This window comes from Nocardioides panacihumi (genome assembly GCF_039530925.1).
GTDB lineage: Bacteria > Actinomycetota > Actinomycetes > Propionibacteriales > Nocardioidaceae > Nocardioides > Nocardioides panacihumi.
In genome coordinates this window covers 816,120-871,039 of sequence record NZ_BAAAPB010000002.1, presented here as the reverse complement: position 1 = coordinate 871,039, position 54,920 = coordinate 816,120, and the positions used below count along the sequence as shown (strand labels likewise).

The window sequence follows — 54,920 nt, the reverse complement described above, 5'->3', positions numbered from 1 at the left end:
CGCACTCGAGGACGACGTACTCCCAGAAGCTGCTGCCGTTCACGTGGACCGCTGCCCAGGGCTTCCGGCGCAGGTTGTGGTACTTCGCTCGGGTGGCCGTGGTGGACACCCGGATGAGCCCGTCGCCGCCGACGGCCTGCGACACGTTGGACAGCTGTGGCAGCCCGTCCCTCTTGAGTGTGACGAGCACGGCCTGCTGGTTGGCCGCCGCGGCGGCGAGGGCGTCGGAGATCTCCATGACCGCAGTCTGCTCCAGGCGGCTCGTGCGTCGGGGTATCAACCGCGCCGCGGCCGCGCTCCTCGGAGGTTGTCCAGACCACTTCCGAGGAGCCTCCCATGCCCATCCGCTCGTGGCCCGTCGTCGTCGCGACCGGCACCGTCGTCGCCGTGGCGGCCGGCTACCTGCTCGTCGGCCTGCTCCGCGACGACCCGGCCGCCGGCTGCCGGACGACCGTGCTCCGGGTGACCGCCGCCCCCGAGATCGCCCCCACGGTCGCCGAGGCGGCGGCCGACCTGGGCGGGTGCACCCGCGTCGAGGTCACCTCGGAGGCTCCTGCGAGCACCGCGAGCACGATCGGCGCGGGATCGGCGGTCGACGTGTGGATCCCCGACTCCTCGCGCTGGACCGCGGACCTGTCCGCAGGCGGGGGTCTCGCCGGGGACGAGGCCACTCCGGCCTCGATCGCGTCGACGCCGGTCGTGCTCGCGGTGCGGGCCGCGCTCGCCCGCGGTCTCGGTCGCCAGCCGACGTACGACGCGCTGGCTGCCGGTCGGCCCGAGACACTGGCCGCGGCCGACCCCCTGACCTCGGCCGCGACGCAGGCGGCGATCGCCGACCTCGGGGCCGCTCTCGGCTCGACCGCGGAGCTGCGCGGTCGGCTCGGCGCGATGCTGAAGGGGCTGCACGTGCAGCCGTCCGGGCTGGCCCGTGGCGCGGCCGTCCAGGTGTCGACCGAGCAGCAGGTGGCCGCCGCGAACGTGAGGGCCGGACGGACGGCGTACGTCGCGGTCCGTCCCGCCGAGGCCGTCAGGTCGATGGACTACCCCTTCGTCGTCACCACGTTCGACAGGGCACGCGTCGCGGCCGCGCAGGCGCTGCTCACGCGGCTGAGGGGCGCTCCGGCCCGTGCGCGACTCGCGCGCCTGGGCTTCCGCAGCGGAGCGCGCGGGGTGCGTCCGCTGACCCCGGCGGACGCCGACGCGGCGCTGAAGGGGCTTGCCGAGCTGGCGAGGCCCATCCGGATCCTGGCCGCGGTCGACGTGTCCGGCTCGATGTCACGGCCCGTCCCCGGCACCGGTGGCGAGACCCGCATCGACCTCGCCCGGGCCGCGCTGCGCGAGGGCATGCGCCTCTTCCCGGACCACACGGTCGCGGGCCTGTGGCGTTTCTCGGCGAACCTGACGCCGAGCACCGACTACGAGCAGGTCGTGCCGCTCACCGAGATCACCGCGTCGAACCGAGGTCTCGTCGCCGCGGCGACCGACGGCCTCACCGTGAAGCCGCACGGAGGCACGGGCCTCTACGCCACCACGCTCGCCGCCGTCCGCGCGGTCCGGGCCGGCTACGACCCGGCCCGGGTGAACAGCGTCATCGTGCTCTCGGACGGCCGCGACGAGAAGGCCGAGGCACACAACGTCGACCTGGCGACGCTCCTGACGACGCTGCACGAGGAGGCCGATCCCGACCGCCCGGTGATCGTCAACATGATCGCCTACGGCCCGGACTCCGACGCCGGCGCGATGCAGCAGATCGCCCGGGCGACCGGCGGCACCGTCTACGCCGTCGGCGACCCGCGCGAGCTGCCCGGGGTCTTCCGCGACGCGATCGGGAACCGGCTGTGCGCGCAGACGTGCTGACCGCTCTACAGTCGCGATGTGGCGGGCACCTTCGAGCCGTACGGCGCCTCGCATGCCGTCGCCGCGGCGATCGGCGCCGTCGGGGCCGTGGGCGTGGTGCTCCTCGGTCGCCGTATCCTCGGCCGGCCCCTCGAGGAGCGGGTACGGCGCGGGTTCGCGCTGCTGATCCCGGTGTTCACCGTCCCGCTGCAGGTCCGGCAGTGGCTGCCGGGGGAGTTCGACCTCGGCACGTCGCTGCCCCTGCAGATCTGCGACCTGTCCTGGCTGGTCGCGATGCATGCGCTGTGGACCCGGAGCCGGCGTACGTCGGCGCTCCTCTACTACTGGGGCCTCACACTGACCGTCCAGGCGGTCGTGACGCCCACGCTCGGCAAGGACTTCCCGGACCCCGAGTACGTGATGTTCTGGGGGATGCACCTGCTGACGATCTGGGCGGCGCTCTTCATGGTCGTCGGCCTCGACGTCCGGCCGGACTGGCCCGGCTACCGCTTCACCGTGCTCTGCACGATGGTGTGGCTCGCGGTGGTGATGACGTTCAACGCCGTCGCGGGGACGAACTACGGCTACCTGGCGCGGAAGCCTGACGTCTCGTCGCTGCTCGACGTGTTCGGCCCGTGGCCGCTCTACGTGGTCGTCGAGGCGGCCGTGCTGCTCGCGGGATGGGCGCTGATCACCTGGCCCTGGGTCAGGTGGCCAGCGCCCATCGAGGTCAGAACCGGTAGGCGGCCCGGAAGGCCTTGACCGTCGACCCGCCCGCGTAGACCGGGGCCACTCTGCTCCCGTCGGACGAGACCAGTGCGAGATGTGCCTCGGAGTAGTCGACGCCGTTCTCGGCGATCGAGACCAGGAACGGCTGGTCGGGGTTGCCCGTCTCCCACTCGACCGCGAAGATGCGCGTCCCGGTCGGGGAGTGCGTCAGCTGGCGCGTCCCGCTCCCGTCGGCGTTGACGACGTAGAGGTCGGAGGTGAACCCGGGTGTCATGTCCTGGGCACCGGCGGTGAAGGCGATCCGACGCCCGTCGGGGCTCCAGCTGAGCCGCTTGACGCCCTCGATCGGACCGGCGATGCGCTGAGGCGGGCCGGCCTTCGGCGTCGGACCGCGCAGCGGGGAGCGGTCCACCGGCAGGAGGTCGATGAAGCCCCTCGCGCCCTGCTCCTCGCCGAGGGCGATGGTCGTGCCGTCCGGGGACCACTGCGGCCATCCCCAACCGCCCGTCCCCAGGGCGATCATCGTGCCGGTGGCACCGCCCGCGACGACGCGCAGCTCGCTGCGACCGTTCGGGAGCAGGACCGTGTAGGCGAGGTCCGCTCCGTCGGGTGACCAGTCGGCGGCGACGACCTTGCATCCGGCGCAGTGCGCGACCCGGTGCTTGACCTGTGTCGTCACGCTCGCCGTCCACAGGTCGCGTGAGGAGTCGTCGGACGCGGGCACGACGTAGGCGATCTGACCGCCGTCGGGAGACCAGGAGACGTACGTGCCGTCCTTGTCCGGCGCGAACCGCTCGGATCCGTCGCGGGGGTCGACGAGCTGGAGCCCGGCGGGGGTCTCGGCCGCGATCAGGTCCACGGGGGAGAAGGGCGGGGCCACGATCTCCGGCTTGCGGTCCTGGTGGAGTGCGACCAGCCCCGCCAGGGCGAGGGCGGTCACGGTCGCGGCGGCCGCCGCGATGACGGCGGTACGCCGGCGGGCCCGCGTACGGCCGGTCGTGATGACGTCGTCGTACGCCGTGGGCGTGTCGACGTCGGGGAGCTGGTGCTCGATCATGGCGAGTCCTTCACGGAGACGAGCGTCAATCGACATGGCCGTCCACCTCCTCGGACACAGGCTCGGAGAGCAACGCGGCGAGCCGGTGCCGCGCCCGATGCAGGTGGACGAAGCCCGTGGAGGTGCTGCAGCCGAGCAGGTCGGCCACCTCCTCCATGGGGCGGTCCTCCAGGTAGAAGAGCGCGACCACCGCGCGCTGCATCGTCGGCAGCGTCGCGAGGGCCGCACGCAGGGCGGGGTCGGGCAGGCCCGTGTCGGCGGCGCCGGCGGTCTCCGGGACCGCTGCCTGCCGCTCGGCGTGCACCCGCCGGACCGACCGTGCTGCCTCACGCTGCGCCTTGCGCAGCGCGACCCTTCGCACCCAGAGGTCGGGTCGGTCGTAGGAGCCGACCGTCCGCCACTGTCGGTGCAGGTCGATGAACGCCTCCTGCGCGATCTCCTGGGCCAGCTCGTGGTCGTGCACCACGAACCACAGCATCCGCACCAGCCGCGGGTAGGTCGCCTGGAAGATCTCGCGGAACTCTCGCGACTCGTCGCGGGCCGACGTCCGCACCGACAGCATCTCGCTGACGGGCGGCGTACGGCGGCTCACGCTCACCATGTCACCCATGATGATCCGATCTCCGTCGTCGTCCACCGGTCTGTACCTCCACCCGTGAACTGGTGAGGAGACCGCGTGGACCTTTACTGCGTCACCGGACGCGAGAGGGCCGCGCCGCCGGTGACCCGGCGACGCGGCCCTGCCGCTCCTCGACCCGCTAGCTGGCCCCGGTCACCTGCACCACGGTCTGCGCGAGCTCGTTGGTCCCGTCGGTGTGGTCGACGGACCCGTAGTAGACGCCGGCCGGCGAGGCTCCGGTCCACGCGAGGCTGACCGTTCCGGTCCCCGCGACGGTGGCCGTCGTGGGCGCCGAGGTCACGGTCAGGCTGCCCTGGCCGGTCGGGACCACCCAGTTGTCGATCGAGAACTGGTGCGTCCCGGTGACCTGCCAGCCGTGCACGGCCAGCGTGTAGCTGCCCGCGGCCGGGTGGCTGAGCTCGATGAGCTCGTTGGTGCCGCCCGCCGTGCTCTGTGCGACGACCTTGCCGGTCGAGTCGAGCAGGTAGAGGTCGATGTCGTCGTTGCCCGGCTTGACGTACTGGATCCGCCAGTACGACGTGCTCCCGATCGTGACCGGCACCTTGGTGACGCCGCCCTGGGTGTCATCCGGCGTGCCGAACTTCTGGTCGGGATCCTGCAGGACGGTGCCCGTCAGCGGCGCGGAGGCGACGAGTCCGGAAGGGACGGCCTTGTACGTGCCGTCGTACCCGAACTTGACGGGTACGTCGACCGTGCCGGAAGCCCCGCTCCCGGTCACCACCGCCGGCGCCCCGATGGACGCGCCGCGGACGGCGATCGTGCTGTTGACCCGGTAGCCGGAGCCCCGCCAGGTCAGGTTGCCGAACCGCCAGGCACCGACGGGTGCACCGTTGTTGGCGATCGTCACCTCGAACGAGGCTGTGCCGCCTGCCGGCACCGTCAGCCGGCGCGGGCTCACGGAGACCGTGTAGCCGGCCGGGGCGTCGGAGGTGTCGGCGTCGACGGTCAGGGTCTTGCCGCTGACGTTGGTCACCTTGCGCTTGACCGTCTCCCGCCCGACCAGCGCCTGGTTGCCGATGGTCGCGAGGTTGAGGTTCTGCGCCTCGGTCGGGAAGCCCGCGCCCGCGAGCGCCGCGCACCTCGCCTGGCTGACCGCGCCCGGCACCGCGCCGCACAGGAACGCGAGGTAGTCCTCGAAACCGGCGTCGTACACCAGACCCGGGTCGAACATCCCCGGCCTGGCGACCTTGCCCGGGTTGACCTGGCCGGCGCCCCGCTCGAACGGGTTGGCCGGTGTCCGGCGGTCGTTGGAGAGGATGTCGAGCGACGCGGTCGTCTGCAGCGCCGACTTGGCCTCCGCCTGCGTCCAGTCCGGGTGGGCCTGCTTGACCAAGGCGTACATGCCCGCGATCTGCGGCGAGGACATCGACGTGCCGGCGATGGCCTGGAAGAGCTCGCCCTGGACGAAGCCCTCGTCGGTGTAGGGCGATGCCCCTGCCAGCACCTGGATGCCCGGCGCGGCGATGTCCGGCTTGATGATCGACGCGGACGTCGGCGACGGGCCGCGCGAGGAGAACACCGTCACCGACGGCGCCTTCCACGGCTGCCTGACGATCTTGCCGGTGTCCACGATCGACGCGGTGGCCCGGCCACCGGCCCGGGCGATGTAGGCCCGGACCTTGTCGGCGACGTCCTGGTCCATGTGGACCGTGGGCACCCAGAAGTTGTCCGTGAACAGGTTGTCCTGCTCGGGGTGGTCGACGTTGGCGAGGATCTCACCGACGCCGCCGGCGTTCTTGACGGTGAGGCTCGTGGCGACGCGTCCGGCCGCCAGACCACGGGTGCAGATCACGATCGCGCCGGCGACGGAGGACGAGAACGGGACCGCCGGGTCGCACAGGGCGTTGCCGAGCGTGGCGGCGTCGACGATGCGCGCGTGGGCCACCTTGCCGCTGATCGAGGCGCCGGTGTAGCTCTTGCCGTTCCCGAGGCGGACGGTGCCCTGGTAGAACCGGGTCTCCGTGCTGGCGGCCACGCTGGTCACCCAGGGTGCGTCGGACGGGCCGCCGATCGTCTCGGGATCGGGGCCGTCGTTGCCGGCCGAGACGGCGGAGAACACCCCGGCGCGGGAGGCGAACAGGAACGAGATCGCGTCGGCGCCGGTGAGGTCCGCCCCGCCGCCGACCGAGTAGTTGATGACGTCCACGCCGTCGGCGACGGCCTGGTCGATCGAGCTCATCAGGTCGGAGCCGAAGCCGCCGTTGTTGCCGAGGGCCTTGTAGGCGACGATCTGGGCGCGCGGTGCGATGCCGGACGTCGTGTCGACGTACTTGCCGTGGATGAAGGCCTTGACCCCTGCGTCACCGGCGGCCGTGGAGGCGGTGTGGGTGCCGTGACCCTCGTCGTCGCGCGCGGAGACGAACTCGTCCGGCTCGGCGCCCTCGACGGCGCGGTACGTCGTCGTCATGTCGCGTGCGCCGACGAGCTTGTCGTTGCAGGTGAAGTCCTTGTCGTTCGGGTTGGCGAGGGTGTTGCCGAACTGGCAGGAGTCCCCGGCGAGCACCGGTGCCGCGGGGAGCGTGCCGTCGTCGGCGAAGCTCGGGTGCTCGGGCCAGATGCCGGTGTCGATGACGCCGACCAGGACGCCTTCGCCGGTGATGCCCGCGTCGTACGCCTCGCCGTGACCGGTCAGGTTGAGGAAGTCCTCCTCGGTCGGGACCGACGAGCCTGACGACGGGTGGTACGGCGGGCGCTTGCCGGGCCGGTCGTGGCCCGGCTGCGAGTGCGAGGGCAGCACGGTCAGGCCGCGGTCGTGGTGGCCGGTGCGCTGCACCGTGGCGGGCGCGGCCGAGGAGGCGCCCTGCGCCTGGCGGAGCTCGTCGGGCACGACGGCCGCGACCTGCGGGTCGGCCGCCAGCCGTACGGCGGCGGCGTGGTCGACGTTGACGGAGAACCCGTTGGCGGCGACCGTCAGGTCCTGGAGCACCGCGCCCGTCGAGACGTCCGCGTCCTTCACGATCTCGTCGTGGGACTTGACGATGGCCGACTGCGCGTCGTGCGCCGCGGTCGTGTCGAGCTGGTCCTTGCCGAACCTCGCCAGCAGCGGGTCGGACTTCAGAAGCACGACATAGGTGTTCTGCGGACTCTTCTTCACGTCCTTGTCGAGGCCGTAGGCCCTGACCAGGTCCGCTTGCTTCTGCGTGGCCGGTGCTGCGGACGCACCTGGTGCCAACGGCGCTGCGCTGAGCGCCCCTCCGATCAGTGCGGCCGCCGCCACACCTCCTAGCAATCCACGAATGTTCGATCCCAAGACATCTCCAACCCTCGTGAGGAGTGCGGCACGGCTAGCACCGCCCTGGGATCGTGACACGAAGTCTCCGGTTGCGATAGGCCGCCACGCTCGGCATCCGGCTCTGGACCGGGCGGGTGGAAGAGCCCCCGACAACGTCCCGGCGCAGTCGTCCCCGCGGAGATGGACACGCGGATGCCCGGGGACATGAAGGAGCCCCGCAGGCGTCTCGGGTCACCTGCGGGGCTCGCTCACAAGCATGCCCGAGCCGGCGCCGGTTGTCCGCATATTCAGCGAAATTCCCGCTGAGAACATGCTGAGCGGGTCATGCCGGCGCCGAGGGGGTACCGGAGCGCCCGGGAGTGGATTCGAGGGAGATCCTGGGGAGGACGTCATCAAGGCACTGCGGTGGATGGGCGCCAGTCTGCTGAGCCTCCTCGGAGGTCTGCTCGGGTTGGTCGGCGCTGTGCTGTGCGTGACGATCATCCTCGCTCCGCTGGGCATCCCGATCCTGTTCCTGGCGCGAAGGCTCTTCAGGACGGCCGGCCAGCTGGTCGTGCCGCGCGGGGTGAGGCACCCGATCGACACGCTCACCGAGGCGGCCTCGGACAAGTCCTCCGACCTGGGCAAGACCGCCAAGAAGAGCAGCAGGCGGGCGACCAAGAAGGCGAAGAAGAAGGCCAAGAAGGTCAAGAAGTCGCTGTAGCGGGCGGCTCACGCAGGGCGTCGGCGCTGCGGCGGGCGAGGGCCACTCCTCGCGCCGTGCCATCCCGACACGCCGAGCACGGTCCGTGTGTCGCCGGCTCGTCACACCATGAAGTGGCCCCCGGAGGCCGAACCCCGAGAAGCAGAAAACCCGGGCCCCACCGGGGCCCGGGTGATCCGGATCTTCACTCTCTGTACGCCATCAGGGACTCGAACCCCGAACCCGCTGATTAAGAGTCAGCTGCTCTGCCAATTGAGCTAATGGCGCACGCTCCAGGCTTCCCTGGAACGACGAGAACGTTACCAGTGGCCGACCGGCGCCCCAAATCGGCAGCGAGGGTCAGGTCAGCTCGATGACGGCCTGGGCGGCGTTGTGTCCGCCGAGGCCGGAGACGGCGCCTCCGCGGCGTGCGCCGGAGCCGCAGAGGAGGACCGTCGCACGGTCGGTCTGCACGCCCCAGCGGGCCGCGGGGGAGGTCAGGTCGGCGCGGTGGGGAGCCCAAGGCCAGTCGAGGTCGCCGTGGAAGATGTGGCCGCCCGGCATCGCGAGGTCGGCCTCGATGTCCTGCGGGATCTTCGCCTCGATGCAGGGGCGGCCGTCGCCGTCGCGGGACACGACCGACTCGATCGGGTCGAGCAGGTGCTCGTCGAGCGAGGCGATAGCACGGCGTACCGCCTCGTCCTTGACCGACGGATCGATGAAGAGGTCGGCGGGCGTGTGCAGGCCGAAGTACGTCAGCGTGTGCGTGCCCTCCGGCACGTCGCCGAGGATCGAGGGGTCGGTGAGGGAGTGGCAGTAGACCTCGCCCGGCAGGTGCGAGGGGAGCGAGCCGGCGGCCGCCTCGGCGTACGCCGCCTCGAGCTGGCTGTAGTCCTCGGCCAGGTGCAGCGTGCCCGCGAAGGCGACCGAGGGGTCGGCGCCCGACTTCAGCCGCGGCAGCCTGTCGAGCAGGAAGTTGACCTTCAGCTGGGCGCCGACCGGCTTGGTGGCCGGGTCCTCGTCCTCGCCGAGCAGGATGCGCAGCACCCAGGGCGCCACGTTGGCGAGGACCCAGCGCGCGCCGACGGTGCGCGTCGTGGCGCCGTCGTGGAAGTCGACCTCGGCGGCGTCGCCGTCGGCGCGGATCGCGCTGACGCCGGCACCGGTGACGATCTCCGCGCCGGCATCCACGGCGGCCTTCGCGAGCGCGTCGGTCACCGCGCCCATGCCACCGACGGGCACCCGCCACTCGCCGGTGCCGTTGCCGATGAGGTGGTAGAGGAAGCATCGGTTCTGGATGAGCGAGGGGTCGTGCAGGCTCGCGAACGTCCCGATCAGCGCGTCCGTCCCGACCACGCCCCGCACGGTGTCGTCACGGAAGCGCTCCTCGATCGCGCGGCCGATCGGCTCCTCGATGAGGGCCCGCCAGGTGTCGGCCGACACCCGCTCTCGGATCTCGCGGTCGGTCGGCAGGGGAGCGGTGAGGGTCGGCGCCACGACCTCGGCGAACGCGCCGACCTCGGCGTAGAAGGCGTGCCAGGCGGCGTACTCGTCGTCGGCGCCGGTGAGGTCGTGGAAGCTCGCGGCCGTGGCCGGACCCTCGGGCCGTTCGACGAGGAGACCCCCGGGGACGCCGTCGCGCAGGACGGGCGTGTACGACGCGGTGGTCCGGGACGCGAGCTGCACGTCGAGGCCGAGGTCGGCGACGATCGTCTCCGGGAGCAGCGAGACGAGGTAGGAGTAGCGCGAGAGTCGTGTCGGCCGCCCGGGGAACGCCTGCGCTGAGACGGCCGCGCCGCCGACGTGGTCGAGTCGCTCGAGCACGGCGACGGAGAGCCCGGCCCGAGCCAGATAAGCGGCGGCGGTGAGGCCGTTGTGGCCACCGCCGACCACTACGACGTCGTACTGGCTGCGGCTCGTCCCACCCATGCACAGGACCCTAGCGGTCCGGCGGTCGCAACCTCAGAGCCGCTTCTCGAAGAAGTGCGTGGCGTAGGGGTTGTCGTTGTAGCGCTCGATGCGGACGTAGCCGGAGCGGTCGTACATCGCGATCGCGTCTACGAGGGTCTCGTTGGTGTCGAGGCGCACGACCGTATGGCCGAGGTCGCGGGCGACGCCCTCCAGGTGGCGCAGCAGTCGCGAGCCGAGGCCCGCGCCGCGGCGGCCGCCGTCGACCCACATCCGCTTGATCTCCGCGGTGTCGCCGTAGGTACGCACCCCGCCGCCGGCGACGGGCCGGTCGCCGCTGACCGCGACGACGAAGGCACCCGTCGGTGGGCGCATCGAGTCGTCGTCCTCGGCGGTGTGCGGGCCGGGGTCGAAGCCCTGCGGGAACCTGGCGTCGAGCTCTGCGAAGTAGCGGCTCATCGCCTCTCGGGCGTACGCCGACGCCGGGTCGACCGTCTCGAAGACGAGGTCCGCGGGCGGGGTGCCGGGTGCCATGTCGCCGACCCTAGAACGTGCCGGGAAATGCAGGACGGCGGCCCCGGAGCGTGTCCGGAGCCGCCGTCGTCGCAGAATGTCAGAGAGCGCGAACGTTCTCGGCCTGCGGGCCCTTGGGGCCCTGCGTGATGTCGAACTCGACCCGCTGCTCGTCCTTGAGGGACTTGAAGCCGGTGCCGGCGATCGCGGTGTGGTGCACGAAGACGTCAGCGCCGCCGCCGTCCTGCGCAATGAAGCCGAAGCCCTTGTCGTCGTTGAACCACTTGACGGTGCCCTGTGCCATGTTTTCGTACCTTCGGTAAATCCGGCGCGGGACGACCTGCCCTGCACCACGCTGAAGACATCTGCGCAACGCCTGATGTCCAGAAAACCGAAGACCAAGAACTGTGGATGAGCCGCGACCGACGGTCGCGGGGAACTGCCGAGGCACTTCCTTCAACACCACCACTCTAACAGTGGACCCTGCCCGCGCGTAACTCTGCGACGAGGGCATGTGCCAGGGCCGACCGGGGAGAAGGCAGGAGCCCCTCCGACCGGTTGGTCGGAGGGGCTCCAGTTGGGGCGAGCGACGGGACTTGAACCCGCGGCCACCTGGACCACAACCAGGTGCTCTACCAGCTGAGCTACGCCCGCCATGACCCGCGTTGCGGGCCGCAAGGAAGTGTAGGGGAATCAGTCCGCCACTGCTGAATCGGGACTCGCTTCGGCGGGAGTCTCGGCCTCAGGCCCGGCCTGGGCGAGCCCGGTCAGGGAGCCTCCGTGACGCGAGGCGATGCCGCGGGCGGTCTCGCTGTCGGGTCCGGGTGACGGCACGAAGACGGCGTCGCGGTAGTAGCGCAGCTCCTCGATCGACTCCTGGATGTCGGCCAGGGCGCGGTGGTTGCCGCGCTTGGGCGGGGCCTGGAAGTAGGCCCGCGGGAACCAGCGCCGGGACAGCTCCTTGATCGAGGAGACGTCGACGATCCGGTAGTGCAGGAACGACTCCAGGCCGTGCATGTCGCGGGCCAGGAACGCACGGTCGGTGCCGACGGTGTTGCCCGCCAGGGGCGGGCGGCTGTCGGGCGGGCACTGCGAGCGTACGTAGTCGAGGACCAGCTGCTCGGCCTCCGCGAGCGTCACACCGCTCTCGAGCTCCTCGAGCAGACCCGACTTGGTGTGCATCGTCCGGACGAACTCGTCCATCTGGTCGAGGGCCTCGGCCGGCGGCTTGATGATCACGTCGACGCCGTCGCCCAGCACGTTGAGGTCGAAGTCGGTGACGAGCGCCGCGACCTCGACGAGGGCATCGCTCTCGAGCGAGAGCCCGGTCATCTCGCAGTCGATCCAGACGAGGCGGTCGTTGGCGGCGGTCACGCGACGAACCATACGCGTCGGCCCGCTTCCGCTCTCAGCGGACGCTCAGAACGACGGCCTACCGTGGAGACGTGCCCCGGTACGTCCTCCCTGCTCTGGCTGTCCTCGCCCGGCTGGTCACCGGTGTCGTCTGGATCTGGGCCGGCGCCTCGAAGCTCTCCGACCCGTACGCCGCCGTGCTGGCCGTCCGCGCCTACCAGCTGCTGCCCGCCGGGATCGCCGACACCGTCGGCCACCTGCTGCCCAGCCTCGAGATCGTCGTCGGCGCCGCGCTCGTCCTGGGCGTGCTGACCCGCGGCGCTGCGGTGGTGTCGGCGCTGCTGTTCCTCGCCTTCATCATCGGCATCTCCTCCGCCTGGGCGCGGGGCCTGCAGATCGACTGCGGCTGCTTCGGCGGGGGTGGGTTCGACCCGAACGCCGCCTCGAAGTACCCGTGGGAGATCGCCCGTGACGCCGCGCTGCTGCTGATGTCGGTCTTCGTCGTGTTCGTGCGAGACACCGGCCCCGGGCTGGACCGGCTGCTGTTCCGACGCACCGCCCCGATCCTGAACGAGGAGCTCTCCTGATGTCGAAGAAGTCGTCCGCCCAGGATCGCGCTGACCGGGCGGCCGCCGCGCTCGCGGAGCAGCGCCGCAAGGAGCGTCGGCGTACCTTCCTCAGCGTCACCGGCGTCGTCCTGGTGATGGTCCTCATCCTGGGCGGCGGATTCCTGGCCGCCAAGCTCAAGGGCGGAGGCCCGTCGGACACGGCCGCCGACCCCGGCTCGGGCACCGCGATGACGATCGGTCAGGCGAGCGCCCCGCATTCAGTGGTGATCTACGAGGACTTCCTGTGCCCCTACTGCGGTGAGCTCGAGAAGCGGACCAAGGACGGGCTGACGACGGCGGCCGCCGACGGCAAGGTGCAGGTGACCTACCGGCCGTTCCGGCTGCTGTCGCCCGACTACTCCCAGCAGGCGCTCGAGGTGTGGGTCGCCACGCAGCACACCGCCGGCAACGACGTCGCGAAGAAGTTGCACGACCTGCTCTACGCCAACCAGCCGAGCGAGCAGGGTCCCTTCCGGAAGCAGAGCGAGCTGGTGACTCTGGCCGTGCAGGCGGGGGCCGACCAGGCGAAGGTGCAGCAGGCGATCGACAGCGGCGACGCGACGACGTGGGCCGACGCGTCGACCAAGGCCGCGCAGGACGCCGGTGTCGCCTCCACGCCGACCGTGCTGCTCGACGGCAAGGAGCTCTCGGGCCGGACCGTCGACGACATGGCGACGAAGCTCCTCCAAGCCGTCTCGTGAGGGCCCGGCCCTACGGCGTCACGGCGTAGCCGTCGACCACGACCCTGGACCGCGTCTCGGTTCGGAGTGCGATCCGCCCGGAGCGCGTCGCCGGCAACGTGATCCACTTCGTGCCGTTGCCGTGCACCCGTCCGACCAGGCGGCCACGGATGTAGACGCCGACGGTGCCGCGCCCGTGCAGGATCACCGCGACGTGGCGACCGGAGACCCGCTTGCCGCGCAGGGTCAGTCCCTTGCGGGTGGCCCTCGTGCCGGTGCCGAGGTAGCCGCCGTGCACGTGCGTCCAGCCGCGACCCGCCCTCAGCGCCCTGTCGTCGGTGAAGCGTGTGGAGCAGAGCGGCGCGGACCACGCCGAGGTGTTGCCGACCCGGTCGGTCGCACGCGCCTGGACGCACCAGCGCTCTCCGGGCCTGAGGGCGAACGCCCGCACCGTCTGCCTGGTGCGGCGCAGGTCCTTCGGTGACTTCCAGCGACCGCCGTTGTGCCGGATCCGCACCTGGTAGGTGGCGACGCCCGAGGCGTCCACCGACCGCCAGCCGATCCGGACCCGACCGTGCTTCGTCGCGCGCGGCGGCTGGGGGGCGACCAGGCGGGGGGCGGTGCGGTCCCAGACCGAGTCCTGCACGGCGCTCTCGTCGACGTTGAGCTGGACGTCGCCCCACGTGCGGTTCACACCCAGGTAGAACTGGTTGAGCCTGCGGCCCTCCCACATACCCGGCGGCGGTGTGCTGAACGTGGTGTTCGCCTGGCCGTTGTCGGTGGCCTCCCAGATCACGTCGGGGATCGGGTACGCCGCGGTCTGCGACGCGCTCGTGACGTCGGTCATCGTCGAGCTGCGCGAGCCGTACACGCCCGAGCGCAGGCCGAGCTGGTGCAGCCGGCTCGTCCAGCCGGCGAGGAACGACTGGACCGCTGTCGTGCAGGCGGTGGTCGGCGCGTACCCCTCGAGGTCGTAGACGACCGGGGCCGTCGCGGGCAGGCGGAGCGCGCGGACCGAGCCGGCCGCGTCGGTCGCCGCCGAGACGCCCTGCGAGCGGGCCGTGGTGGCGTTGCCGCTGATCTTCTTGAAGCGCCCGGCGTTGGAGCTGGTCGGGCACGGCGACTGCAGGCCGACGTAGATCGGCAGGATCTGCCAGCGGCGGGCGAGGACCTGGTCCACCCATGTCGGGGTGAGGTTCGACTGCACCTTGTCGTGCCGGTTGTCGTAGGAGGGGTTGACGTCGACGTAGACGCCGATGGCCGAGTACGGCGACTTCGCCTGCCACTCCTGCATGGTGCTCGACGACGGGGCGGTCGCCATGTCCACCATCAGATGGTGCCCGGCGGCGGGGGAGGGCGTCGGGCCCGCGGCGCGTCCGACGGGCCCGGGGCCGGTGTCGATCGGACCGAGGCGCGCGGCTTCCGCCGGTCCGGCGGCGAGCACCGTGACCGCGAGGGCCGCGGCAACCGTGGCGCCGGCGAACGATCCGAGTCGTGACACTCCGGGGACTCTACGTCGCCGCGGCGGCCGCTCACAGCCGGATCGCCCGAACCGCGTCGGTTCAGTGGCCAGAGAACGGATCCGATCTCACAGGTCGCACACAGCGAACCGGACGCCTCCTCTCAAGCGGGAAGCGCATTGTTTCCCCATGACCACGACCGCGGCCACTGCCCTCACTCGTCCGCTGGACGTCCGCGCCCGGGTCGACGCCGTGGTCCGCACCGGCGTCGGTGGCGTGCTCTGGCTCGGCCTGCTGCTGGTCACCTACTGGTGGGTCGCCGACGGCGGCGTCCAGGACCTCGGCGGCTGGGCGGACGGCCTGACGTCGATCGGCCGCATCTCGGCGCTCTGGTCGTCCGTGCTGCTGCTCGCCCAGGTCACCCTGATGGCACGTGTGCCGCTCCTCGAGCACGCGTTCGGCCAGGATCGCCTCGCGCACATCCACCGGATCGTCGGCTTCGTCTCGTTCGACCTCATGCTGGTCCACGTCGTCCTCATCACCTGGGGGTACGCCGCCGGCCGGATCGGGTCGGTGCCCGCCACGTTCTGGAGCCTCAGCGTCGACTACCCCGGGATGCTGCTCGCCGTCGCGGGCACCGCCTGCCTCGTGATGGTCGTCGTGACGAGCGTGAAGCTCGCCCGACGGAAGCTGAGGTATGAGTCCTGGCACCTGATGCACCTCTACGCCTACCTCGGCGTCGGGCTCGCGCTGCCGCACCAGCTCTGGACCGGCGCGCAGTTCCTCAACCGGCCGGCCGCCACGGTCTTCTGGTGGACGGCCTGGGCGGTCGCGGCCGGCGCGGTGCTGGTGTGGCGGGTCGGCATGCCCGTCGTACGCAACCTGCGGCACGGGCTGCGCGTCGTCGCCGTGGTGCCCGAGGCCCCTCAGGTGCTGAGCGTCTGGGTGACCGGACGCCGGCTCGAGCTGCTCCGCGCCGAGGCCGGCCAGTTCTTCACCTGGCGCTTCCTGGGCCGCCACGGATGGACCCGTGCCAACCCCTACTCCCTGTCCGCCGCGCCCGACGGGCGGCACCTGCGGATCACGGTCGAGGTCGTCGGTGACGGCAGCGCCTCGATCGCCGCGCTCAAGCCCGGGACGCGGGTGCTCGTGGAGGGGCCGTTCGGACGGCTCTCCGCCCGGTCACGCTCGCACCGCAAGGTCGCCCTGGTCGGTGCGGGCGTCGGCGTCGTGCCGTTGCGCGCCCTGGCCGAGGGGCTCTCGTACGGGCCGGGCGAGGCTGTGCTCGTCCACCGCTACCGCGACGCCCCGCTCTTCCGTGAGGAGCTCGAGACGCTGAGCCGCGAGCGCGGGCTGCGGATCGTCGCCCTGCCCGGCCGCCGCCGCGCATCGTCGTCCTGGCTCGGGTCCGGCGTGACACCGCTGGACGACGCGCGTGCTCTGCTCGGGCTCGTGCCCGACCTGGCTGACCGCGACGTGTTCGTGTGCGGCCCGACCGGCTGGAGCGACTCCTTCACACGCGCTGCCACCGCTGCCGGCCTTCCTCCAGACCAGCTCCACGTCGAGACCTTCGGATGGTGAACCCCACGATGAACCGCCTCTCCCGCAACCTGACCTGGCTCCTCTCGACACTGACCGTCGTGGTGCTCCTGTTCGGCTACAAGACCTCGACCGGCGGGGGCAGCCTGTCCGCGGACTCGTCGGCCGTCTCCTCGGCCGGCACCGCACCGATCAGCGGCTCCTCGAGCGGGTCGTCGGGCTCGTCGGGCTTGTCGAGCGATCCGTCCAGCTCGCCCTCCGCCTCATCGGGCTCGTCCTCCGGCTCCTCCTCCAGCGCCGCGAGCACCGTCACCGGCGACGTCGCCCAGACCCGCTGGGGACCGGTCCAGGTCGCAGTGTCGGTGGCGAGCGGCAAGGTGACGGACGTGCAGGTCGTCGAATACCCCAGTGACAATCCCCGCGACGCGGAGATCAACTCCTACGCGCTGCCCATCCTGATCAAGGAGACCATCTCGGCGCAGAGCGCGAACATCGACATGGTCAGCGGTGCCACCGTCACGAGTGGCGGCTACATCCAGTCGCTGCAGAGCGCGCTCGACCAGGCGGGCGTATGAGCACGGCGACCGACGATCGCGTCGTACGACGCGTCGCGCACGTGATGGGCATGCCGATCAGCCTCGCGCTGCGTGGGCGGCACGCCGGCGACCTCGAGGCGCACTCGGCGTGGGCCGAGGCGATGGCGGCGCTGAAGGACGTCGACCGCGTCTTCAGCACCTACCGCAAGGACTCGTTCGTCTCCCGGCTCGACCGCGGTGCGCTCGACGTCGTCGACTGCCCGCCGGAGGTCGCCGAGGTGCTCGCACTGGGGGAGCGGGCCCGTCGGGAGAGCGGCGGCGCGTTCGACGTACGACGCTCAGGGCGGCTCGATCCCAGCGGAGTCGTCAAGGGCTGGGCGGTGGAGCGTGCCGCCCGCCCGCTGCGGCACCACCTCGACGACACCGACTTCTGCTTGTCGGCGGGAGGCGACATGGTGTGCCACGTCGCGGACCCCGCGCGCGATCCCTGGCGGATCGGCATCGAGGACCCGCACGACCCGACGCGGGTCGTCGCGGTCGTCCCGGTGCGGGACGGGGCCGTCGCGACGTCGGGGCTCGCACACCGTGGCGGCCACGTCGTCGACGCTCGCACAGGCCGGGTGCCGGAGGCGCTGGCCTCGGTGACGGTCGTCGCGGCCGACCTCGTGACGGCCGACATCGATGCCACGGCGGCGTTCGCCCTCGGCGCTGAGGGGCCCGGCTGGCTCGCGCAGCGCCCGGGTCGGACCGGCGTCGTGGTCCACGCGGACGGCGCGATCCAGGTGGTCGGCGAGCGATCACATGCTGGTGAGCGCGGCCAGTGATCGTCGTACGGACTCCAGCGGTGCCGTGTCCGTCGTCCGGGTCGCCCAGTGGAGGTAGCCCGTGAACGTGGCGGCCGTGATCGCCGCGGCCTGGACCTGCGCGGTCAGCTCGTCGACGCCGCGGGTGCGCAGGTAGGTGGCGCAGAGCTCGATCTGCTCGTCGAGGCGTCCGAGCCCGACCGACACCAGCTCCGGGTGCTCCGCGAGGATCTGGAGCCGGGTCCGGGTCAGCTCGGGGACGGGCGTGCGCTCCGCCGTGCAGATGACGGCGTCGATGACGGCCGTCACGGGGGCACGGTCGCCCTTCTCGAGCAGCGCGACCGAGAGCATCTCGAGGCCCTCGTGGAAGTGGTCCCAGACCAGGTCGGCCTTCGTCGGGAAGTAGCGGAACAGGCTGCGGCGACTGATCCCCGCTGCCGCGGCGATCTCCGCCGCGCTCACCCGGTCGTAACCGCGCTCGGCGAAGAGTCCGACCGCGATCTCGGACAGGCGCGCGGAGTCGATCTCGGCCGGTCGGCCCCGGGTCTGCTGGCCGGGAGCTCCGTGGGGAGTCATGGGCGTCAGCCCGTCGGTCCACCCTGCGGCTGATCCCTCACCCAGTGGGCCTCAGCCCGTTCGGCGCTGCCCGGGACCAGCCGGAACAGGAGCTTCGTCGCGAAGGCGCACCTGCCGTCGAACTCCGGAGTGCTCACCATCGTCGTGCCTCCTGCCGGCCGAGGCGGCTCTGGTGCCGCGGTCAGAACCTAGCCCGCTCTGACGCTGGGCGACGAGGATTGCCGAAAGAGTGGAGCGCCCCCGGCTGGACTCGAACCAGCAACCCACGGATTAGAAGGCCGTTGCGCTATCCATTGCGCCACGGGGGCAGGGGGTCGTGAGGATCGCCGTGACTCACCTCGTGACTTCCTCGGCGTAGTTCTGGACTCGTCTGACACCCGCCGCCAGTATGCCGCAGTGAGTGCCGCTAGCCGCCCACGTGGCCCGCTACAAGGGCCAAACCCACACCGCCTCCGACCTCAACTCCTCCCTGCGCTGGTGCCTCGACAGTCCCTTGTTCGACTCGAGGCGGACCGACAGCTTTCTGCAAGGATGAAGGCGTGCGCGTCTCCGGCTGGCTCCGTCGCGCACTGCGCCCCTCCTGGACGAACACTCTCGTGACGTTCGCCGCCATCGCGTTGAGGATGTTCGGCCCGCGGGGCGTCCATGGGGCTCCCGGCAACGGCACGTATCCAGACGTAGCCCGCGTGCGGGGGGCACTCGGATACAGGCGGGGCCAGGCGATCACGCTCGCGCTGCTCGCCGCCCTGCTGACGGCATGCGCGGTGTTCGCGCCGCTCTACGACCGGTCCATGCGGCAGGCGCTCATCGACGTGAAGCTCGAGCGCGTGTCCTCGCTCGATACATCCGTGCGTCTCTCCGTCCAGGCACTCGAGGGCGTCGCCTACAAGCCCGGCATGGTGCCCTCGCCGGAGCAGCTCGCGGCGACGATCCCCGCGGGCGTACGCCGGGACTTCCGCGCGCCGGTGACCGGCTGGACGGCCAACGCCGACGAGGACCCGCGGCACGACTTCACCCTCGCCGGGGACGTGATGTGGCGACCGGGTGTCTGCGATCGCGTGCGCGTCGTCGCCGGCCGCTGCCCCGACAGGCCGGGCGAGGTGCTCATCTCCACCGGCGACGTGTCCTCCAACCAGCTGGCGCTCGGGCAGGAGCTGCCCGTCGTCACCCAGACGCTGACCCCGGTCCCCGAGGACCAGCCCCTGCCGCGGCACGAGCTGCACGTGGTCGGCCTCTACGAGGAGATCCCCGGCCGCGGGTGGTTCCGCGAGCGGCTGACCGGCTGGGCGGGCCAGTTCACCGAGACCGTGGGGCCTGCCCACCGGCGCACGCAGCCGAAGCTGATCCGCCACGATGCGTGGCTGACGGTGCCCGAGACGTTCACCGATCCGGCGGCACCGCTGCCGAACCTCCGCTCGTCGGCGACATTCGAGCTGCTGCCCGACCGCGTCGACGTCGATGAGCTGCACGACCTGACCCGGCTGGCCGGGCTGAGCGGTGCGCCGGCCCTGCGCACCGGCGCGTTCGCCGACGTGGTCACCGGACTCCCCGACATCGCCGCCCAGGTCAGCCGCCAGGTGGATGACGCCCACGTGGTCGCTCCGCTCATCGCCCTCCCCCTCGCGGTGCTGTGCCTGCTGGCGCTCTGGCTCGCCCTCGCGACGGCCGCGGACCAGAGCCGGCCCGAGATCGCCGTCGCCCGGCTACGTGGCCTCGGGGCGGCCGGCGCGCGCCGGGTGGCGGCCGGCGACCTGGTGCCGCCGGTGGTCCTCGGCGCCGTACCGGGCGCGCTCGCCGGCGTCGGCGGGGCATGGCTGGCGGCGAAGCTCCTCCCCGGCCACGCTGGCGTCGAGCTCCGCGCGCCCGTATGGGCGGCGTCGGGAGCTGCGGCGCTGGTCGTGCTGACCTGCGCCCTCGCCGTGGCCGCCCGGGTGGCGCGCACGCCGGTCGACCGGCTGATCCGGCGCAGCGCCAGCCTGCGCCGGGGCTGGCGGCTGGGTGCCCTGGACGGCGCGCTGCTCACCTGCTGTGCCGTCGCCGCCGTCGCCTACCTGGCCGGCAGCGTGCACGGCACCGCCGTCTACGTCGCACCCGCCGTGTTCGCGCTGCTCGTCGGGCTCCTCCTAGCCCACGTCCTCCCTCCGCTGGCCACCGGCGCGGGCCGGGCGCTTCTGCGCGGGGGCAGGACAGCAGCCGGGCTCGCCTTCCTCGACTCGGCCCGCAGCGTCGCGCTCCGGCCCACCGTCACCGCCCTCACTGTCGCCGCCGCCCTCACCGTCTTCGCCACCGATGCCGTCACGGTCGCCGCCCGCAACCGCGAGCTGGCCGCCCGCCAGGAGGCGGGGGCGCCGGCCGTCCTGGAGCTGGCGAGCACCGACGTTGCCGGCATCGACGACGCCCTGAAGCAGCTCCACGACGGGGCGGCCACACCCGTCGTCACCATCACGCCGCCCGGCGCCGGGGCCGTCATGACGGTCGCCGTGCGGCCGGCCGGGTTCGCTCGCGTCGCCCTCATCGACCCCGGCACCTTGCCGACCGACTGGACGCGTCGTCTGACGATCGATGGCCCCCACACCCCGGTCCTCGCCACGACGGCGGCGGACGGCGACAGCGACCGGCTCAGCATCACCGACGTCGACGGCAGACGCCGCCCCGCCGACATCGCGGGCACCGTCCCCCGCATCCCCGGCGCCCCCGCCCGCGCCGTCCTCGCGGACCTGGATGCGCTGCTCGCGACCGGCCCGCCCGGCGCCGGGGCCAACGTCTGGGTCTGGCTCGCCGATCCGGCCCTGGTCCACCCCGCGATCCGGGCTCTCGAGCAGCGCCACATCGGCGTCACCGACACGCGCACCCTCACCGACGCCCGCCGCGACCTCGACGAGACCATCCCGACCTGGAGCACGCGGCTCGGCCTGCTCACCGCCCTCGGGTCCCTCGCGAGCGCCGTGCTGCTCGTCGCCGTCGCCACCGCCGGCGGCCGCCGGGAGCGCGCCTACGACCTCGCGACCCTCTGGCTCGCCGGCGTCCCACGCGGCACCGTCCGCCGGCTCGCCCTCACCGCGCACCTGCCTGCCGTCATCACGGCGACCTTCGCCGGCTGCGCCGCCGGTCTGGTCGGCGCCAGAGTCGCGATGCCGCACCTCCCCCTGTTCGGCACCGCACCCGAGGTCGACACGCTCGACCTCGGCACCTCGTGGGTCGCCGTCGCGGCAGCCACGGGGGGCTGCCTGGTCGTGCTGGGGCTCGCGACGGTGCTGGCCGGCCAGGCGGACTCACGACGGACCACCCTCGACCGACTGCGCCGCGGGACCTAACTCGGCGCTCGGGCCCGCTCACGGGCGCAGCTTGGCCGGTAGCGCCCGAGGCCCTGACCCACGTGGCCTTCCACGCGGGCTGGCCGCAGGCGATGGCAGCCATGGCCGTGGCCAAGGAGGTCTTCGCCGACTGAGGCGGTGCCACGACGGCTCCGCCCGCTCGTCAGGCCAGGGCGAGGAAGAGCTTCTCCATCTTCTTGACGTCGACGTCGTCGAGGCCCTCGTCGGTGTTCGTCAGGCACTGCTGCAGGCCGGTGGCGACGATGGCGTACCCGGCGCGCGAGAGGGCCTTGTTCACGGCGGCGAGCTGGGTCAGGACGGACTCGCAGTCGGAGCCTTCCTCCATCATCCGGATCACGCTGGCCAGGTGACCGTTCGCGCGCTTCATGCGGGTGATGATCGCCTTGATGTCGGTGGGTTCGAGGTCCATCAGTGGTTCTCCAGTCCGGTCAGGGCGGCGGTGAGTCGCTGTAATGCCTCAGCAGCGACGGTGCGGAGCGCGTCGCCGGCACTGTCCGTGCCGGCCAGGGACATCATGACGTCAGGGTCGAACGACTCGACGACCGTGGTGGTGTCGTCGACCGCCCGGATGACGACGTTGCAGGGGAGCAGGGCGGCAATCGACGGGTCCGCCTGCAGTGCCTGATGGGCCAGTTGCGGGCGGCAGGCGCCCAAGATGAGCTGCGGCTCCACATCGACGTCCAGCTTCGCCTTCAGGGTCGCCTTGAGGTCGATCTCGGTGAGCACGCCGAACCCGGCCTCGCCCAGCTGGGCCCGCACCGCCTCGACCGTCTCGAGGTAGGGGCGCTCGACGGTGGTGCTCAGGGTGTATCCGGTCATCTCGAAAGAGTTCCTTCCGTGGTCTGCGTGTCGTGCGGGCTCCGAGGCGTCAACTGTACAACCCCCCAGGGGGATGTGTACGGTCGACGACATAACCCCCTGGGGGGATCGATCAGGTGCGACATGGCCGGGGATGCAGCCTCTTCCCGGAGCCGCTTCCGCGCGTCGTCTTCCCAATCTCTCCTCACGAGAAACGGATCCGCATGAGCGCTACCTCGGCTCCCGTCCACACGGCAGGGTCACCGACTCCGTCCCGGAAGGCCGCCGGTCCGCTGGGCCGGCTCGGCGTCTGGGTCACCCATCACGCCAAGCTGGTCACGGTGCTGTGGCTGCTCGCCATCGTCGGTCTCGGCGCGTTCGCCCCCCCCAGGTCGAGCACAGCCTGTCCGGCGCCGGCTGGCAGGCCAACGGCTCCGAGTCGGTCCAGGCGAGAGAGCTGGCGCGGGAGCACTTCGCCGGCAACGCGTCCTCGGCCATCCAGGTCGTCGTAAGCTCCTCCGACGGTCCGGTCACCTCCGGCGACGGCAGGCAGGTCCTCGCTGAGGTCACCCGGATCCTCCAGGGCGAGCCGCGCATCGCCGACGTCGTCCCGCCGACGCCCGGCGCGACCCTGTCCCAGGACGGGTCAACCGCCATCGTGCTGGCCGGCGCCGGTGTCGACACCAACGAGATGGTCAAGGTCGCAACCGCCCTCAAGGGCCCACTCCAGGACCTGTCCACCTCCACCGTCCAGGTCAACCCGACTGGCTCCTCACTGCTGTGGTCCGACTTCAACGAGGCGAACCTCAGCGCCATGATGAAGTCCGAGTTCACCTCCTGGCCGGTCACCCTGGCCATCCTCGTGCTCGCCTTCGGCGCCCTGGTCGCCGCCGGCCTCCCGCTGCTGCTGACCCTGGCCGGCCTGGTCGCCTCCGCCGGCTCCTTGGTGCTCATCAACCACCTGGTCCCGGTCTCGGTCTGGGCCATGAACTTCGCCATGATGTTCGCCCTCGCGCTCGGCATCGACTACGCCCTCTTCGTCGTCGTCCGCTACCGCGCCGCCCGCGCATCAGCCACTCAGCGACGAGCCCAAGACGCGGCGGACACCAACCACGGTCGGGACGTCAACCTCAACCACACCCTCGCCGACCGCCGCTGGGCCATCGCCCAGACCATGGACACCGCCGGCAAGGCCGTGCTCCTCTCCGGCCTCACCGTCCTGGTCTCCCTGTCCGCGGTGATGCTCGTCCCCTCGCCGTCGTTCCGCTCCATGGCCGGCGGCATCATGCTCTCCGTCGTCTTCGTGCTCGCCGCGACACTGACCCTGCTCCCGCTCGTGCTGTTCAAGCTCGACCACCGGATCAACAAGCTCGCCCTGCCGTGGTCGCGCTCGGGTGAGCACCACTCACCGAAGTTCGCCGCCTGGGGCGAACGCCTCTGGAAGCGGCCCCTGATCTGGGGCCTGGCCTCCCTGGTCATCCTCATCGCGCTCGCCGCCCCCATCCTCGGGCTGAAGACCGCGATGCCGTCCATCAAGGTCCTCCCCGAGGACGCCTCCGCGCGTGTCGGCTACGACCAGGTCCAGCAGGCGTTCGGCGCCGGTGCCCCCGGCACGCTGCAGATCGTGATGGACCGGGCCGACGCCTCCGCCGCCGCCACGGTCCTCGCGAAGGATCCCGGTGTCGCCGTGGCGATGCAGCCCATGCCTGCCTCCGACGCCAGCGGCTTGGTGATGGTCCAGGCGGTTCCGACCGTCGACCCCTCCGACCCGGGCCTCGGCCAGACCGTGGACCGGCTCCGCGCCGATCTGCCGTCCTCTGCCGTCCTCGGTGGTGCCGCTGTCGAGAACCTCGACCTGAAGGCGCAGCTCGACCGGTCCACCCCGCTCGTCGTCGGCGTGGTCCTCGTCCTCGGCTTCCTGCTGCTACTCGTCGCGCTGCAGGCGCCGCTGATCTCGCTGCTCGGCACCCTGGCCAGCCTGCTGTCCACCGCGGCGGCGTTCGGGGTGGCACGGCTGGTCTTCCAGGACGGTCACGGCTCGGGCCTGCTCGGCTTCGAGCCCCAGGGGTTCCTCGACGCCTGGGCGCCGGTGTTCTTCTTCGCCATGATCTTCGCCATCGCGATGGACTACACCGTCTTCCTGCTGGCCTCGGCGAAGGAGCACTACGAGCGCAGCGGGGACCCGCACGAGGCGATGGTCGGCGCGCTGGCCCACTCCGGCCGGGTCATCTTCGCCGCCGGCGCCGTCATGGTCGCGGTGTTCTTCACGTTCGCGCTCTCGGGACCGATCCCGCCGAAGGAGATGGGTGTCGTCCTCGGCCTCGCGGTCCTGCTCGACGCGTTCCTCGTCCGCCTGGTCCTGCTTCCGGTCCTGCTCCGGCTCACCGGACGTGCCGCCTGGTACGTGCCCGGCTGGCTGCGGAAGGTCCTGCCGAACATCACCTTCGCCCACGACTGACCGCCGATCGCCAACAGTTGCATGTCCGTGGGTGATCGGCACCGCTCACGCAGTCGAGCGCTGGGCACACCGGAAGCCGATGTGGCTCATCCCCGTGTCGATCATCTGCGGCCGCCGGGCGGCCGGCCGGTAGCGGCGGCAATAGCTGTCCGCGCAGAGGAACGAGCCGCCCTTGACCACCTTCCGCGGCACCCGGAACTGCGGCTGCTGGGGGTCGAGGCTCGCCTCCATGGCGGGGCCCTGGGGGTTGCTCGGGACGCAGCACGGGCTCGCCGCGGGGTCACCCTCGCGGCGGGCGACGTACCAGTCGGCCGTCCACTCCCACACGTTCCCGGCCATGTCGAAGAGTCCGTACGGGTTGGCGGGGAAGGAGCCGGCCGGCGCCGTCGAGCCGTAGCCGGTCTCCGCGCGCCACGGGAAGTCGCCGTGCCAGAAGTTCGCGAGCCGAGCGCCGGCGGGCTCCGGCTCGTCGCCCCAGGTGTACGCCGCCCCGACGATCCCGCCGCGGGCGGCGGCCTCCCACTCGGCCTCGGTGGGCAGCACGAGCCCGGCCCATGCCGCGTACGCCTCGGCGTCCTCGAAGGCGACGTGCACCACCGGGTGGTCGCCGAGCTCGTCGAGTCCGGACCGTGGACCGTGCGGGTGGCGCCACGAGGCGCCGGGCGTCCAGGTCCACCAGAGGTTCAGGTGTCGCAGGTCGACCGGGCCGGCGGAGCCGGTGAAGACCATCGACCCCGGCACCAGGTTCTCCGGCGGCGCACCGGGGAAGTCCGCCGGGTCGAGGGGCCGCTCCGCGACGGTGCGGTAGCCGGTCGCGTCGACGAAGGCGGCGTACTCGGTGTTGGTGACCTGGTGCGCCCCGATCGAGAAGGCGTCGACCCGGACGGGGCAGGCGGGCGCCTCCTCGGGGTAGTGGTCGTCGGAGCCCATCGTGAAGGTCTGCGCCGGGATGGGACGCAGATCGGCCCGGGTCGCCGCCCCGCGCATGCTCAGTCGGCCGCTAGCAGCTGGTTCAGCTTCTCGACGGCCTGGTCGATGCTGAAGGTCGCCGGCTTCTGGCGCGGTGGGAACTCGCGGAACGACTCGAGGAACTGCGTGGTGATGGCCGAGGCGTACAGGATCAGGTAGGCGCGCCGCAGCATCCAGTCGTAGTAGGTGTTCGACGTGATGTCCGCGTGCTCGAACGGGTCGGTGCGCAGGTTGAACAGCTTGGGCACGCGCAGCGGCACGAAGGGCTCGGCCCAGATCTGGAGGGTGCCGTGGACCCGCTGCTCCATGAAGACGACCTTCCAGGGGCCGGCCCGCATCGCGAGGCAGTCGCCGTCGTCGGAGAAGTAGATGAGCCCGAGCCGCGGGCTCTTCTCCACCTCCCCGGTGAGGTAGGGGAGCAGGTTGTAGCCGTCGATGTGGACCTTGTAGGTCGTCCCGTCGATCTCGAGCCCGGCTTTGAGCTTGTCGACGATCTCCGTGTCGCCCGCCGCGGCCAGGAACGTCGGCAGCCAGTCGTGGTGCTGGACGATGTCGTTCGAGACGACCCCGGCCGGGATGTGGCCGGGCCAGCGGATCATCTCCGGGACGCGGAAGGCGCCCTCCCAGTTGGTGTTCTTCTCGCTGCGGAACGGTGTCGTCCCGGCGTCGGGCCAGGAGTTCTCGTGCGGCCCGTTGTCCGTGGAGTAGATGACGATCGTGTCCTCGGCGATGCCGAGCTCGTCGAGCAGGTCGAGCAGCTGCCCGACGTTGCGGTCGTGGTCGATCATCGCGTCGTGGTACGGCGACTGCCAGCGTCCCGCCTGGCCCAGGCTCTCCGGCTTGGTGTGGGTGTAGAGGTGCATGTGGGTCGTGTTCATCCACACGAAGAACGGCGTGTCCGCCTCGTGCTGGCGCCGGATGAAGTCGACGCAGGCGTCGGTGAACTCGTCGTCGACGGTCTCCATCCGCTTCTTGGTCAACGGCCCGGTGTCCTCGATCCGTTGCCTCCCGACTCGGCCGTAACGCTCGTCGACCTCGTCGGAGTCCTCCTCGGTCGCCCAGCAGTGCAGCACGCCGCGGGGGTGGGCCAGGGCGTACAGGCGTGGGAACTCCTCCTGGCTCGGATAGTCCTCGCTCTCCGGCTCCTCCTCGGCGTTGAGGTGGTAGAGGTTGCCGAAGAACTCGTCGAACCCGTGCACGGTCGGGAGGTACTTGTTCAGGTCGCCCAGGTGGTTCTTCCCGAACTGCCCCGTCGCGTAGCCCATCGGCTTCAGCAGCTCGGCGATGGTCACGTCCTCGGCCTGCAGCCCGACGTCGGCGCCCGGCACGCCGACCTTGCTCATGCCGGTGCGGTAGACGCTCTGCCCGGTGATGAACGACGCGCGGCCCGCCGTACAGCTCTGCTCGCCGTAGGAGTCGGTGAAGCGCATCCCCTCGTCGGCCACCCGGTCGATGTTCGGGGTGCGGTAGCCCATCAGACCGTCGCTGTAGCAGCTGAGGTTGGTGATGCCGATGTCATCGCCCCAGATGACCAGGATGTTCGGCTTCGAGTCGGGCATGCGTGCCTCCGGGTGGACGTGGGCGGGGCGCACCCGTGCGGCCCCGGGTGCTCACACCCAAACCCGCCCGGCCTCGGGCAGACCTCCCCCAGAAGGGGTGACCGACCTCGAGCCGGTCACGGGAGGTCGAGGGAGGCGATCAGATCCTCGACGCGGTGCCTGATCTCGTCACGGATGGGCCTGACCGCCTCGATGCCCTGTCCGGCGGGGTCGTCGAGCTTCCAGTCCTCGTAGCGCTTGCCGGGGAAGAAGGGACATTCGTCCCCGCAGCCCATCGTGATGACGACGTCGGACTCCCGGACCGCCGCGGAGGTCAGGATCTTGGGTTGCTCGGCGGCGATGTCGATGCCCTCCTCGGCCATGGCGGCCACCGCGACCTGGTTGACCTGGTCGGCGGGCTGGGATCCGGCGGAGAGTACGTCGATCCGGTCGCCCGCCAGGTGGGCGAGGTAGCCGGCGGCCATCTGGGAGCGTCCGGCGTTGTGGACGCAGACGAAAAGGACGGTCGGTCTGCGCTGGCTCATGGGCGGCTTCCTTCGCCGGTCGGGACCTGTTCGGGATCCGGGAGGCTGATGGTGTCGAGGGGGTAGAGGACGGTGACGGCACCGACGGCGAGCGCGCCGCCGATCACCTGCATCAGGACGAACATGGCGACCGAGCTCGGTGCGATGCCCGCGAAGGTGTTCGAGAACATCCGTGCGACCGTCACGGCGGGGTTGGCGAAGCTGGTCGAGCTGGTGAACCAGTACGCCGCGGTGATGTAGCCGCCGACGGCGTACGCGATCGTCTCGGTCCTGCCGGACCGGACGGAGCCGAAGATCACCAGCACCAGTCCGAGCGTCGCGACCACCTCGCCGAGCCAGAGTCCGCCACCGGTCCGGTGGTGCGTGGAGATGGTGACCGCGTCGAGGCCGAACATCAGGTTCGCCACGACCGCGCCGAGGAACCCGCCGGCGAACTGCGCGAGGACGAGCGGGACGGCGTCCTGCCTCCCGAGCTTGCCGAGGACGACCTCGACGAGGGTGACGACCGGGTTGAAGGCGGCTGAGACCGGCTGGAGCGCGAGGATCAGGGCGACGAGCGCGGCGCCGGTGATCAGGCTGTTCTCCAGCAGCTGGAGACCGGCATCGCCCGGCGAGAGGCGGCTCGCCGCGATGCCGGACCCGATGACCGCCATGACGAGGAACGCAGTGCCGATGAGCTCGGCCGCGACGCGGCGTACGAGACTCACCTGCCGACTCCGCCGATCAGCGCCCCGAGGTCGGCGAGCGCTTCGGTCCTGACCGCGTAGTAGACCCAGACCCCACGCTTGGTGCGGTCGAGCAGGCCGACCTCGTGCAGGACCTTGAGGTGGTGGCTGATGGTCGGCTGGGAGAGGTCGAAGGCGTCGTTGAGGTCGCACACGCAGGCCTCGCCATCCGCGTGCGAGGCCACCAGCGACATCAAGCGCAGCCGCACCGGGTCCGCGAGGGCCTTCAGGAGGTGCGCGATCCTCTCCGCGGCTTCGCCGCTGAGCGGCTCCTGGGTCAACGGCGAGCAGCACGCGACGGTCTGGACCGGCGTCAGCTCGAGCACCGCCTGAGACTTCGACATAGATCTATATTGACAGGCGTCGATACGTGCGTCCACACGTGGACGCCGAGCAGGCGCCTGCTGCTGAGCTGGCGGGCGTGTGTGTGGGAAGTCGTCAGCCTCGCCTGATCGTGACCCAGGACTCCCAGGTGGTGTGCAGGATCAGCGCTGAGATCAGGAGCCCGATGATCGGGTCTGCGACGGGCACCCCGACAGCGATGAACACCGTCGAGACGATGATTCCTGCGCTGACGTAGCCGTCGGCGCGGGCGTGGTGGCCGTCGGCGATGAGGGCGGGGGAGCTGAGCTTTCGGCCGGCGCGCCAACGAATGACGGCGGCGATCTCGTTGCCGACGACGCCGACGATGCCTGCGACCAGGAGTGCCCACAGGTGCGTGGGCGTCTGCGGGTGGATGAATCGCTCGATGACCTGGACCAGTGCGAGGAGGGCACTGGCGAGGACGACTGCGACGACGCAGTAGCCGGCCCATCGCTCCCCTCGCTGGCTCCGCAGCAGGAACGCGATGCCGAGAGGGATCGCGGTCAGGGCGTCGCCGCCGTTGTGGATGACGTCGGTGAGGAGGGCGACCGAGTCGCTGACGAGGAAGACCGCGAGCTGAGTGATGGCGGCGGCGAGCAGGACGGCAAGGCTGAGGCCGACCGCCCTCACTCCAGCCCTCGATCGGAGGATCGACGGATCCATGAGCCCGTGGGAGTGGTCATGGCCGTGATCGCTGGGGTACGCCTCGGCGCCGTGGTGACTCCCGTCGTGGGGCACGCGCTCGGGGGTGGATGAGGAGCGGTCGATGATCATCGAATCCCACTATCTGCGCATTCACGCAGATACGCAAGTTTATGCTGGGCCTCGTGCACGACCAGATCCGCGACTTCGAGATGCCCGAGGACGACGCCGTCCAGGTGGCCGCCGATGCCTTCCGCATGCTCAGCGACAAGAACCGGATCAAGATCCTCGTCGCCCTCCTGCAGGGCGAATCCTCGGTCAACTGCCTGGCTGAGCTGATCGACGCCAGCCCGTCGGCGGTCAGCCAGCACCTGGCCAAACTCCGGCTCGCCGGATTGGTCAACGTGCGCCGCGAAGGAACGTTCGCCTACTACGTGGCCGCCAACACCCACGTGAAGCGGCTCCTGGACGAGGCGCTGTCCCACGCGGATCACGCAGCCGGTCACATCGACGCCTCGGGATCGCACCGCCACCGCGCGCGAACCTGACCCACCGGACGAGCGACCGAGAGATCGAGGAGGCCCCGGTGAAGTTCACCCACGAGACCTTTCCGCAGCGCATCGTCTTCGCCTCCGGCGCGGCAGGGCAAGCAGTCGCGGCGGAGGTCGAGGCGCTCGGCCGATCGCGCGTCATGCTGATCGCCTCCGACCGCGAGACGTCGTCGGTCGATTCGATCGCCGACCGCCTGCCCGTGGTCGTGCGGCACGTGGAGGTCGTGGCGCATGTGCCGGTGGAGGTGGCCCGGCGAGCTCGTGCGGTCGCCGCCGAGCATGATGTCGACGTCCTGGTCTCGGCCGGCGGGGGATCGACGACCGGTCTGGCGAAGGCCGTCGCCCTCACGACCGGTCTGCCGATCATCGCCGTACCGACGACGTTCGCCGGTTCGGAAGCCACCGACGTGTGGGGCCTGACCGAGGGCGGGACCAAGACGACCGGGGTCGATCGGTTGGTGCTGCCGGCCTCGATCGTCTACGACGCCGGGCTCCTGACCAGCCTGCCCAGGGACACTGCGGTGGCGTCGGGGCTGAACGCGATGGCGCACTGCGTGGACTCGATGTGGGGTCCACGAGTCGACCCCCTCGACCAGGCGCTGGCGGGCGAGGGTATCCGGGCGCTCGCCACCGGACTCGCCGCGGCCGGCGGCGACAGCACGTCGCTCGAGGGCATCGAGCAGACCCTGTACGGCGCCTACCTCGGCGCGGTCGCCTTCTCCTCCGCCGGCTCGGGGATGCACCACAAGATCTGCCATGTGCTCGGCGGGATGTTCAACCTCCCGCACGCCCAGACCCATGCCGTCGTCCTGCCGCACGTGCTGGCGTTCAACGCCCCGAACGCGGCCGACGCCGAGCGGCGCATCGCCCGAGCGTTCGAGGCGGACAGCGCGGCGGAGGGCCTGGCTGCGCTGCGACGGGTCCTCGACGCGCCCCGTGCCCTTCGCGACTACGGCATGCCCGAGGACGGCATCGTCGCGTCTGTCGCACCGATCCTGGCAGCCGTGCCCGCGAACAACCCCACGCCGGTGAACGCCGAGAACCTCACCGAGCTGCTGCATGCGGCGTGGGCCGGAGAGGAGCCCGCATGACCGGCGATCCCGACGCAGACGCGACACCGGACGCGACACCGGACGCGGGCACCGAGCAGTCGGCGCGTGAGGAGGAGCTCATCGAGCGAGTCGTGATGTCCTTCGACGCCTGCCAGAGCCCACGCCTCAGGGAGCTCATGGTCGCCCTCACCCGGCACGTCCACGGCTTCATCAGAGAGACCCGGCTGACCCAGACCGAGTGGGGCACAGCCATCGACTTCCTCACCCGGGCGGGCAGCATCACCGACGACAAACGGCAGGAGTTCATCCTGCTCTCCGACGTGCTGGGCGCCTCGATGCAGACCATCGCGGTCAACAACGAGGCCTACGAGCACGCGACCGAGTCCACCGTCCGGGGTCCGTTCTTCGTCGAGGGCTCGCCCGAGATCCCGCTCGGGGGAGACATGTCCTTCGGCGCCGCCGGTCAGCCGTGCTGGGTCGAGGGCACGGTCATCGACACCGACGGCAGGCCTGTGGCGGACGCACACGTCGAGATGTGGGAGGCCGACGAGGACGGCCTCTACGACGTCCAGTACGCCGACGGGCGCACGTCCGCCCGAGCACACCTCCGGACCGACGAGAACGGCGCCTACCGGTTCTGGGGCATCACCCCGACGCCGTACCCGATCCCGAACGACGGGCCCGTCGGCGAGCTCCTGCGGGCAGTCGGGCGCTCGCCGTACCGCGCCTCGCACCTCCACTTCCTGGTGCGCGCGACCGGCTACCGCGAGCTGGTGACGCACATCTTCGTCGCCGGCGACGACCTGCTCGGCAAGGACAGCGTGTTCGGCGTCAAGGACTCGTTGGTCAAGGAGTTCGTCGAGCAGCGAGCAGGCACACCGACCCCGGACGGGCGCGTCGTGGATGGCACGTGGTCCCGCACGCGATTCGACATCGTGCTCGCCCCGGCCGGGGCATAGGGGAGCCCGAAGCGTGCGCTCCTCCGCATCCGGGCGCACCATGAAGGATGGATGTGGTCGTGGTCGGGGCGGGACAGGCCGGGCTCGCCGTCAGCAACGCGCTCGAGACACGTGGAGTGGAGCATGTCGTGCTCGAGGCCGAACGGATCGCGAGCTCGTGGCGGGGACGCTGGGACGGGTTCACGCTCGTCACGCCGAACTGGACGCTCGCGCTCCCCGGGGCGCCGTATGACGGCGACGACCCGGAGGGGCACGTCGGCCGGGACCTGATCGTCGACTACCTCGAGGCGTACGCCGACGCGCACGCGGGGGAGATCCGTGCCGGCGTGCGCGTCGAGCGGATCACGGCAGGCCATGCGGGCCGGTTCCTGCTGGACACCTCCGAGGGGCCGTTGACCTGCGACCGGGTCGTGGTGTGCACGGGTGCCTACCGCCGGGTGCACCGGCCGTCGGTCGCAGGTGCCCTCCCCGCCCACGTCACGGTGCTCGACACGACGTCCTACCGGGCCCCCGGCGATCTCGCCGAGGCAGGAGTGCTGATCGTCGGAAGCGGGCAGAGCGGTGTGCAGCTGGCCGAGGAGATCCACGCGAGCGGGCGCCCGGTCACCCTCGCGTGCGGACGGGCGCCCTGGCTCCCGCGTCGAGCAGGAGGCCGGGACATCGTGACCTGGCTGGAGCGGACCTCCTACTTCGAGAAGACGCTCGCCGACCTGCCGGACCCGACGTGGCGGCTCGCGCCGAACGCCCAGCTCACAGGGGCCCGAGGCGGCCACGACCTGCACCTGCGCACGCTGCAGCGGCAGGGCGTCACGCTCGCGGGTCGACTCACCGGCGTCCGGGATGGACACGCCACCTTCGCCGACGACCTCAGCGAGTCGGTCGACTTCGGCGATCGCTGGTACGCCGACGTTCGCCGCCTTCTGGCGACCGAGCTCGGCCCGGACGCACCGGCGCTGCCCGTGCCGGAGCCCTTCCACGCCGAACCTCGGACCGAGCTCGATCTCGCTGGCGTGGCCACGGTGATCTTCACCTGCGGCTTCCGACCCGACCATGCTCGCTGGATCGAGTTCCCGGTCTTCGACGAGCTCGGGTTCCCCGTCGTCGACGACGATCTGGCGACATCCGTCCCGGGACTGTTCTTCTGCGGTGTGCACCTCCTACGCAACCGCCGCTCCTCGCTGATGTGGGGCGTCGGAGCGGATGCCGCCATCGTCGCCGAGACGCTCGCGCGGCGCCGCTGACGCCGCGCACCCGGCCCGTATCGGGTGATTCGGCCCTGCGCCTCTGGCCGGATCGCGCTCGCCCACGCATGATGACCGGCATGGGACACCTGGTGCCGGTGACCGTTCCGCCGTTTCGTCCGGGGGGCGCCTTCACCGTCGGCGCGGAGGACGAGGTGATCCTCACCGCGCCCGACGGCGGGCCGAGGGCGGTCGGTGCCGCGGAGACGATCAGGAGGCTGCGCGGGGCCACGGACCCGCCGTTCGCGGTGTCGCCCGAGCTGTTCGCCAACGAGATCGAGTTCGCGACGCCGGTCTGCGCGGACGCGGACGCCGTCGTCCGCTCGCTGTCGCAGTCGCGGCGCTCGCTCGTGGGCATCGGCCAGTCGGCGGTGGCCGTCGGCGTCCACCCGACGGCGGGCCTCGGCGAGTTCCAGGTGTCGGCGGGGGCGCGCTACGCGGCGCTCGGCGACGAGCTGGCGGGTTTCCTCAGGACGCCCACGGCCGCGTTCCAGGTCCACGTCGGGATGCCCGACCCGGTCACCCTGGTGGCCGTCTTCCGCCTGCTCCGCAACAGGCTGGCCATGCTGCGCGGCCTCTCCGCCGGCTCGCCCTTCTGGCACGGCCGCGACTCCGGGCTCGCGTCCGCCCGGGGCGCCATCCACCGGTCGTACCCCAGGACGGAGACGCCCCCGGTGCTGCGGAGCTATGAGGACTACCAGGCGCTCGCGAGCGAGCAGATCGCCGCAGCCGAGGCGCCCGACCACACGTACGTGTGGTGGGACCTGCGACCGCACCCTCGCTTCGGCACCGTCGAGGTCAGGGTGATGGACGCCCAGTGCTCGCTCGAGAGGGCCGCCGGGCTCATCACGCTGATCCAGGGGCTCGCCATCGCCGCCGCCGAGAGCCCGCCGGAGGAGGACCTGCCGACCGCCGTCCTCGAGGAGAACGACTTCCGCGCGGTCAGGTACGGGGTGGACGCCCGCATCGTCGACGTGGACGGACGGGTGCGTCCGTTGCGCTCCATCGCGCTCGAGGCCATCGACAGCGCCCGCGACGCTGTGCGCCAGGTGGCGTCGTCGGCGCCGCTGGAGGACCTCGCCGGGCGCCTGTTCTGCGAGTCCGAGTGCGATCGCCTGCGTCGGCTCCACGCCACCGGCGGGATGGCGTCCGTGCTCGCCGACCTGCAGCGCAGAACGGTCACCGCCGTCGGCGAGCCGCAGTCCTCCCCGGAGGAGTCCAGCCCGGGGGAGACCGGCTGAGGCTCGGCCCGTGCGGCGGTCCCTGCGACAGGCCCGTGCGACAGGATGGCCCCATGCGTCCCATGCTCGCGTCGCCCGGCGACCACGTGCCCAGCGGCGACGCGTGGACGCACGAGGTGAAGTGGGACGGTGTCCGGATGCTCGGTGACGTCTCCACCGGCGGGACGCTGCTCACGACGCGCAACGAGAACGTCGCCACCACCGCCTGGCCGGACGTCACGGCGGTCGGCCCGGAGCGCGACCTCCTCGTGGACGGCGAGATCATCGGGCTGAACGCCGAGGGACTGCCGGACTTCCGCACGCTGGGGGAGCGCATCCACGTCCGCGGGGCGGCGGCCGCGCGTCTCGCGACACGGGTGCCGGCGACGTACATGGTCTTCGACCTCCTCCGGCTCGACGGCCGGATGCTGCTCGACCGCACGCTCGCCGAGCGCCGGGAGCTGCTGCAGCAGGTCGACCTCGGCGGCTGGCAGGTCCCCGCGTCGTACGACGACGGGGCGATGCTGTTCGACGCGACCAGGCAGCAGGGGCTGGAGGGGATCGTCAGCAAGCGGCTCGACTCGACGTACCGTCCCGGCGAGCGGACCCACGCGTGGCGCAAGTTCCCGCACCGCTTCCGCGGGTCGTTCGTCGTCGGCGGCTGGCGGCCGCAGACCGGCACGACCGACCGGCTCGGGGCGCTGCTGGTCGGCGAGGTGACGCCTGCGGGGCTGGTGTTCCGGGGGCGCGTCGGCAGTGGCATCGGCCCCCGTGAGAGCGCTCCGCTCAAGGCCCTGCTCTCGCCGGGGGCGGACTGCCCGTTCGTCGACGAGGTGCCCCGGCTCGACGCAGTGGGTACTCACTGGGTCGAGCCGCTCGTGGTCGTCGACGTGGACACCCACGGACGTCCGCCGAGACCGGGCCAGGACGGGCGGCTCCGACAGCCCTCCTACCAGGGCGTGAGGACCGACCTGAGCCCGGCGGATCTGGAGACCTGATGCGACTCATCGCTGCGGCGGCCGTCCTGCTGCCGGCACTGCTCATCGGCCTGCTGACGGTGCCCGCCGACGCGGCCAGCGTCCGGCTCGACGGCGTCACCGTCCGGCTGCGACCCGGCACCAGCCAGGTCGTGACGGCCAACCGCACCCACGGCTACCACGCCCGTGTGACGCTCTGGGTGCGCGAGCACGGTCGCTGGACCAAGCGCTTCTCGACCAGCGACGGCCGGATCGGCTACGGCGGGCTCAGCCGCTCCACCCAGCGTCACCAGGGCGACGGCACGACGCCGGCCGGCACGTTCGACCTGCCGTTCGCCTTCGGGACCCACCACCGCCGTCCCGGCTGGGACATGGCCTACCACCGGATCCGCTCGGGGGACTACTGGGTCGGCGACAACTCCTCGCGCTTCTACAACAAGCTGCGCAACAAGGCCGCGGGCGGCTTCCGCTGGTGGCTGCCCGAGAGTGACGACAACGGCTCCGAGCGGCTGCTGGCACATCGCTCGCAGTACGAGTACGCCTTCGCCACGGGCTTCAACGCCGAGCAGGTGAGGCATCGCGGCTTCGCCATCTTCCTGCACGTCAACGGAAGGGGGGCGACCGCCGGCTGCGTGAGCGCACCGCGCTCGTTCCTGCAGATGCTCTACCGCCGCCTGTCGCCCCAGCACCACCCCGTGATCGCGATCGGCGCATGATCACCCCATGAGTGAGGATGTCCGGGTCGCCGTCGACGGCCGCACCCTCCGGCTGAGCAACCTCGACAAGGTGCTCTTCCCCCGCACCGGCACGACGAAGGGCGAGGTCCTCGACTACTACGCCCGCATCTCGCCGGTGCTGCTGCCGCACCTGCACGGCCGCGCGGTCACCCGGATCCGCTGGCCGCACGGCGTGGCCGAGGGCAGCTTCTTCGAGAAGAACGTCCCGGCCGGCACGCCGGGCTGGGTCCGCACGGTCACCGTGCCGACCACCGGCTCGCGCACGGCGAGCAAGCAGGACGGCACGCTCACCTTCCCGCTGGTCGAGGACCTCGCCACGCTGACGTGGCTGGTCAACCTGGCGGCCCTGGAGCTGCACGTGCACCAGTGGACGGTCGACGAGGACGCGCGACCGCAGGGCGCCAGCCGGGTCGTCATCGACCTCGACCCCGGCGAGCCGGCCGGGCTGCACGAGTGCTGCACGGTCGCGCTGATGGTGCGCGAGCGGCTCGACGCGCGCGGCCTGTCGGCGTACGCGGTGACGAGCGGGAGCAAGGGCCTGCACCTGTACGCCGGCCTCGACGAGCCGCTGTCCAGCGACGAGACGACCGCGCTGGCCAAGGAGGTCGCCGAGGAGCTGCAGGCCGCCCACCCGAAGCTCGTGACCGCGACGATGACGAAGTCGCGTCGCGGCGGCAAGGTCTTCCTCGACTGGTCGCAGAACGCCGGGAGCAAGACGACCATCTCGCCGTACTCGCTGCGCGGCAAGGAGCGTCCCTATGTGGCCGCCCCCGTGACCTGGGACGAGGTGGAGGAGGGCGCGGCCGACCCGCTCGGGCTCGAGCAGATGACCTTCACCGAGGTCCTGGAGCGGGTCGAACGGCTCGGTGACGTGTTCGGCGTGGCCTAGTCGTCCGCGCCTTGGTCAGGCCGTGGATGTGGGGTGCTGGACGTCGGACGTCACGTAGACTGCGGGCCCGACGAGTTGTTGCACAGGGGGCTGTTGATCGCGAGGGAGGCCGCCATGGAGCTGACGCCCGTTCTTGCGCGGCCGTCGCTGATGGGGCGGTTGTGGCCACTCGTCGCCGTCGCCGTGTTCGCTCCGCTCGCCCTGCTCGTCGTGCTGCCGTCGGTCCTCGGCCTGCAGCGCTACGTCGTCACGAGCGATGCGCTGGGCAACAGCGTGCCGCGCGGCTCTCTGACCTTCGCCGAGAGCGTCCCGGCGCCGGACATCGAGGTCGGTGACGTGATCACCTTCCGGCCCCCGGGGACGCCGGCCGACGCGCCGTACGTCACCCGCCGGGTCGTCAGGGACACTCCGGACGGGATCCTGACCAGCGGCGACGGCACCGGGACCGACCCGTGGGTGCTCTCGCCGACGGGGCGTCACTCCCGCGTGGTCGCGCACATCCCGTACGTCGGCTACCCGTTCATCGCGGGCGTCCGGCCGACCATGTGGGTGATGCTCGTCAGCGTTCCGATGCTGGCCGTCCTGCTCGCCGTGGGCGCCGACGTCGGTCGCGCCCGCCAGCGTCGGCGCATCACCCGTCACCGGGACGAGCCGCCCGTCACCGATTCGTGACCCGGCTGTGGCATTCCGGTCTCACCGACGCGCGCCCTCACTTAACATTCCGGGCATGGCTCACAGCGTGCTGATCGTGGAGGACGAGGAGGACATCGCCTTCCCGTTGGTCCGCACCCTCGAGCGGGAGGGCTATCACGTCCAGCGGGTCGACACCGGCCAGGAGGCACTCGACCAGCTCGCCGCCCGACCGGCCGAGGTGATGATCCTCGACCTCGGCCTGCCCGACATGGATGGGCTCGACGTGTGCCGCAAGGCCCGCGAGAGCGGGTACGAGGGCGCGATCATGATCGTCACCGCCCGTGCGGGCGAGCTCGACCGCGTGGTCGGCCTGGACTACGGCGCCGACGACTACCTCGCCAAGCCGTTCGGCCTCGCCGAGCTGCAGGCCCGGGTGCGGGCGCTGCTGCGGCGCACCGTCGGCCACAACGGCGGCAGCCACCTGCCCGAGGGAGCGCTGCGCATCGATGCCGCGGCCCGTCGGGTGTTCGCCGGCGGCTCCGAGGTCGCGCTCACCGGCAAGGAGTTCGACGTCCTGAGCGTCCTGGCCGCGCAGCGCGACAAGGTCGTCTCCCGTGACCGCCTGATGGCCGAGGCGTGGGACGAGAACTGGTACGGCTCCACGAAGACCCTCGACGTCACGATCGGCCGTCTGCGCCAGAAGCTCGAGAACGCGGGCGTCACCGACAAGGTCGTCGCCGTCCGCGGCGTCGGCTTCCGCCTCGAGGGCGCCGATGTGTAGGGCACGATGCGCGAACGGCTGACCGTCGCGTTCATCCTTCTCGGGCTCGGACTCTGCACGCTCGGCTTCCTCGTGCGGACCTACTCGCTCGAGTCGACGATGGGACGGCACGAGACCAGGGAGATCCACGAGACGGCCTCCATCATCGCGACCGCGGTCAAGGCGCGCCACGATGCCGGGAAGCCGGTCGACCAGAGCTTCCTGGCGTCGATGATCGGGGAGGAGAAGCGGGTCGTCTTGCACTGGGACAACACGAACGAGCCCGACATCGTCGCCGAGGGCCTCGCCTTCACGGGCACGGGAGACCCGAGCCGGTCCAGTGACCTGTGGGCGGCCGAGGAGCTGCCGGGCGGCTACATCGAGGTGAGCCAGTCACGTGACGAGATCGGTCGCGTGCTGTTCGGGCCCAGCCGGGGCCTGATCGTCTTCTTCGGCGTGCTCGGGGTCATCGCCGGAGCTGTCGGCTACCTGTTCTCGCGGGCCCTCTCGCGGCCGTTCCGGAAGCTGGCCGACGCCGCCGGCGCCCTCGGCCGGGGTCGCTTCGACCTCGACCTGCCCCGGACCCGTGTGCCGGAGGCCAAGGAGATCGGCGATGCTCTGCGCACCAGCGCGGCGCAGCTCCAGGACCGGCTCGAGCAGGAGCATGCCTTCGCGGAAGAGGCCTCCCACCTGCTCCGCACCCCGCTCACGTCGCTGCGGCTCGAGCTCGACGACCTCGCACTGAGCGGCGAGATCGGGGCCGACGTGCGCCTCACCATCGAGCGCTGCGTGCAGCGCATCGACGAGCTCGACGCCGTCACCGGCGAGCTGGTCGGGATCGCTCGACGGCCGGGCGGGCGCGGCGTCGCGCTGCCCCTGCGCGAGCTCGCCACCACCTGCGCGCAGCGCTGGGCGGACGAGCTCGCGCACCACGACCGCGCGCTGACGGCCGCGGTGGAGGGCGACCTCGAGACGACGTACACGGCGGGGCCGCTGGAGCACATCCACGAGCTCCTGCTCGTCGACGTGCTGCACCGCAGCCGCGGCTCGGTCAGGCTCGTCTACGAGGCCACCGACAGCGGGGCGCTCAAGCTGCGGATCAGCGCGGCCGACGGGCCGCGCAGCCCGGTCCGGAGGAAGGGGCCAGACTCGACGTACCTCCGCGCGCGGGCCGTGGTGACGGCGCTCGGCGGGCGGGTCCAGGGCGAGTACCACGACCGTGGGCTCGACATCGTCCTGCCGCGTCGGTGACCCACTGACGGGCTCTGCGGCAGGATGTGCGCCATGACGCTGCGACCGGTGGAGACCTGGCTGACCGACATGGACGGCGTCCTGGTCCACGAAGAGGTGCCGATCCCCGGCGCCAAGGAGTTCATCGAGAAGCTCAAGGGCTCCGGCCGCCGCTTCCTCGTGCTCACCAACAACTCGATCTTCACGCCGCGCGACCTGCGCGCCCGGCTCCTCGGAAGCGGCATCGACGTGCCCGAGGAGGCGATCTGGACGTCGGCCCTCGCGACGGCACAGTTCATCGCCGACCAGCGCCCCGACGGCACGGCGTACGTCGTCGGCGAGGCGGGGCTGACCACTGCTCTGCACGACATCGGCTACGTGATGACCGACCGCGACCCCGACTACGTCGTGCTGGGGGAGACCCGCACCTACTCGTTCGAGGCGATCACCAAGGCGATCAGGCTGATCGCCGACGGCGCGCGGTTCATCGCGACCAACCCCGATGCGTCGGGTCCGTCGCACCAGGGGATGCTGCCCGCGACCGGCTCGGTCGCCGCGCTCATCTCGACGGCGACCGGCCGGACGCCGTACTTCATCGGCAAGCCGAACCCGCTGATGATGCGCTCCGCGCTCAACAGGATCGAGGCGCACTCGGAGACCACCGCGATGGTCGGCGACCGGATGGACACCGACATCGTCAGCGGCCTCGAGGCGGGTCTGCAGACCTGCCTGGTCCTCACGGGGTCGACCCGGCCGGGGCAGGTCGAGATGTTCCCCTACCGCCCCACCCGGGTCGTCGACTCGGTCGCGGACCTCGTCGACCTGGTCTGACGCGCCTACTGGGCGGCGTACCCACCGTCGACGAGGTGGTAGCTGCCGGTGATGAACGAGGCGGCGTCGGAGGCGAGGAACGCGACTAGGCTCGCGACCTCGTCGGGGTTGCCGAGGCGACCGAGCGCGTGCTTCTCGGCGAGGAACTGCTGCGCCGCCGCGTCGAGGTTCGCGTCGACCAGGGGCGTGTGGATGAAGCCCGGGCCGACTGCGGTGACGCGCACGCCGTCCGCCGCGTGCTCCAGTGCCGCGTTCTTGGTCAGGCCGAGCAGCCCGTGCTTGGTGGTGACGTACGCCGACGAGCCGGCGATGCCGACCGAGCCCAGCACCGAGGCCATGTTGACGATGGCCCCGCCGCCGTTCGCGGTGATCGCCGGGATCTGCGCGCGCATCCCGTAGAAGACGCCGTTGAGGTTGACCTCGATGACCGAGCGCCAGGAGTCGATCGGGTATTCGCCGACCGGGGCGTTGGCGCCGCCGATGCCGGCGTTGTTGACCGCGATCCGCAGGGGAGCGAGCTCCTCGGCGGCCGCGACCGCCGCAACGGCGATCTCCGGGTCGGACGCGTCGCCCACGAACGCCTTCGCCGTGCCGCCCGCTTCGACGATCTCGGCGACGACGGCGTCGGCGCTCTCCTGGCGGACGTCATGCACGAGGACGGACGCCCCGTTGGCGGCGAGCAGGAGTGCGACGGCCCGGCCGATGCCGGACCCACCGCCGGTGACGATCGCTGAACGTCCTGCGACGTCGTAGGTGGCCATGATGATTCTCCTTCCAGTTATCCGACGTTTGTCGGATCTATAACCTACAAACGTCGGATAGGCTCGGAATCTTCCCCGGGCCACTCAGGAGGGATCGCCGATGGACGCACGGCAGGTGCGCACCCGCGCGCGGCTGTACGCCGCGGTGCTGGCAGCGGCGCGCGACACGCCTGTGGCCGATCTGAGCGTGACGTCGTTGGCTCGGGCGGCCGGCGTGCACCGCTCCACGTTCTACGAGCACGCGGCCTCTCCGGGAGACCTGCTCCGGCAGGCACTGCTCGCCGACCTCGACGCGCTGCGCGCCGACCTGCTCAGCGCTCCTGAGGCCGACACCGACGAGGCCGTGACGGAGGCGACCAGGCGCGTGCTGGAGCACGTGCGCGAGCACGCGCCGATCTACCGACGCGGCCTCGGGCCCGACAGCGGGCCGGGCGGCCTGGACGGGATGCTCGGCGATCACTTCCTCGAGTCCAGCCGGCAGCTGCTGCGCGCCGGCCGGCTGCACCTGCCGCTCGACGTCGAGGGGCTTCCGGACGACGTGGTGTCCGACATCGCCGCGCGGTACGTCGCACGGGCGACCGTCGGGGTGATCCAGGGCTGGCTGGACCTGCCGGGCGAGCCTGATGTCGCGGTCTTCCAGACCCTGTACGCCGCGCTGCTCCCCGCGTGGTGGGTGCAGCAGTAGCCGTCCTGCAGTAGATGTGATCGGGGCCATGCGTCAAGCGTGCCTCGGCGCGTCGGCGTGTGACGCTCGTCACCAAGACGGTAAAATCCGCGCCGACGAGTTGGGTCGAAGGTGCCTCCTGCCTACCTTCGAGTAGTTGCACCAGCAACAACCGGCTCCGGTACACGCCGAGTCCTGCCCCGTTGGGAGCCGGTTCGAGTGACCGAGCACTCAGGGGCAGGAGCGGGGGAACCACTTCTTCACTGCGGCAGATCCATGGCCGCTCGGGGTGAAGCCCGCACGCTGACGTCAGCGCGCGGGCCGGGCACCTTCTAGCCCGAATCCGACAGCTCACCTCGCAGGCGTGGGAAGGAAATCCACGCATGCCCAACAACAGATCACTGCGCCCTGCCGTCAGAGCGCTCCTCGCCGCCGCGACCCTGTCTGCCGGCGCCCTGGCCCTCCCGGCCGGCGCGAGTGCGGCCACGTCCACCCCGTCCGCGGTCGTCCCGGCCGCCTACGCCAACTCCCTCTCGCTCCAGCGCGTCGCTGCCCGTCATGAGGCGCGCGCCGAGCGGCAGCGCATCCGGCGTGAGCGTCGCCGCGAACACCTCCGTCAGGTCCGCAAGCACCGTCGCGAGATGCGCCGCCACCGGGCCGAGATCCGTGGCCGCGAGACGCTGCACGCCTTCAAGGTCGGCCTGGACCAGAAGGGCGACCCCTACGTCTGGGGCGCCACCGGCCCGAACGCGTTCGACTGCTCCGGCCTGACGTCGTACGCCTACCACCGGTCCGGTCTCAGCCTGCCGCGGACCGCGGCGGCCCAGTCCGGCGCCGTCCGCCACATCCCGCGCTCGCAGCTGCACCGCGGTGACCTGGTGTTCTTCAGCTCGGGCGGTCACGTCTACCACGTCGGTCTGTTCGCCGGCCGGGAGCACGGCACCGACTACGTGCTGCACGCTCCTCGCCCGGGCGAGAGCGTCCGCACCGAGGCCATCTGGACCAGCAGCTGGTTCGCCGGCACCGTCCGCTGACGCCGAGTCGGCGCATCCTTGCGTCTGTGAGGGGTCGAGTCGGCGCGTCCTCGCGTCTCTGCCGGCTGTGCGCCGGCTCTTCCGTAGGCCCCGTCCGGAACTTCCGGGCGGGGCCTTCGGGTATTTCGGGTCCTGTATTTCGGGTCCTGCCGCGGCGGGTCGATGTGTCTCGCGGGAGCGGGCTCTGCATGGTGGCGGGCCATTGGGGCACACCCTCAGGCAAGGAGGAGGACGACGTCGGCTGGCGCGTCAACGCTTGCATCCCGCGCTTAATGTATTGGGCGTTCGGAGGTCTCTATCAGCGGCTGGGTTGCGCGTTCCTGTGACGAGATGAGGGAGGCGGCCCCGGTCAGCTGGATTCATCGAGGAGACGGGAACTGGCATGACTCAAACGCGGGGATTCGTAGCGCCGACGGTGATCGTCGTGGCTCTCGTCGGGATCGGGTTGGTTGTCGCGACCATGCTCACACCGGTCGGCAAGAATCCGCTCGCAACGCAGCCTGCGAACGCTCAGCTGACGATCTGCGGGGCGCTGATCATGGGCACGGGATGCACCAGCCAGGCATCACAGATCAGGTGGGCGGGCATGCCCAAGGAGCAGACATCACCTCCCGCCCTCCCAGGGGACGACCCGAAGGGGACCGTCTACGTCTGTTGGACGAAGTACGAGATCAAGGACGCCGACACCAAGGCCGATTGCTACGCGGCTGTGGCTGAGTCGTATTGGACCGTGAAACAGGGTCGTCTGGATGCGAAGGCTGTTGCGAGTCAGCGAATCTCTTCGTCGGTCGCAGCCATCAGCAGCACGTACGCCGCCACGCACGCCTTCACGTCGAGCCAGGCATGCACGGTGAACTTCAACGTGCCCGTCAATGTCGGCATCATCAGCGCGAACGTCCCCGTCAAGGTCTGCAAGGGCTACAAGGTCACGCGGCCGGCCTACGGTACGACTGGTGCGACGTGGACCTCGACCAACGCCGCGACCCTGCGCGTTCTCCGCACCATGTACGCGGAAGAGGTGCCGGCCGGCAAGGTTCCGAAGTTCACGTACAACTTCACCATCCCGCAGTACACGAAGAAGTGGGATGAGGGGCTCGGGCGCTGGGAGTGGGTCTCTCACCTCGTCTTCCAGAACTTCGCCAGCAGATGATCGTGCTACGGCGTCGACTCGACGCCCCGGCTCTTCGAGCCGGGGCGTGTCCCCACGTGAGTGAGGCGACAGCCGATGACGCGCGGACCGACCCGTCGTGATCATTGCGGGGGGCGCGAGCAGCCACCTTGCTCGGCTGCTGGGTCAGCGCGGCGCTGCACACGCACTTGCCGAGCTTCGCGGACGCGGTCCGAACGGGACTGGTGCCTCTAAGTCCCTGGCGATGTCCGAGAACGATGGCGAGGAGGGCCGGTTTGTCGGAAACACGGATCTCTAGCCAAGGCGGCTGAGAGCGCTGCGGGCCGGTGACATGGGGTCTGCGCCGAGATGAGCAGATCGCCGTTGAGGCGGGTCAGTGCATCCTCGCACCGGCGTTGTCTCGGGCCGGGCTCTCGGTGGATCGCTGCGCGCTCGTCGCGCTCCATCGCGACCGCCTCGCGCGTTATCCACAGAAGCGAATTGACCCCTTCCAGCCGGGCGACGGGTCGTCCTAGGTTCCTCTCCAGTTGCTCCGACTCGGGAGGGGGCCCGGATGGGGATGCCTGTGGTCGACGACCCTTCGGTCGTCGAGCATCTGGACCAGGAGGTGCGGGAGCGCGTACGCCGCGATGGCGTCGACCCGCAGCGTGACAGCGCGGTGGTGCGTCGCATCGCCGAGGCCGTCGTACGCGATCACGACGAGCGGAGCCTGACAGGCGCCGTCGTCGCCCTGGCCGACCCGGTCACGATCGTCGGCGAGCTCGTCGCCAGGGTCTCCGGCTTCGGTCCGCTGCAGCCCTTGCTCGACGACCCCGGCGTCGAGGAGGTGTGGATCAACGACCCGAGCCGCGTCTTCGTCGCACGCAACGGCCGGCACGAGCTGACCAACCTCGTGCTGAGCCGCGACCAGGTCGCCGAGCTGGTGGAGCGCATGCTGAAGTCGTCGGGGCGTCGGATCGATCGGTCGCAACCATTCGTCGACGCGATGCTGCCCGAGGGGCACCGGCTCCACGTCGTGCTCGAAGGCATCTCGCGCGGCTTCAGCGCGGTCAACGTGCGGAAGTTCGTGCTCCGCGCCGTGCGGCTCGCGGACCTGGTCGAGCTCGGCAGCCTGAGCGCCGCCGCCGCCGCGTTCCTCGAGGCGAGCGTCCGGGCCGGGCTGAACGTCCTGGTCGCAGGCGGCACCCAGGCGGGCAAGACCACCATGCTCAACTGCCTCGCCGCGGCCATCCCCGGGGGCGACCGCGTCGTGAGCGCCGAGGAGGTCTTCGAGCTGCGCTTCCCGCATCCCGACTGGGTGCCGCTCCAGACCCGCCAGGCCGGGTTGGAGGGCAACGGCGGGATCCGGCTGCGGGAGCTCGTCAAGGAGTCGCTCCGCATGCGACCGAGCCGCATCATCGTCGGGGAGGTCAGGGCCGAGGAGTGCCTCGACCTGCTGCTCGCGCTCAACGCAGGGCTTCCCGGGATGTGCACGCTGCACGCGAACTCGGCCCGCGAGGCGCTCGTCAAGATGTGCACGCTGCCCCTCCTGGCGGGGGAGAACATCAGCGCGCGGTTCGTCGTCCCGACGGTGGCGGCCTCAGTGGATCTGGTGGTGCACCTCGGCATTGACGACCGGGGCGTCCGACGCGTGAACGAGATCGTCGCCGTGCCGGGCCGTGTCGAGGGCGACGTCATCGAGACCGCGCCGGTCTTCGAGAGGGTGGGTGGCGAGCTCGTACGGGCGGGCGGCATGCCCCCGCATCCCGAGCGGTTCACGCGGCTCGGGGTCGACGTGCACCGTCTGCTGGCAGGTGCCTGATGGGAGCGCTCGTCGGTCTCGGGGTGGGCATCGGTCTGCTCCTGGTCTGGTCGGCCTTCTTCCTGCCGCGCGCCCCGAGGCGAGGCGCGCAGCGTGAGGCGAGGACGGCCCAGCTGCTGGCCAGGGCCGGACTGCGGCAGGTCACGGTGAGCGCGTTCGTCGGCCTGTGCCTGGCGAGCGGTCTGATGGCAGGGCTCGTCGTCCAGCTCGTCTCCGGGACGCCGCCGGTGGCGTTGGCGTTCGCCCTGATGGCGGGCTACCTGCCGGTGCAGATCGTCTCCGGGCGAGCCAGGCGGAGGCATCGGGAGTTCGCCGAGGTGTGGCCGGAGGCGGTGGACAACCTGGCCTCGGCAGTGCGTGCGGGGTTGTCGCTGCCCGAGGCGCTGGCCGCCCTGGCCACGCGTGGACCTGAGCCACTCCGCGACGCGTTCGAGGCGTTCGCGCTCGACCACCAGCTCTCGGGGCGGTTCGGTGACTGCCTCGACCGGCTGAAGGACCGGCTGGCGGACCCCGTCGGCGACCGCGTCGTCGAGGGCCTCCGCATCGCTCGGGAGGTCGGCGGCGGCGAGCTCGGACGGCTGCTGCGCAACCTGTCGGGCTACCTGCGAGACGATGCCCGGACCCGCTCCGAGCTCGAGAGCCGCCAGTCGTGGACCATCAACGGGGCACGGTTGGCGGTCGCCGCGCCGTGGCTCGTGCTCCTCTTCATGTCGATCCAGTCGGAGGTCATCCGCCGCTACGCCTCACCCGGCGGTGTCGTCGTGCTGGCGATCGGAGGCGCGGCATGCCTCGTCGCCTACCGCGCGATGATGCGGCTCGGCCGCCTGCCCGTCGAGCGGCGGATCCTGTCGTGACCGCCTGGGGAGCGCTGCTCGGCGCACTGGTGGCCGCCGGCGGGCTGCTGGTCGGCGCACGCGTGCGGGCGCTGCGACGACCGTCGCTCGCGGCGCGGGTGATGCCGTTCGTGCGCGATCTCCCGGACGTGGGCTCGGCCGGCCGCCCGCAGGTGTCGGCGGCGGCCGGTGTCTTCGGGCCGGTGCTGCGGTCGACCGCCGACGGCGTCGAGCGCATCCTCGGCGGGACTGCCTCGGTGCGACGTCGGCTCGAGCGGATCGGGTCGGCGAAGACCGTGCACGAGCTCCGGATCGAGCAGGTGCTGTGGGGTCTCGGAGCGTTCGCGGTCGCCGCGGCGTACGGGCTGCTCCGCACCCTGTCGAACCCGGGCGCCGTCCTGTCGTCCGCGCTGTTGTGCCTGGTGGCGTTCGTCGTCGGGGTTCTCGCCCGCGACAACCGCCTCAGCAGCCAGGTCAAGGCCCGGGAGCGGCGGATCATCGCCGAGTTCCCGACCGTGGCCGAGCTGCTGGCCCTGGCCGTCGCGGCGGGGGAGGGGCCGGTGCTGGCGCTGGACCGGGTCGTACGGCGAAGCGGCGGCGAGCTCTCGACCGAGCTCGCCCGCCTGCTGGCCGAGGTGCGCACCGGCAGACCGGTCGGTGCCGCATTCGACTCGCTCGCCGCCCGCACGGGTGTCCCGCTCGTCGCACGTTTCGCCGGGGCGGTCGCGGTCGCCGTCGAACGCGGCACACCGCTCGCCGACGTCCTCCACGCGCAGGCGGCCGACGTCCGCGAGGCGGGCCGCCGCGAGCTGATCGAGATCGCCGCCCGCAAGGAGGTCCTGATGATGGTCCCGGTGGTGTTCCTCGTCCTGCCGGTGACCGTCCTCTTCGCCTTCTACCCCGGCGTCCTCGGTCTCCATCTGACGACCCCCTGAAGAATTCTCGGGAAGGAACACGATGAACCCTCTGTCCTCTCTGCTCAGCCGACGTGTCCGCGACGACCGCGGTGACGTCCCGGGCTGGGTGCTGGTGACCGTCATGACGGCCGGCCTGTGCGCCGCGCTCTACGGTGTCGCCGACGACCAGCTCCGCCAGCTGCTCACCGACGCGCTCGGCAAGGTGAAGTGAGGGGGCGTGAGGCGGTCGTCCCGCGGCGCCGCGGTCGTCGACTTCGTGCTCGTCCTGGGGCTGCTCGTGCCGCTGGTGCTCGGCATCCTGCAGGTGGCGCTGGTGCTGTTCGTGCGCAACACCCTGGCCAGTGCCGCCTCCGAGGGGGCGCGCTTCGCCGCGACTGCCGACCACGGCCCCGCCGACGGGATCGAGAAGACGCGTGACGCGCTCGACGGCGTCCTGTCCGCCCGCTACGCGCAGTCGATCCGCGCGCGGCCGGCGACCGTCGACGGGGCCCCTGCGATCGAGATCGTCATCCACGCCGAGGTGCCTGCTCTCGGCCTCGGCGGCCCGGCGTTCGCGCTCGACGTCACCGGTCACGCCGTCGAGGAGAGCCCGTGAGCTCCCGGCGGCGAGGTGACCGTGGCACCGCGCTGGTCGAGTTCAGCTGGCTGGCGATCCTCCTGCTCGTCCCGCTCGTGTGGGTCGTGATGTCGGTCTTCGAGGTCCAGCGGGGGGCGTTCGCGGTCAGCGCGGCCGCCCGTGCCGCCGGTCGCGCGTACGCACTGGCCGACTCGGACGCGCTGGGGGAGGCGCGCGCGAGGGTGGCGGCCCGCCAGGCGCTCGCCGACCAGGGGCTGCGCGTGGCACCGCTCGACCTGGGCGTGCGCTGCACGCCGTACCCCCGTGCCTGTCACGCCGGCACCTCGGTGGTCACCGTGCGGGTCGAGACGAGCGTCGATCTTCCGTGGCTGCCCGGCTCCTTCGGGCTCGGCGACCCTGTGTTCGCGCTCGACGCTTCTCACACGGTGCCGATCGGGCGGTTCCAGGAGGTCGGCGATGCCGCGTCGCCATGATCGGAGATGGACCGACCGGGGGTCGACGATCCCGCTCATCGTGGGGTTCGTGGCCGTGCTCCTGGTGGCGGTCGCCGTCGTCGTCGACGCGACCGCGGCGTTCCTCGAGCGCCAGAGCCTCGACACGCTCGCGGACGGGGCTGCACTGCAGGGCGCCGACCTCGGGGCACAAGGGCTCGAGGTGTACGCCGGCGGCCTCGGCGGCCGGCGCCTGACGGTGAGCGAGCAGGCGGCCCGCGCGGCGGTCGCCGGCTATCTCACCGACACCGGGGCCTACCGGCGCTATCCGGGCCTGCGCTTCGAGGTGACGGTCGGCGCCGACAGGGTCGTCGTACGGCTACGTGCACCGGCCGACCTGCCGCTGCACGTGCCGGGGTCGCCGGACCGTCCGGTGGTCGGCGCGAGCGGGTCGGCGGTGGTCACCGTCGATGGAGGCTAGGGCGATGCGGCGAGTCGTTTTGACGTCGCGCCACCTCACGTCGCACCCTCGTGGGGATGTCTGTCCCCACCAGATCGATCGTCCCGTCCGTCGTTGCCGCCGTCGCGTTGATGGTGGCGTTCGTCCTGCTCGGCCCGTCCGCGCAGGCGGTCACGCCACACGACTACGGCGTCGACGCCGTCAGAGCGACCAACGCAGCGAGGGCCTCCCACGGCCTGAACAGGCTGCGAACCGACCGGTGCCTGGAGCGCTTCGCCGCCCGCCAGGCCGCACGCATGGCCGCGCAGCGTCGGATGTTCCACCAGGACATCCGCGTCCCGCTGCGCAGCTGCGGGCTTCGCACCGTCGGGGAGAACGTCGCGTACGGCTTCAGCAGCGGCCGCGGCGTCGTACGCAACGGGTGGATGAAGTCCCCGCCGCACCGTGCCAACATCCTGCACCGCGAGTTCCGCCTGGTCGCCGTGGCAGCCAGGAAGGGGTCCGACGGGCGCTGGTACGCCTCGCAGGTCCTCGGCCGCCGCTGAGCGGGCGCCGCCGCGGGGAATCACGGCGGTGCACACGGGGCCGGTAGCCTTGGCTCTTGTGGCAGGCCCCGACTTCGACGCCGAGCTCAAGCAGCTCCAGGCGACCATGCGCACCATCGAGCAGGTGCTCGACCTCGACACGATGAAGGCCGAGGTCAGCTCTCTCGAGGAGCAGGTCGCCGCGCCTGACCTGTGGGACGACCAACCCAACGCCCAGAAGGTCACCGGCCGGCTCTCCCTCCTGCAGGGCGAGATCGAGCGCTTCGAGACCCTCAACGGCCGTGTCGAGGACGTGGGCATCCTCGTCGACCTGGCGAAGGAGGAGGCCGACAGCGAGACGCTCGCCGAGGCGGAGACCGAGCTCGGCCGGGTGAAGAAGGAGGTCGAGGCGCTCGAGGTCCGCACCCTCTTGTCGGGGGAGTACGACGCGCGCGAGGCGATCGTCACGATCCGCTCCGGCGCCGGCGGTGTGGACGCCGCGGACTTCGCCGAGACCCTGATGCGGATGTACACGCGCTGGGCCGAGCAGCACAAGTACCCCGTCGAGGTCTTCGACGTCTCCTATGCCGAGGAGGCCGGCATCAAGTCGGCCGAGTTCGCGATCCATGCGCCGTACGCCTACGGCACGCTCTCGGTCGAGGCCGGGACGCACCGCCTCGTCCGGATCAGCCCGTTCGACAACCAGGGCCGCCGTCAGACGTCGTTCGCCGCGGTCGAGGTCGTGCCGGTGCTCGAGCAGACCGACGAGATCGAGGTCGACGAGAACGAGGTCCGCGTCGACGTATTCCGCTCCGGCGGCCCCGGCGGCCAGTCGGTCAACACGACCGACTCCGCGGTCCGCCTCACGCACATCCCCACCGGGATCGTGGTCAGCTGCCAGAACGAGAAGTCGCAGCTGCAGAACAAGGCCTCCGCCATGGTCGTCCTCAAGGCGAAGCTGCTGGCGAAGAAGAAGGCAGAGGAAGCCGCGCTCAAGAAGGACCTCAAGGGCGACGTCGCCGCGAGTTGGGGCGACCAGATGCGCAACTACGTGCTGAACCCGTACCAGATCGTCAAGGACCTGCGTACGGGCTTCGAGACCGGCAACCCGACCGCCGTCTTCGACGGCGAGCTCGACGGCTTCCTCGAGGCCGGCATCCGCTGGCGCCGGGGTGCCGACAAGGCCGCCCAGAACTGAGCCGCAACGTCATACGAGCTGGTTGCCCTGGCAGCCAGCTCGTATGACGTCCGGGCAGGTCAGGCGGCGGACCGGAGCACCGACGCGCACCAGCGGTCGGCCACGTCGGCCGGGTCCGTGGCGCGCGAGCCGGCGAGCTGGCAGACCAGCCAGGCGTCTCCGAAGAGGCCGCGGTAGGACAGCGTCGTCTTGCCACCCGTCGTGCAGGTCAGAGCGATCGACGGGGAGCCGAACGTCGCCGCGCCGGGGAGCGGCTTGCAGCCGGGCCGCGACTTCGCCGAGGCGACCAGCTCCTGGGCGCGTTGGACCGTGACGGGCGGGGCGAACACCCAGCCCGACGCCGCCGTCCCGGCGGGTGCGGTCCACGAGCAGCCGTACTCGTGTGCGACGTCGGTGCCCGATCCGAGCTGGTCTCCGTTCGACCAGGTGGCCGCCGAGGGGGACGGGTCGTCGACCGCAGCCTGTACGTCGGCGCCCGGCACCGCGTCACAGAACGGCCCGCGCCGTACGGCGGCCGTCGACGTGTCCACGGACCCGAGCCCCGTCGCCAGCGGCTGCGTGGTCGGCCCGGTCGACGCGCTCGGCGCGGCCGGTCGGGGGGAGTCACGGACGACACCCACCGTGATCGCGGCACCGGTCGCGGCGACCGCGAGGATGAGCGCACGGACGATGCCGGACCGGGTAGCCACGCCCAAACCTTAGAGTCGCGGCCCAGACGCGGCACTGAGATGTCCGCGATCTTCGACCCACCGCCTATCCTCGATCGGGTGATTCGCTTCGAGAAGGTGACCAAGACCTACCCCGGATCCGGACGACCCGCGCTCGAGCAGGTCTCCGTCGACGTGGAGAAGGGCGAGTTCGTCTTCCTCGTCGGGCAGTCGGGCTCGGGCAAGTCGACCGCGCTCCGGCTCATCCTCCGCGAGACCCGCCCGTCTGAGGGTCGGGTCTACGTCGCGGGCAAGGAGATCAACCGCCTCGCCGGCTGGAAGGTGCCGCGGCTGCGCCGACAGATCGGCACCGTGTTCCAGGACTTCCGCCTGCTCCAGAACAAGACGGTCTCCGAGAACGTCGCCTTCGCGATGCAGGTCACCGGCCACTCGAAGGCCGAGATCTCCAAGCGCGTCCCCGACACCCTCGAGCTCGTCGGCCTCGACGGCAAGGGCGACCGGATGCCCGACGAGCTCTCCGGTGGCGAGCAGCAGCGGGTGGCGATCGCCCGCGCCTTCGTCAACAAGCCGATGATCCTCATCGCCGACGAGCCCACCGGCAACCTCGACCCCGCGACCAGCGTCGGCATCATGAAGCTGCTCGACCGCATCAACCGGACCGGCACGACGGTGGTCATGGCGACCCACGACGCGGGCGTCGTGGACCAGATGCGCAAGCGCGTCATCGAGCTCGGCAACGGCCGGGTCGTGCGCGACCAGTCCCAGGGCGGCTACGGCTCCCAGGACTGATCAGCGCCGGCCCAACCCGTCGATCAGCAGAGAACAGAAAGAGCCCCATGCAGCTTCGCTATGTCTTCTCCGAGCTCGTCCAGGGTCTGCGTCGCAACCTGTCGATGCACATCGCTGTCGTCCTCACCCTCTTCGTCTCGCTGACGCTCGTCGGCATGGGCGTCCTGCTCAACCAGCAGGCGCAGCGTGCCGCCGACCAGTGGGGCAACCAGCTCCAGATCACCGTCTACCTGTGCCGCAACGGTGACAACGTCCCGTCCTGCGCGAGCGAGGTCACCGACGCGCAGAAGCAGGCCATCTCGAAGGTCATCCAGGACGACCCGAACGTCGACTCCTTCTACCTCGAGTCCAAGGCCGAGGCCTTCGCCAAGGTCAAGCAGCTCTACGGCAGCGAGCGCTTCACCGGCCCCGACGCCGTGATCACCCAGGACGACATGGCCGAGTCGTTCTGGATCACGCTCAAGGACCCGCACCAGGCCGAGGTCGTGAAGGAGGCGGTCGTCGGGCTCGACGGCGTCTCGCGCGTCCAGGACCTGCGCAACGTCGTCGGCCCGATCCTCAGCTTCATCGACTACATGAAGTACGGCGCCGGCCTGGTCGCGATCTTCCTGGGCATCGCCGCCCTGCTGCTCGTCGCGAACACCATCCGGCTCGCGGCCTTCGCCCGCCGGCGCGAGATCGCGATCATGCGGCTGGTCGGCGCCTCGACGCTCTACATCGCGCTGCCGTTCCTTCTCGAAGCGGTCGTGACGGCGGTCGTGGGCGTCGCACTCGCGACCGCGGCGCTGGCCGCCTTCATGCGCTTCGGCGTGGTCGGCAAGCTGGCGAAGTCGCTGGACTTCATCCTCTGGATCGGCTGGAGCCAGTTCTGGTGGGCCGTCCTCGTGGTCGCGATCCTCGGCCCCGTGCTCACGCTGGTGCCGACGCTTCTGCTGACGCGGAAGTACCTCAAGGTCTGAGAGAGGCGTGACGCGCCCGGGTTCCGAAATCCCCGGAACCCGGGCGCTCAGCATCTACCGTCGAGGCGTTCTCTTCCCCGAACACGAAGGCTTCGAACCGTGCGCACCTTCCCCCGCACGCTCGGACGCCGACGCCTCGCGGCTGCCACCCTGGCTGCCGTCACCGTCGGCGGCCTGGCAGTCCCGATCCTCGATCCTGCGCTGCCCCTGGCCTCCGCAGCCAACGGTGACAAGCTCAAGCAGAAGCAGAAGCACGTCCACCAGCAGGTCCAGCAGGCCGGCCACGACCTCGACGAGTCCAGCGCTCAGCTGGCCGCCGCGACCCGGCAGCTGGACGCCGCCAACAAGGTGCTCGCCGCCGCCGAGGCGCGACTCGCCAGCGCCCGGGCCCATCTCGCCACGGCGGAGCAGGCGCTCGGCGCAGCGCAGGCGGAGGACCAGCGCATGCAGGCCGCGCTCGCCGCAGCCCAGGCCCGGCTCGCCCAGGCGCGCACCGACCTCGCCAACGGACAGCAGGCCGTCGCAGCCCAGAAGCGACGCGTGCGCAACACGTTCGCCGACATGGTCGAGCAGGGTGACCCGCGTCTGCTCGCGTTCGCCGCACTGATGAACGCCGAGACCCCCGAGGACATCGCGCGGCAGCAGGAGCTCAACGACACCGTGCTGGCCAGCCAGTCGGCCCAGTACCAGTCGCTGCGCACCTCCGAGGTGCTGCTCAAGGTCAGGGCGCAGGACGTGAAGGACGCGACCGACGCGGTCGCGGTCCAGCGCCAGCAGGCCGCCGACCACCTCGTCGTCGTCCAGGGACTGGAGCAGCAGGCCGTCGCGGCCCGCGACGCGGTCGCGGCGTCGGTCGCGCAGGACGCGCAGGCACGAGCCGGCGCGGCGGGCGCCCGCCAGGCCGCCGTACGGGCCCGGCAGCACGACGTGGCCGTCCTCAAGAAGCTCAAGCGGCAGGAGGACAAGATCCGGCAGCAGATCCTCGCGCACGCGCACAAGGAGGGGAACCGCAACGTCGGTCAGACCAGCGGGATGTTCCTCAACCCCGTCGCCGACACCTACGTGACCTCGCCGTACGGCTGGCGCAAGCACCCGATCTACGGCTACTGGGGCCTGCACGACGGCGACGACTTCCACGCGCCGTGCGGCGTGCCGGAGCGTGCGGTCGACACCGGCCGGGTGATCAGCGAGTACTACTCCAGCGTCTGGGGCAACCGCCTCTACCTGAGCCTCGGCAACATCAACGGCCACAACTACACGGTCATCTACAACCACATCTCGCAGTACCGCGCCCACGTCGGGCAGGTCGTCGGCCGCGGCGACACCGTCGCGCTCGCCGGCACGACCGGCTGGTCCACCGCCTGCCACCTGCACTTCACCGTGCTCAAGGACGGCAACCCGATCGACCCCCAGACGGTGCTCTAGACCCGCCATGGGCGCTGTCCGCGTGGAGCGCTCCGGCCCGGTCGTCACCGTCGTGCTCGACCGGCAGGGGAGCCGCAACGCCGTCGACGGGGCGACGGCCGCGGAGCTCGCCGCGGCGTTCCGTGACTTCGACGCCGACCCGACG

Annotated in this window: 59 protein-coding genes, 3 tRNA genes and 1 riboswitch (2 of these 63 cut by a window edge); of the genes, 38 read left to right on the top strand and 24 right to left on the bottom strand. The window is 71.3% G+C overall.

All coding sequences use genetic code 11. From position 1 onward, the window contains the following. On the bottom strand, positions 1-238 hold the 5' portion of the coding sequence (locus ABD205_RS13430) for a PPOX class F420-dependent oxidoreductase (protein WP_344045431.1). It extends 182 nt beyond the left edge of the window; the window shows 238 of its 420 coding nt (coding positions 1-238); its start codon is at positions 236-238; its stop codon lies off the left edge, out of view. A gap of 98 nt (positions 239-336) precedes the next feature. On the opposite strand from ABD205_RS13430, the gene ABD205_RS13425 reads away from it, so the two are divergent. Together ABD205_RS13425 and ABD205_RS13420 are read left to right on the top strand one after the other, a co-directional pair. Beyond that, entirely contained in the window at positions 337-1,857 is a 1,521-nt protein-coding gene (locus ABD205_RS13425) for a substrate-binding and VWA domain-containing protein (RefSeq protein ID WP_344045429.1), read from the top strand. Positions 1,858-1,875: 18 nt separating this feature from the next. Beyond that, complete coding sequence (locus ABD205_RS13420; RefSeq protein WP_344045427.1) at positions 1,876-2,598, top strand: YwaF family protein; 723 nt, start codon at positions 1,876-1,878, stop codon at positions 2,596-2,598. On the opposite strand, the gene ABD205_RS13415 is transcribed toward ABD205_RS13420, so the two are convergent. From ABD205_RS13415 to ABD205_RS13405, 3 genes are all read right to left on the bottom strand, one after another. Then, entirely contained in the window at positions 2,567-3,622 is a 1,056-nt protein-coding gene (locus tag ABD205_RS13415) for a TolB family protein (protein ID WP_344045425.1), read from the bottom strand. The two genes, ABD205_RS13420 and ABD205_RS13415, sit on opposite strands and share 32 nt — an antisense overlap. A 25-nt stretch (positions 3,623-3,647) precedes the next feature. Then, entirely contained in the window at positions 3,648-4,259 is a 612-nt protein-coding gene (locus tag ABD205_RS13410) for a sigma-70 family RNA polymerase sigma factor (RefSeq protein ID WP_344045423.1), read from the bottom strand. Positions 4,260-4,380: 121 nt separating this feature from the next. Next, on the bottom strand, positions 4,381-7,479 hold the full coding sequence (locus ABD205_RS13405) for a S8 family serine peptidase (protein ID WP_344045421.1): 3,099 nt from the start codon (positions 7,477-7,479) through the stop codon (positions 4,381-4,383). 424 nt (positions 7,480-7,903) lie between these two features. On the opposite strand from ABD205_RS13405, the gene ABD205_RS13400 reads away from it, so the two are divergent. Further along, complete coding sequence (locus tag ABD205_RS13400; protein ID WP_344045419.1) at positions 7,904-8,197, top strand: hypothetical protein; 294 nt, start codon at positions 7,904-7,906, stop codon at positions 8,195-8,197. A gap of 194 nt (positions 8,198-8,391) precedes the next feature. On the opposite strand, the gene ABD205_RS13395 is transcribed toward ABD205_RS13400, so the two are convergent. The 6 genes from ABD205_RS13395 to orn form a co-directional block, all read right to left on the bottom strand. Continuing rightward, positions 8,392-8,464 (bottom strand) — tRNA-Lys (locus ABD205_RS13395). Positions 8,465-8,536: 72 nt separating this feature from the next. Then, positions 8,537-10,105 (bottom strand): phytoene desaturase family protein, encoded by a 1,569-nt coding sequence (locus ABD205_RS13390; RefSeq protein ID WP_344045417.1) that lies wholly within the window; start codon positions 10,103-10,105, stop codon positions 8,537-8,539. 33 nt (positions 10,106-10,138) lie between these two features. Beyond that, complete coding sequence (locus ABD205_RS13385; protein ID WP_344045415.1) at positions 10,139-10,618, bottom strand: GNAT family N-acetyltransferase; 480 nt, start codon at positions 10,616-10,618, stop codon at positions 10,139-10,141. Between the two features lie 79 nt (positions 10,619-10,697). Beyond that, a complete protein-coding gene (locus tag ABD205_RS13380; protein ID WP_344045413.1) occupies positions 10,698-10,901 on the bottom strand; it encodes a cold-shock protein in 204 nt (67 codons plus the stop codon). A gap of 274 nt (positions 10,902-11,175) precedes the next feature. Beyond that, a tRNA-His gene (locus tag ABD205_RS13375) sits at positions 11,176-11,251 on the bottom strand. A 39-nt stretch (positions 11,252-11,290) separates the two neighbouring features. Next, positions 11,291-11,971: an oligoribonuclease gene (gene orn, locus ABD205_RS13370; RefSeq protein WP_425572987.1), complete on the bottom strand. Its 681-nt coding sequence runs from the start codon at positions 11,969-11,971 to the stop codon at positions 11,291-11,293. Between the two features lie 71 nt (positions 11,972-12,042). On the opposite strand from orn, the gene ABD205_RS13365 reads away from it, so the two are divergent. Both ABD205_RS13365 and ABD205_RS13360 read left to right on the top strand, forming a co-directional pair. Further along, positions 12,043-12,537 carry a MauE/DoxX family redox-associated membrane protein gene (locus tag ABD205_RS13365; protein WP_344045409.1) on the top strand — a complete coding sequence of 165 codons (495 nt, stop codon included), beginning with the start codon at positions 12,043-12,045 and terminating at the stop codon, positions 12,535-12,537. Beyond that, a complete protein-coding gene (locus ABD205_RS13360) occupies positions 12,537-13,259 on the top strand; it encodes a DsbA family protein (RefSeq protein ID WP_344045407.1) in 723 nt (240 codons plus the stop codon). The genes ABD205_RS13365 and ABD205_RS13360 overlap by 1 nt, the downstream gene beginning before the upstream one ends. A 10-nt stretch (positions 13,260-13,269) precedes the next feature. On the opposite strand, the gene ABD205_RS13355 is transcribed toward ABD205_RS13360, so the two are convergent. Further along, positions 13,270-14,739, bottom strand: coding sequence for a glycoside hydrolase domain-containing protein (locus tag ABD205_RS13355; RefSeq protein ID WP_344045405.1), 1,470 nt, complete (start codon positions 14,737-14,739; stop codon positions 13,270-13,272). Positions 14,740-14,887: 148 nt separating this feature from the next. Here ABD205_RS13355 and ABD205_RS13350 point away from each other — a divergent pair, with 148 nt between their 5' ends. Genes ABD205_RS13350 through ABD205_RS13340 form a run of 3 tightly spaced genes read left to right on the top strand, consistent with a single transcriptional unit; the run spans position 14,888 to position 17,597 of the window. Beyond that, positions 14,888-16,279 (top strand): ferredoxin reductase family protein, encoded by a 1,392-nt coding sequence (locus ABD205_RS13350; protein WP_344045403.1) that lies wholly within the window; start codon positions 14,888-14,890, stop codon positions 16,277-16,279. Next, entirely contained in the window at positions 16,276-16,812 is a 537-nt protein-coding gene (locus ABD205_RS13345; protein ID WP_344045401.1) for an FMN-binding protein, read from the top strand. The genes ABD205_RS13350 and ABD205_RS13345 overlap by 4 nt, the downstream gene beginning before the upstream one ends. Further along, positions 16,809-17,597, top strand: a complete 789-nt coding sequence (locus ABD205_RS13340) for an FAD:protein FMN transferase (protein WP_344045399.1) — start codon at positions 16,809-16,811, stop codon at positions 17,595-17,597. Before ABD205_RS13345 ends, ABD205_RS13340 begins: the two co-directional genes overlap by 4 nt. Here the strand turns inward: ABD205_RS13340 and ABD205_RS13335 are convergent. From ABD205_RS13335 to ABD205_RS13325, 3 genes are all read right to left on the bottom strand, one after another. After that, positions 17,571-18,152, bottom strand: a complete 582-nt coding sequence (locus ABD205_RS13335) for a TetR/AcrR family transcriptional regulator (protein WP_344045397.1) — start codon at positions 18,150-18,152, stop codon at positions 17,571-17,573. The genes ABD205_RS13340 and ABD205_RS13335 overlap by 27 nt on opposite strands. Positions 18,153-18,157: 5 nt before the next feature. After that, complete coding sequence (locus ABD205_RS13330; RefSeq protein WP_344045395.1) at positions 18,158-18,292, bottom strand: hypothetical protein; 135 nt, start codon at positions 18,290-18,292, stop codon at positions 18,158-18,160. Between the two features lie 95 nt (positions 18,293-18,387). Further along, positions 18,388-18,460, bottom strand: a tRNA-Arg gene (locus ABD205_RS13325). Positions 18,461-18,691: 231 nt separating this feature from the next. On the opposite strand from ABD205_RS13325, the gene ABD205_RS13320 reads away from it, so the two are divergent. Next, positions 18,692-21,466 (top strand): FtsX-like permease family protein, encoded by a 2,775-nt coding sequence (locus tag ABD205_RS13320; RefSeq protein ID WP_344045393.1) that lies wholly within the window; start codon positions 18,692-18,694, stop codon positions 21,464-21,466. Positions 21,467-21,629: 163 nt separating this feature from the next. Here the strand turns inward: ABD205_RS13320 and ABD205_RS13315 are convergent, their stop codons facing one another. Together ABD205_RS13315 and ABD205_RS13310 are read right to left on the bottom strand one after the other, a co-directional pair. Beyond that, positions 21,630-21,896, bottom strand: coding sequence for a metal-sensitive transcriptional regulator (locus ABD205_RS13315; protein ID WP_344045392.1), 267 nt, complete (start codon positions 21,894-21,896; stop codon positions 21,630-21,632). Then, positions 21,896-22,306 carry a DUF302 domain-containing protein gene (locus ABD205_RS13310; RefSeq protein ID WP_344045390.1) on the bottom strand — a complete coding sequence of 137 codons (411 nt, stop codon included), beginning with the start codon at positions 22,304-22,306 and terminating at the stop codon, positions 21,896-21,898. Before ABD205_RS13310 ends, ABD205_RS13315 begins: the two co-directional genes overlap by 1 nt. A gap of 325 nt (positions 22,307-22,631) precedes the next feature. Here ABD205_RS13310 and ABD205_RS13305 point away from each other — a divergent pair, with 325 nt between their 5' ends. Further along, positions 22,632-24,743 (top strand): MMPL family transporter, encoded by a 2,112-nt coding sequence (locus ABD205_RS13305; protein ID WP_344045388.1) that lies wholly within the window; start codon positions 22,632-22,634, stop codon positions 24,741-24,743. Positions 24,744-24,788: 45 nt separating this feature from the next. Here the strand turns inward: ABD205_RS13305 and ABD205_RS13300 are convergent, their stop codons facing one another. The 6 genes from ABD205_RS13300 to ABD205_RS13275 form a co-directional block, all read right to left on the bottom strand. Then, a complete protein-coding gene (locus ABD205_RS13300; protein ID WP_344045386.1) occupies positions 24,789-25,730 on the bottom strand; it encodes a formylglycine-generating enzyme family protein in 942 nt (313 codons plus the stop codon). A gap of 2 nt (positions 25,731-25,732) precedes the next feature. Further along, entirely contained in the window at positions 25,733-27,271 is a 1,539-nt protein-coding gene (locus ABD205_RS13295) for an arylsulfatase (RefSeq protein WP_344045384.1), read from the bottom strand. 116 nt (positions 27,272-27,387) lie between these two features. Beyond that, positions 27,388-27,795: an arsenate reductase ArsC gene (locus tag ABD205_RS13290; RefSeq protein ID WP_344045382.1), complete on the bottom strand. Its 408-nt coding sequence runs from the start codon at positions 27,793-27,795 to the stop codon at positions 27,388-27,390. Beyond that, on the bottom strand, positions 27,792-28,502 hold the full coding sequence (locus ABD205_RS13285; protein ID WP_344045380.1) for an aquaporin: 711 nt from the start codon (positions 28,500-28,502) through the stop codon (positions 27,792-27,794). Before ABD205_RS13285 ends, ABD205_RS13290 begins: the two co-directional genes overlap by 4 nt. Next, positions 28,499-28,864: a metalloregulator ArsR/SmtB family transcription factor gene (locus tag ABD205_RS13280; protein ID WP_344045378.1), complete on the bottom strand. Its 366-nt coding sequence runs from the start codon at positions 28,862-28,864 to the stop codon at positions 28,499-28,501. Before ABD205_RS13280 ends, ABD205_RS13285 begins: the two co-directional genes overlap by 4 nt. A gap of 94 nt (positions 28,865-28,958) precedes the next feature. Beyond that, positions 28,959-29,657 carry a cation diffusion facilitator family transporter gene (locus ABD205_RS13275; RefSeq protein ID WP_344045376.1) on the bottom strand — a complete coding sequence of 233 codons (699 nt, stop codon included), beginning with the start codon at positions 29,655-29,657 and terminating at the stop codon, positions 28,959-28,961. A 53-nt stretch (positions 29,658-29,710) separates the two neighbouring features. On the opposite strand from ABD205_RS13275, the gene ABD205_RS13270 reads away from it, so the two are divergent. The 12 genes from ABD205_RS13270 (at position 29,711) to ABD205_RS13215 (ending at position 40,605) form a co-directional block, all read left to right on the top strand. Next, a complete protein-coding gene (locus ABD205_RS13270) occupies positions 29,711-30,073 on the top strand; it encodes an ArsR/SmtB family transcription factor (RefSeq protein ID WP_344045374.1) in 363 nt (120 codons plus the stop codon). A 38-nt stretch (positions 30,074-30,111) separates the two neighbouring features. Next, positions 30,112-31,167 (top strand): maleylacetate reductase, encoded by a 1,056-nt coding sequence (locus ABD205_RS13265; RefSeq protein ID WP_344045372.1) that lies wholly within the window; start codon positions 30,112-30,114, stop codon positions 31,165-31,167. Continuing rightward, complete coding sequence (locus ABD205_RS13260; protein ID WP_344045370.1) at positions 31,164-32,087, top strand: dioxygenase family protein; 924 nt, start codon at positions 31,164-31,166, stop codon at positions 32,085-32,087. Before ABD205_RS13265 ends, ABD205_RS13260 begins: the two co-directional genes overlap by 4 nt. A gap of 47 nt (positions 32,088-32,134) precedes the next feature. Continuing rightward, entirely contained in the window at positions 32,135-33,328 is a 1,194-nt protein-coding gene (locus ABD205_RS13255; RefSeq protein ID WP_344045368.1) for an NAD(P)-binding domain-containing protein, read from the top strand. An 80-nt stretch (positions 33,329-33,408) separates the two neighbouring features. Then, positions 33,409-34,569, top strand: coding sequence for a carboxylate-amine ligase (locus ABD205_RS13250; RefSeq protein WP_344045366.1), 1,161 nt, complete (start codon positions 33,409-33,411; stop codon positions 34,567-34,569). A gap of 53 nt (positions 34,570-34,622) precedes the next feature. Then, entirely contained in the window at positions 34,623-35,546 is a 924-nt protein-coding gene (locus tag ABD205_RS13245) for an ATP-dependent DNA ligase (protein ID WP_344045364.1), read from the top strand. Further along, positions 35,546-36,241 (top strand): L,D-transpeptidase family protein, encoded by a 696-nt coding sequence (locus ABD205_RS13240; RefSeq protein WP_344045362.1) that lies wholly within the window; start codon positions 35,546-35,548, stop codon positions 36,239-36,241. The genes ABD205_RS13245 and ABD205_RS13240 overlap by 1 nt, the downstream gene beginning before the upstream one ends. A gap of 7 nt (positions 36,242-36,248) precedes the next feature. Then, positions 36,249-37,151 carry a non-homologous end-joining DNA ligase gene (gene ligD, locus ABD205_RS13235; RefSeq protein ID WP_344045360.1) on the top strand — a complete coding sequence of 301 codons (903 nt, stop codon included), beginning with the start codon at positions 36,249-36,251 and terminating at the stop codon, positions 37,149-37,151. Positions 37,152-37,265: 114 nt separating this feature from the next. After that, on the top strand, positions 37,266-37,823 hold the full coding sequence (locus ABD205_RS13230) for a S24/S26 family peptidase (protein WP_344045358.1): 558 nt from the start codon (positions 37,266-37,268) through the stop codon (positions 37,821-37,823). Positions 37,824-37,878: 55 nt separating this feature from the next. Beyond that, a complete protein-coding gene (locus ABD205_RS13225) occupies positions 37,879-38,565 on the top strand; it encodes a response regulator transcription factor (RefSeq protein WP_344045356.1) in 687 nt (228 codons plus the stop codon). Positions 38,566-38,571: 6 nt separating this feature from the next. After that, positions 38,572-39,795, top strand: coding sequence for a HAMP domain-containing protein (locus ABD205_RS13220; protein ID WP_344045354.1), 1,224 nt, complete (start codon positions 38,572-38,574; stop codon positions 39,793-39,795). A gap of 24 nt (positions 39,796-39,819) precedes the next feature. After that, the gene (locus ABD205_RS13215; protein WP_344045352.1) at positions 39,820-40,605 is read left to right on the top strand and encodes an HAD-IIA family hydrolase; all 786 of its coding nucleotides are present in this window, start codon (positions 39,820-39,822) and stop codon (positions 40,603-40,605) included. 5 nt (positions 40,606-40,610) lie between these two features. On the opposite strand, the gene ABD205_RS13210 is transcribed toward ABD205_RS13215, so the two are convergent. Then, on the bottom strand, positions 40,611-41,366 hold the full coding sequence (locus ABD205_RS13210; RefSeq protein ID WP_344045350.1) for an SDR family NAD(P)-dependent oxidoreductase: 756 nt from the start codon (positions 41,364-41,366) through the stop codon (positions 40,611-40,613). 100 nt (positions 41,367-41,466) lie between these two features. Between ABD205_RS13210 and ABD205_RS13205 the strand changes: the two genes are divergently transcribed. The 12 genes from ABD205_RS13205 to prfB all read left to right on the top strand — a co-directional run bounded on the left by ABD205_RS13205 (position 41,467) and on the right by prfB (position 50,934). After that, positions 41,467-42,051: a TetR/AcrR family transcriptional regulator gene (locus ABD205_RS13205; protein ID WP_344045348.1), complete on the top strand. Its 585-nt coding sequence runs from the start codon at positions 41,467-41,469 to the stop codon at positions 42,049-42,051. Between the two features lie 190 nt (positions 42,052-42,241). Continuing rightward, a riboswitch (cyclic di-AMP (ydaO/yuaA leader) is annotated at positions 42,242-42,410 on the top strand. A gap of 3 nt (positions 42,411-42,413) precedes the next feature. Continuing rightward, positions 42,414-43,064, top strand: coding sequence for a C40 family peptidase (locus ABD205_RS13200; RefSeq protein ID WP_344045346.1), 651 nt, complete (start codon positions 42,414-42,416; stop codon positions 43,062-43,064). 382 nt (positions 43,065-43,446) lie between these two features. Further along, complete coding sequence (locus ABD205_RS13195) at positions 43,447-44,214, top strand: hypothetical protein (protein WP_344045344.1); 768 nt, start codon at positions 43,447-43,449, stop codon at positions 44,212-44,214. Positions 44,215-44,746: 532 nt separating this feature from the next. After that, entirely contained in the window at positions 44,747-45,994 is a 1,248-nt protein-coding gene (locus ABD205_RS13190) for a TadA family conjugal transfer-associated ATPase (protein ID WP_344045342.1), read from the top strand. Next, positions 45,994-46,848 (top strand): type II secretion system F family protein, encoded by an 855-nt coding sequence (locus tag ABD205_RS13185; RefSeq protein ID WP_344045340.1) that lies wholly within the window; start codon positions 45,994-45,996, stop codon positions 46,846-46,848. Before ABD205_RS13190 ends, ABD205_RS13185 begins: the two co-directional genes overlap by 1 nt. Next, on the top strand, positions 46,845-47,762 hold the full coding sequence (locus tag ABD205_RS13180; RefSeq protein WP_344045338.1) for a type II secretion system F family protein: 918 nt from the start codon (positions 46,845-46,847) through the stop codon (positions 47,760-47,762). The genes ABD205_RS13185 and ABD205_RS13180 overlap by 4 nt, the downstream gene beginning before the upstream one ends. 22 nt (positions 47,763-47,784) lie before the next feature. Continuing rightward, entirely contained in the window at positions 47,785-47,955 is a 171-nt protein-coding gene (locus ABD205_RS13175; protein WP_344045336.1) for a hypothetical protein, read from the top strand. A gap of 6 nt (positions 47,956-47,961) precedes the next feature. After that, positions 47,962-48,339, top strand: coding sequence for a TadE/TadG family type IV pilus assembly protein (locus ABD205_RS13170; protein WP_344045334.1), 378 nt, complete (start codon positions 47,962-47,964; stop codon positions 48,337-48,339). Beyond that, positions 48,336-48,794 carry a hypothetical protein gene (locus ABD205_RS13165; protein ID WP_344045332.1) on the top strand — a complete coding sequence of 153 codons (459 nt, stop codon included), beginning with the start codon at positions 48,336-48,338 and terminating at the stop codon, positions 48,792-48,794. The genes ABD205_RS13170 and ABD205_RS13165 overlap by 4 nt, the downstream gene beginning before the upstream one ends. Next, positions 48,778-49,233, top strand: coding sequence for a pilus assembly protein TadG-related protein (locus ABD205_RS13160; RefSeq protein WP_344045330.1), 456 nt, complete (start codon positions 48,778-48,780; stop codon positions 49,231-49,233). Before ABD205_RS13165 ends, ABD205_RS13160 begins: the two co-directional genes overlap by 17 nt. Before the next feature lie 56 nt (positions 49,234-49,289). Further along, complete coding sequence (locus ABD205_RS13155; RefSeq protein ID WP_344045328.1) at positions 49,290-49,757, top strand: CAP domain-containing protein; 468 nt, start codon at positions 49,290-49,292, stop codon at positions 49,755-49,757. 58 nt (positions 49,758-49,815) lie between these two features. Continuing rightward, a complete protein-coding gene (gene prfB, locus ABD205_RS13150; RefSeq protein WP_344045326.1) occupies positions 49,816-50,934 on the top strand; it encodes a peptide chain release factor 2 in 1,119 nt (372 codons plus the stop codon). A gap of 59 nt (positions 50,935-50,993) precedes the next feature. On the opposite strand, the gene ABD205_RS13145 is transcribed toward prfB, so the two are convergent. Further along, the gene (locus ABD205_RS13145; RefSeq protein ID WP_344045324.1) at positions 50,994-51,623 is read right to left on the bottom strand and encodes a hypothetical protein; all 630 of its coding nucleotides are present in this window, start codon (positions 51,621-51,623) and stop codon (positions 50,994-50,996) included. 78 nt (positions 51,624-51,701) lie between these two features. Here ABD205_RS13145 and ftsE point away from each other — a divergent pair, with 78 nt between their 5' ends. The 4 genes from ftsE to ABD205_RS13125 all read left to right on the top strand — a co-directional run. Then, positions 51,702-52,391 (top strand): cell division ATP-binding protein FtsE, encoded by a 690-nt coding sequence (gene ftsE, locus ABD205_RS13140; protein ID WP_344045322.1) that lies wholly within the window; start codon positions 51,702-51,704, stop codon positions 52,389-52,391. Positions 52,392-52,438: 47 nt separating this feature from the next. Further along, positions 52,439-53,350 (top strand): permease-like cell division protein FtsX, encoded by a 912-nt coding sequence (gene ftsX / locus ABD205_RS13135; RefSeq protein WP_344045320.1) that lies wholly within the window; start codon positions 52,439-52,441, stop codon positions 53,348-53,350. Between the two features lie 99 nt (positions 53,351-53,449). After that, positions 53,450-54,775, top strand: coding sequence for a peptidoglycan DD-metalloendopeptidase family protein (locus tag ABD205_RS13130; protein ID WP_344045318.1), 1,326 nt, complete (start codon positions 53,450-53,452; stop codon positions 54,773-54,775). Between the two features lie 7 nt (positions 54,776-54,782). Further along, positions 54,783-54,920 carry the 5' portion of a crotonase/enoyl-CoA hydratase family protein gene (locus ABD205_RS13125; protein WP_344045316.1) on the top strand. It continues 621 nt past the right edge of the window, so 138 of the gene's 759 nt are visible here — the first part of the coding sequence; it begins with the start codon at positions 54,783-54,785; its stop codon lies beyond the right edge, outside the window.

Coding starts and splice junctions, on each gene's coding strand:
- ABD205_RS13205 (WP_344045348.1), top strand. CDS start 41,467: ATGGACGCACGGCAGGTGCGCACCCGCGCGCGGCTGTACGCCGCGGTG.
- ABD205_RS13350 (WP_344045403.1), top strand. CDS start 14,888: ATGACCACGACCGCGGCCACTGCCCTCACTCGTCCGCTGGACGTCCGC.
- ABD205_RS13225 (WP_344045356.1), top strand. CDS start 37,879: ATGGCTCACAGCGTGCTGATCGTGGAGGACGAGGAGGACATCGCCTTC.
- ABD205_RS13160 (WP_344045330.1), top strand. CDS start 48,778: ATGCCGCGTCGCCATGATCGGAGATGGACCGACCGGGGGTCGACGATC.
- ABD205_RS13215 (WP_344045352.1), top strand. CDS start 39,820: ATGTGCGCCATGACGCTGCGACCGGTGGAGACCTGGCTGACCGACATG.
- ABD205_RS13300 (WP_344045386.1), bottom strand. CDS start 25,730: ATGCGCGGGGCGGCGACCCGGGCCGATCTGCGTCCCATCCCGGCGCAG.
- ABD205_RS13230 (WP_344045358.1), top strand. CDS start 37,266: ATGGAGCTGACGCCCGTTCTTGCGCGGCCGTCGCTGATGGGGCGGTTG.
- ABD205_RS13245 (WP_344045364.1), top strand. CDS start 34,623: ATGCGTCCCATGCTCGCGTCGCCCGGCGACCACGTGCCCAGCGGCGAC.
- ABD205_RS13175 (WP_344045336.1), top strand. CDS start 47,785: ATGAACCCTCTGTCCTCTCTGCTCAGCCGACGTGTCCGCGACGACCGC.
- ABD205_RS13335 (WP_344045397.1), bottom strand. CDS start 18,152: ATGACTCCCCACGGAGCTCCCGGCCAGCAGACCCGGGGCCGACCGGCC.
- ABD205_RS13195 (WP_344045344.1), top strand. CDS start 43,447: ATGACTCAAACGCGGGGATTCGTAGCGCCGACGGTGATCGTCGTGGCT.
- ABD205_RS13240 (WP_344045362.1), top strand. CDS start 35,546: ATGCGACTCATCGCTGCGGCGGCCGTCCTGCTGCCGGCACTGCTCATC.
- ABD205_RS13255 (WP_344045368.1), top strand. CDS start 32,135: ATGGATGTGGTCGTGGTCGGGGCGGGACAGGCCGGGCTCGCCGTCAGC.
- ABD205_RS13155 (WP_344045328.1), top strand. CDS start 49,290: ATGTCTGTCCCCACCAGATCGATCGTCCCGTCCGTCGTTGCCGCCGTC.
- ABD205_RS13210 (WP_344045350.1), bottom strand. CDS start 41,366: ATGGCCACCTACGACGTCGCAGGACGTTCAGCGATCGTCACCGGCGGT.
- ABD205_RS13280 (WP_344045378.1), bottom strand. CDS start 28,864: ATGTCGAAGTCTCAGGCGGTGCTCGAGCTGACGCCGGTCCAGACCGTC.
- ABD205_RS13275 (WP_344045376.1), bottom strand. CDS start 29,657: ATGATCATCGACCGCTCCTCATCCACCCCCGAGCGCGTGCCCCACGAC.
- ABD205_RS13390 (WP_344045417.1), bottom strand. CDS start 10,105: ATGGGTGGGACGAGCCGCAGCCAGTACGACGTCGTAGTGGTCGGCGGT.
- ABD205_RS13190 (WP_344045342.1), top strand. CDS start 44,747: ATGGGGATGCCTGTGGTCGACGACCCTTCGGTCGTCGAGCATCTGGAC.
- ftsX (WP_344045320.1), top strand. CDS start 52,439: ATGCAGCTTCGCTATGTCTTCTCCGAGCTCGTCCAGGGTCTGCGTCGC.
- ABD205_RS13385 (WP_344045415.1), bottom strand. CDS start 10,618: ATGGCACCCGGCACCCCGCCCGCGGACCTCGTCTTCGAGACGGTCGAC.
- ABD205_RS13400 (WP_344045419.1), top strand. CDS start 7,904: ATGGGCGCCAGTCTGCTGAGCCTCCTCGGAGGTCTGCTCGGGTTGGTC.
- ABD205_RS13330 (WP_344045395.1), bottom strand. CDS start 18,292: ATGGTGAGCACTCCGGAGTTCGACGGCAGGTGCGCCTTCGCGACGAAG.
- ABD205_RS13185 (WP_344045340.1), top strand. CDS start 45,994: ATGGGAGCGCTCGTCGGTCTCGGGGTGGGCATCGGTCTGCTCCTGGTC.
- ABD205_RS13295 (WP_344045384.1), bottom strand. CDS start 27,271: ATGCCCGACTCGAAGCCGAACATCCTGGTCATCTGGGGCGATGACATC.
- ABD205_RS13220 (WP_344045354.1), top strand. CDS start 38,572: ATGCGCGAACGGCTGACCGTCGCGTTCATCCTTCTCGGGCTCGGACTC.
- ABD205_RS13425 (WP_344045429.1), top strand. CDS start 337: ATGCCCATCCGCTCGTGGCCCGTCGTCGTCGCGACCGGCACCGTCGTC.
- ligD (WP_344045360.1), top strand. CDS start 36,249: ATGAGTGAGGATGTCCGGGTCGCCGTCGACGGCCGCACCCTCCGGCTG.
- ABD205_RS13310 (WP_344045390.1), bottom strand. CDS start 22,306: ATGACCGGATACACCCTGAGCACCACCGTCGAGCGCCCCTACCTCGAG.
- ABD205_RS13360 (WP_344045407.1), top strand. CDS start 12,537: ATGTCGAAGAAGTCGTCCGCCCAGGATCGCGCTGACCGGGCGGCCGCC.
- ABD205_RS13290 (WP_344045382.1), bottom strand. CDS start 27,795: ATGAGCCAGCGCAGACCGACCGTCCTTTTCGTCTGCGTCCACAACGCC.
- ABD205_RS13415 (WP_344045425.1), bottom strand. CDS start 3,622: ATGATCGAGCACCAGCTCCCCGACGTCGACACGCCCACGGCGTACGAC.
- ABD205_RS13380 (WP_344045413.1), bottom strand. CDS start 10,901: ATGGCACAGGGCACCGTCAAGTGGTTCAACGACGACAAGGGCTTCGGC.
- ABD205_RS13340 (WP_344045399.1), top strand. CDS start 16,809: ATGAGCACGGCGACCGACGATCGCGTCGTACGACGCGTCGCGCACGTG.
- ABD205_RS13260 (WP_344045370.1), top strand. CDS start 31,164: ATGACCGGCGATCCCGACGCAGACGCGACACCGGACGCGACACCGGAC.
- ABD205_RS13250 (WP_344045366.1), top strand. CDS start 33,409: ATGGGACACCTGGTGCCGGTGACCGTTCCGCCGTTTCGTCCGGGGGGC.
- ABD205_RS13200 (WP_344045346.1), top strand. CDS start 42,414: ATGCCCAACAACAGATCACTGCGCCCTGCCGTCAGAGCGCTCCTCGCC.
- ABD205_RS13315 (WP_344045392.1), bottom strand. CDS start 21,896: ATGGACCTCGAACCCACCGACATCAAGGCGATCATCACCCGCATGAAG.